Source organism: Xenorhabdus griffiniae, from assembly GCF_015163655.1.
GTDB classification, from domain to species: domain Bacteria; phylum Pseudomonadota; class Gammaproteobacteria; order Enterobacterales; family Enterobacteriaceae; genus Xenorhabdus; species Xenorhabdus griffiniae.
The window spans coordinates 1-53385 of sequence record NZ_JADEUF010000010.1; the positions used below are offsets into that span (position 1 = coordinate 1).

The 53385-nt window shown below is 50.9% G+C and carries 7 protein-coding genes and 1 pseudogene; 1 reads left to right on the forward strand and 7 read right to left on the reverse strand.

What is annotated here, in order from left to right; all coding sequences use genetic code 11:
- Positions 1-116: 116 nt before the first annotated feature.
- The 3 genes from speD to IQ211_RS03335 all read right to left on the reverse strand — a co-directional run bounded on the left by speD (position 117) and on the right by IQ211_RS03335 (position 4012).
- Positions 117-1622, reverse strand: coding sequence for an adenosylmethionine decarboxylase (speD, locus tag IQ211_RS03325; protein ID WP_189761041.1), 1506 nt, complete (start codon positions 1620-1622; stop codon positions 117-119).
- Positions 1623-1935: 313 nt separating this feature from the next.
- Positions 1936-2802, reverse strand: coding sequence for an S-formylglutathione hydrolase (fghA, locus tag IQ211_RS03330; RefSeq protein ID WP_189761040.1), 867 nt, complete (start codon positions 2800-2802; stop codon positions 1936-1938).
- Between the two features lie 100 nt (positions 2803-2902).
- Complete coding sequence (locus IQ211_RS03335; protein WP_189761039.1) at positions 2903-4012, reverse strand: S-(hydroxymethyl)glutathione dehydrogenase/class III alcohol dehydrogenase; 1110 nt, start codon at positions 4010-4012, stop codon at positions 2903-2905.
- Between the two features lie 700 nt (positions 4013-4712).
- Here IQ211_RS03335 and sfnG point away from each other — a divergent pair.
- The gene (sfnG, locus tag IQ211_RS03340) at positions 4713-5795 is read left to right on the forward strand and encodes a dimethylsulfone monooxygenase SfnG (RefSeq protein WP_189761038.1); all 1083 of its coding nucleotides are present in this window, start codon (positions 4713-4715) and stop codon (positions 5793-5795) included.
- Between the two features lie 112 nt (positions 5796-5907).
- Here sfnG and IQ211_RS03345 read toward each other — a convergent pair whose 3' ends face one another.
- The 4 genes and pseudogenes from IQ211_RS03345 to IQ211_RS03360 form a co-directional block, all read right to left on the reverse strand.
- Positions 5908-23886: a non-ribosomal peptide synthetase gene (locus IQ211_RS03345; RefSeq protein ID WP_193836324.1), complete on the reverse strand. Its 17979-nt coding sequence runs from the start codon at positions 23884-23886 to the stop codon at positions 5908-5910.
- Positions 23883-46538 carry a non-ribosomal peptide synthase/polyketide synthase gene (locus IQ211_RS03350; RefSeq protein WP_193836325.1) on the reverse strand — a complete coding sequence of 7552 codons (22656 nt, stop codon included), beginning with the start codon at positions 46536-46538 and terminating at the stop codon, positions 23883-23885. Before IQ211_RS03350 ends, IQ211_RS03345 begins: the two co-directional genes overlap by 4 nt.
- A gap of 296 nt (positions 46539-46834) precedes the next feature.
- The gene (gene panP / locus IQ211_RS03355; protein WP_189760895.1) at positions 46835-48508 is read right to left on the reverse strand and encodes a pyridoxal-dependent aspartate 1-decarboxylase PanP; all 1674 of its coding nucleotides are present in this window, start codon (positions 48506-48508) and stop codon (positions 46835-46837) included.
- Between the two features lie 46 nt (positions 48509-48554).
- Positions 48555-53366 (reverse strand): annotated as a pseudogene (locus IQ211_RS03360) (amino acid adenylation domain-containing protein); the annotation flags it as partial.
- Positions 53367-53385 lie beyond the last annotated feature (19 nt).

Consider the following 53385-nt stretch of genomic DNA (forward strand, 5'->3'; position numbering starts at 1 on the left):
CCGGATGATAATTTCAGAATGGACGATTGACGCGTCGTTTAGCCGACGCGTATCCGGACTTTCAGTCCGTTAATCACTAACCCACCGACTTTAGTCGGTGGTTGTTCAGTTTAAAATTAAAAACCCCGCTGTAGTATCTTATATTCATATTCCTGAGCATTAAGCTGCGTTTGTAGTTGCAGCATAAATATTTCTTGATGTTTAAATTCATTGCAAACGCATAAATCAAGAGCAGCATATTGATATTCAGGCCATGTGTGAATAGTAAAATGTGACTCTGCTAATATTAGTACACCACTGACACCCCATGGTTGGAGTTGATGGAAATTATAAGTAACAACACTCAGTTCACATTGCTGGGCAATATCCAGCATAATTTTTTCAATGGCTGATACAGACTTCAGCACCTCTGCATCACAATCTTTCATATCTATGATAATGTGAGTGCCAAGTTGCCGTGTATTATCCGATAAATTGACTTTTTCCTGACCACGATATTGAAATTTAGTACCGTGACACTGATTACAAGTTGCCTCTATGAGCTGTTCTATCGTTAATATATTTTTTCCGTGTCCAATGGTTATCATGTTATTACATGATTTACATTGGTAAAATTTTATACGAGGATTAATTTCTCCAGTATAGAGTTTATCTGAATAATCATTTCCCCCTGAGATTATTGAGTATGTTTGAGGTGTAACAGAAAGGATATAGAGATCACTGACATTACTGATAATACTTCCGCCATGATATTTATTGAATTGTGGATAAATATTTTTGATAAAAAGATTCTGGTTATTGAATAATCTTTGAACTTCTTGGTTTTCCATTGGTTTTTTTTGACCAAAGGAGAGTAATATCTCACTATTATCATTTTTAGTGAAACTAATAGCACGTGATAAAAATAGTTTTAATCCGTTCAATGTATAAGGTGGATCTGTCAAGACGATGTCAAAATTTTTAGCGTATGAATTAGCAAGTTTTAGATCTAAGTATTCAGTATTAATGACAAAATCATTTTGCTCTGCGACATCTTGAATAAAGGTTAGTAGATCTTGATCGATATCCTTGACAAAAATATTTTTTGAACAATTGTAGCCGAGCTTTTTAAATGCCATCATCAGAGCTAAGGATGTCAAATCATCATCCCCCAAAAATAAAATATTCTGTTTAAATACTCTTGGGTTATTAAGTAATAGCATCACTCTTCGTATTGAAGTCTCTAATGTTGCATGTGCTTGATCTAACAAAACATTGACTTTAGGTCTGTTGTTATATATAGGCTCCAATAAAACAGCAAGCTCTTTCTCAAATTCTCCCCGTTTCTCCTCTAATGACAGCAAGTTATATTGATTTATATCAACTGATCGGTATTCCAGTTCATCTTGTACATATTTTATACCCATAGAGCGTAATTTAAAAACACCTTTGTTTTCAGCGTAGTCATATTTTATTAATTCTTTTTTAAATGCGGAGATGATAGGAATAGGTAAACCGCTTTTTAATGAAATATTTTTATTTGATGCACAGTTATATAAATACAAACGTATTAATAATGTCTCTAGCACTTCAACTGGGTGTGACAACTCCATATTATTTTTTATAACATTTAGTGTATTCATGGTAGTCTCTTTTTACGTGATTTATTAATTTTACAGCGTAATTAAAACTCAGAATTATTAACCTAAGTGTTTAAATCCCACTTGAATCTGCTAGCGTTGTTTTTTTCTGACGTATGCAATTTATCCTCCTCTCATAGAGTTGGGGAATTCACTTATACTTTTTATAAATCTATCCATAGGAAATAATAACGTGATTATTTCCTTGTCGCACAGCATGTTGAAAGTGAATTTTCCCCAATGGATCGTGCTATAGCGTCTGCCTTTGTTTCAACGTCTGAAACTCATGTGATACATGTGCCTACGGAAATTGAAGCTAATCCATTGTATGTTGGCACCACTGAGACAAATGTAATCCTTGCATTGCTTTGGCATGATAAGCGATATGATCTTCAATAAAGCTGGCGATAAAGTAATAGCTATGATCATATCCTGGCCGAAGATTTATCGTCACGGGATAACCGATTTTATCGCAAAGATCCTGCAATAAATGAGGGCGTAATTGCTCATCCAAAAAGTCATCATTGAGTCCCTGATCAATCAAAATAGGAAGCGGTTCTTTCGCATTCTTGATCAGTTCCACCGTATCATATTGTTCCCAATCTGATATATCTTCACCAAGATAGGCTGAAAATGCTTTTATTCCCCATGGAACCTGGCCAGGGGCTACAATGGGTGAAAATGCTGACACACTGCAATAACGTTCTGGATTTTTCAATGCAATGGTCATTGCGCCGTGACCTCCCATTGAATGTCCACTGATTGCTCGTATATTCGTTACTTCGAAGTGGGTTTCAATCAGGTTGGGGAGTTCTGAAACAACATAATCATACATACGATAGTGGGAAGCCCAAGGATATTTCGATGCATTGAGATAAAAGCCAGCACCTTTGCCAAGATCATAGGCGGGATCGTCAGCAACGTCATCACCTCGTGGGCTGGTATCTGGGGCCACAATAACGATACCCTGTTCAGCAGCATAACGTTGAGCACCTGATTTTGTAATAAAATTTTGCTCGGTGCAGGTCAAACCAGAAAGCCAGTAAAGTACAGGTAATTTTCTTTCTTTGATCTGAGGGGGTAAGAAAATTGCAAAACGCATCTGGCAACCCAAAACGTTTGATTCATGTTGATAGACATCCTGCCATCCACCAAAACAGGCGTGATGTTCGATTCTTTCCATGACTTCCTCTCTAAAATCATTTGTTACAGTGATTATTTTATTACTTGTCAGATACCGTGTTGGCTGGCAACACGGTTTTCTGTCAACGATCCAAACTGAATCAGTAGTGAATAACGGTTCGGATTGATTTACCTTCATGCATCAGATCGAAAGCCTCATTAATAGATTCCAGAGGCATCGTATGGCTAACGAAAGGTGCAAGTTCGATTTCACCTTTCATTGCTTTTTCCACCATTCCCGGCAACTGGCTGCGTCCTTTTACGCCACCGAAAGCGGTGCCTTTCCATGTACGTCCGGTAATAAGTTGGAATGGACGAGTGGAAATTTCCTGTCCCGCGCCCGCGACACCAATGATAACTGATTGTCCCCATCCTCGGTGTGCACACTCCAGAGCGGCACGCATGACATTGACATTGCCGATACACTCGAAAGTATGATCAACACCCCATTTGGTCATCTCCAGAATGACCTGCTGGATTGGTTTATCGTGGTCATTGGGATTGAGGCAATCAGTGGCACCAAATTGTCTGGCAAGTTTAAATTTAGCAGGATTGGTATCGATAGCAATAATGCGACCAGCTTTTGCCTGGCGAGCGCCCTGAACAACGGCCAGACCAATCCCACCCAGTCCGAAAACGGCAACAGAATCTCCCGGCTGCACTTTGGCTGTGTTGTGTACGGCACCGATACCCGTAGTGACACCACAACCCAACAGGCAAACTTGTTCATGGTTTGCCGTTGGATTTATTTTTGCCACGGAGACTTCAGCAACGACGGTGTATTCACTGAATGTAGAACACCCCATGTAGTGATAAACAGGTTGTCCATTGTAAGAAAAGCGTGTTGTGCCATCTGGCATGAGGCCCTTACCTTGCGTTTCACGGACTGCGATGCAAAGGTTTGTTTTCCCAGACTGACAGAATTCACATTTACCACATTCTGCCGCATATAATGGAATGACATGGTCACCAGGTTTGACGCTTGTGACACCTTCACCCACTTCGACAACGACACCGGCACCTTCATGCCCCAGGATAACGGGGAATATGCCTTCAGGATCGCTACCTGAAAGGGTAAAGGCATCTGTATGGCAGACACCTGTATGGCTGATTTTTATCATTACTTCACCGGCTTTTGGTGGAGCAACATCAATTTCGATAATTTCGAGTGGCTTGTTTGGCCCAAAGGCGACGGCAGCACGTGATTTCATATAATCCCTCTTTGATTTTTTGCACGGAATATTTTAATGCTTCTATTTGTCTGGATATTATCCGTATCGTTTTATTTTATTTTTGAGCTATGACTAATCAATCAATAAAAAATATTTATACGCATCAATATCACTATCATTATGTAATATCGCCGGTTCTTGGAACTAATTCAATCTTAATAAAATTAGAGAGTCTGTGTTTTTTACAAATAAAATCGAAGTTACCATATGGATTTTTACTAAATATTTTTTGTTCTCGGGGTTTGATTGAGAGGATATTCTAAGTGAACAATTTTCATTTTTTACTCCCTTTAGTAAAAAGTGAACAGTAAGGATGTTTTTCATATTCATAGACATTTTCATAAACTCCTCTATACCAATTTCACTTCAAGATGCGTGTGATTTCTCTCCCAAAGCGGGGGAGAAATCAGGTTTCATAGCGTTGTCAATTAAACTTAAACAGAGAAATAATGTCTTTTGTAAATTATTTAAAATAAAATGATCAATTTTATTGAGACCTGCTAATAATAGGCCCATCGATTAACTCATTTTATATCGTTCTATAAAAATCATTGAAGATGATATATCAATCGTCTTGCAAGATGCGTTTTATAATTTGCAAGCTGCAACTTGAAGTTGGATTGGTATAAACGCCCTTACCAAGTAGCTCTATATTCTGATTTCAAATCATGGAGGTTTAATGGCTGAATTCAATTCTCAACCCATTAAATTTGCTTATTGGGTACCAAATGTCTCAGGTGGATTGGTTATAAGTAAAATCCAGCAACGTACCAACTGGGATCATACTTATAATCGCAGTCTGGCTCAAATCGCCGAAAGTGTAGGTTTTGACTACGCATTGACCCAAATTAGATTTACTGCTGGATATGGTGCTGAAAACCAGCATGAATCGATGACTTTTTCGCAAGATCTGCTTTCGGTAACCAATAAATTGAAAATCATTGCTGCCCTTTTACCTGGGCCCTGGAAACCGGTGTTGGCCGCTAAACAGATAGCGACAATCAGTCAGCTTTATGGCGCCCGTATTGCGGTTAATATTGTTAGTGGTTGGTTTCGCGGTGAATTTAAAGCGATTGGTGAACCGTGGTTGGATCATGAGGAACGCTATTTGCGTTCTGAAGAATTTATCCGTTGCTTGAAAGGGATCTGGTCACAACCTGCGTTCAGTTTTTCTGGTGATTTTTATCGTTTTCATGATTATATTTTAAGCCCCAAGCCACAGACACCATTACCGGAAATTTTTCAAGGAGGGAGTTCCAGGGCTGCCAGAGACATGGCTGCGCGCGTTTCTGATTGGTATTTTACTAATGGCGGCAGTGTGGAATATATTCAAAAACAAATCGACGATATCAGAGCTAAAGCGTTATTGAATCATCATCAGGTAAAAATAGGCGTTAATGGTTTTGCTATTGCCCGTGATAATGAGAAAGAAGCTCGCGCAGTATTACAGGATATTTTAGATAAAAGTGATTTTGACGCGGTGAAAAGTTTCCATCATGAAGTTCAAAATGCGGGAAATGCATCACCAGAAAAAGAAGGAAACTGGGCAAAATCAACTTTTGAAGATCTTGTGCAGTATAATGACGGCTTTAAAACCAACCTTATTGGCACGCCATTACAAATAGCCCAACGAATTATTGAATATAAAAAAGTTGGCGTAAACCTGATGTTGCTTGGATTTTTGCATATGCAGGAAGAGCTAGAGTATTTTGGCAAAAATGTTATCCCACTTGTTAGAGAATTGGAACAACAAGCCGATTGAAATCTATTGGTTATATATCAATTTAACTTCAGGATGCGTGTGATTTCTCCCCCGCGAAGCGGGGGAGAAACAATATGTATCTTGAAGCTTGAAGTGAGATCGAGATATCAGATCATCCATTCAATTGACTAAGCTTCTCAATATTCTGCCATAAGCGGGTTACCCATTGCTCGACATGGGGGGCAGACAATAGGGTCATATGATTGCCGGGCACAACCATCGTATCGAGTTCTGCCACCAGAAGACGCCATTGGGTTTCACGAGTTCTCCTTTCATCCTTATCACCTTCCTCGGCGTTAACCAGATGGACACGCCCCTCATAACGATCACGAGGAATATAACTGGTGTTCAGATTAGCCTGCATAACACTAACAATCCCTTGCAACAGCGATATTGGTGTTTTGGCCGGGAAAAGACCTGCTTTGATCAGGGCACTGTGCAGATATTGAATTTGTTCGTCCGTGGTTAGGTTAGCAAAATCTTGCCGGGCGAGCGGAAGCGGCTGATTTAATATCATATTATAGATATCGATTAACTCCATGATTGTCTCAATACGGTTGACTGACTTGAGGGCACTCCCTTGCTGGTCAGGCTCATCGGTATCGATAAGAATCAGCTCGGATACCTGTTCTCCTTCCGCTTGCAATTGCAAGGCGATTTCAAAGGCAATCCAGCCGCCAAAAGAGTGGCCTAGCAGGTGATAAGGGCCATGAGGTTGGATTTGTCGGATATTTTGGATATAGGCACGGGCCGCGCCTTCAACACTGCGGTAAGGGGAATGATGTTCAATCATGAACCCACGTGCCTGTAAAGCATATACCGGAAGTTGCGCTGGGAACGACAGGGCCAGTTCGAGCAAACTGGATGGGCTGGCACCGGCACCCGGCAGGCAAAAGAGTGGCGATATGGATGGCGTGCCCTGCTGGATCATAACCAGTGGATCGAAGGAAGGTATATCCGGTAAATTTTCAGTGATTGAATCCACGATTTGGTTGAGCAGAGGCGGGTGCATAATGGAAAAATGCGTTCCGCCGATAGGGTGGAGCACTGAATCGTGACCGACAATGTCATGCCAGCCGTGCCAACTGTCACTGTTAACTAACTCCTCCGCCGTATAGAGGTGGACAGGTAAGGCGGATTTTTGCGCGATGTACCCCTGATCAAGCTGTGTAATCATATCGGCGGTATAGACACGCAGAAGAATATCTTCGCGCGTGATACCTGCCGACAGCCACTGGCGTTCAATACAGTGATCAAGCACTTGCTCCAGATTACTGAGGCTGTGCAGCTCTGCCAATGCTTCCTCATCGCCAATCATTTTTTGAGTATGCAGTGCGCTAATGATTAATTCTATTCGCCTTGCTTCCTCGTCTACAGAGGGGTTATCACTGTTTTTATGGGTGTGATAATAGGAATCGATCATACCAAGAAACGTGACTGTTTCACCGTCACGGGTTAATTGTTGGGCTATTTCATAGGCAATCAACCCGCCAATCGACCAGCCCATCAGACGATAAGGTCCTTGGGGTTGGAGGCGGCGAATGGCCTGAATATGGCAGGCGGCAAGTGCTTCAATCGACTCTGGAGGATGTTCCAATGTATGAATACCAAGCGCCTGTAAGGCATAGACCGGAAGTTCAGGTGGTAACAGGGTAGCCAAAGGAGAATATACCAGGGGATCGCCGGAAGTTTCGTGCACTAAGAATAAAGGCCGCAAAGTGCCTGTCGGACTGAGTGGGACAGGATTTGCATCAAATGGGGATACGGGCATGACGAATTGTTTCTTAACAGTCAAAGCCAGATCACATAAGGTTGGATGGGCGAACAGGGTGGTCAGTGAAACCTGCATATTTTGTTCGCGCATGCGATTCAACAACTGTATGGCGAGCAGAGAATGGCCGCCAAGCTCAAAGAAATGGTCATGACGGCTAATCCTCTCCAGTCCTAGTAAATCTTGCCAGATCTGGGCCAAAGTGATTTCTGTCTTATCGATGGGAGATTCATAGCCCCGCACTGCGAAAGCGGACTGATCGGGAACAGGGAACGCCTGCCGGTCGAGTTTACCGTTAGGGGTGAGCGGGAACGAGTCTAACGTAACAAAGGCACTGGGCAGCATATAGTCGGCAAGATATTGGGCGAGTTGCTGGCGCAGTTCTGTAGGCACTAATTCACTCCCTTCTTGCGGTAACAGGTAAGCGACCAGTCGTTTTTGGCCGGGTTCATCTTCGCGAGCAATCACCACTGCCTCACGTACACCGTCACATTGCGTGAGTCTGGCTTCGATTTCTCCCAGTTCAATGCGGAACCCGCGTAACTTGACCTGAAAATCATTGCGTTCTAAATATTCAATCGCGCCATCGGGTAGCCAACGCCCCAGATCACCGGTCTTGTACATACGGGCATCAGGCTGGTTGCTAAACGGGTCCGCCACAAATTTTTCTGCGGTTAAATCGGGGCGATTGAGATAACCACGGGCTACGCCTGCGCCACCGATATGAATTTCACCACTGACGCCGATAGGAACCGGACGGCCGTGCGTATCCAGAATATAAATACGGGTATTCGGCAATGGATAGCCAATCGGGATGTTATTGGTAATATCAGTCGATAGCGTGCTCGTTCCATCCACTTTTAATGTGGTCGCAATGACCGTGGTTTCGGTAGGACCATAAGAGTTAATCCAACGGCAGGATTGCGTTTCAGGTATAGATTGCCAACTGATTAAATGGCGCAGTTCCGCTTTCTCGCCACCGACGATAACGGTGCGCAGATATTGGCCGAAACCACTGCGTCCTGCCATCATCTCCTGTACCCATTGATGCCAGAAGGCGGTCGGCATATCCATGATAGTGATTTTCTGCTTATTTAACAGATCGACAAATTCTGCATCCGGTACACGGATATGAGCAGGGCGCAGTATCAGTGTTGCTCCCGATGCGAGGGTAGGGAAAATATCGGATACCGAGGTATCAAAGGCGATAGTCGCAAATTGCAGGATACGATCCCCTGATTGTGGCTCGCTGGTCTGGTGTTGCGCATGGATAAAGTTCACCACATTGCGGTGCTCCAGCATCACGCCTTTGGGCTGGCCGGTGGAGCCGGAAGTATAGATAATATAAGCCAGATGATGGGGTTGAAGTTGAATATCCGGATTATGGATCGGCTGTTTTGCTACGTTATTGCGGTGGCTTTCATCGTCCAGCAACCAGACGGGGATATCTGATATTGGCAACAGTCCCTGTAAAGGGTGCTGTGTCAGCAATAACACCGGTTTGCTGTCCGACAGTTGATACGCCAGACGTTCGGCCGGGTATTCGGGATCGAGCGGAACATAGCCGGCTCCCGCCTTAAGAATGGCGTACAAACCAATAATCAAATCCAGACTGCGGTCAACACAGATTGCCACGCGATCATCGGGGCGTACACCCGCCTCAATCAATTGGTGTGCCAGCTGGTTAGCCTGGCGGTTTAGTGCCGCATAACTCAGTTCGTTTTCGCCAAAGACCAATGCAATTGCATCCGGTGTGCGTACTGCCTGCTGTTCAAACAGTTGATGAATTAAGGCGTCTTGCGGATAAGAGACGACGTTATCGTTAAATGTTTCCAGTAGTTGGGTACGTTCGGCCCGTGGCAAGATATCGATAGCATGGATAGGCTGCTCAGGTGCATATTGCAGCGCAGCCACAATGCCTTCCAGTGCCGTCTTCATATAGGCAGTAATGCGTACCGGATTAATTTGCTGGCTGCATTGTGCGGTCAGTACAAATCCGTCATCAAAATCGTCCACATCCAGGGATAAGGGGTAGTTACTGCGCTCTTCACTGTCCAACACCTGAATACCGTTCCAAACCGATGAATGCGCCGCTTCCTCATCACGCGGGCTATGACGGAAATTCAGCAGGCTGTTAAACAGTGGCAATGAGGCCGGTACACCGCTGCACCGCTGGGCAATCGCCAGGGGGGTTTGTTCATGATCCAGTAATTCACTCAGGCGTTGGTAGGTTTCCTGTACCGCCTGTTTTACGGTACGGGCCTGTAACTGGATACGGACTGGCAGGGTATTGATAAACATCCCCAGTATGCGGTCAGCCCCAGCGCCACCTTGCAGTCGGCCCAGTAGCACGGAGCCAAATACGACATCATCGCGGCCGCTGGTTTGTGCCAGCACTTGCCCCCAGGCTACATGGAACAACACACTGGGACTCACACCTATATGACGAACTTGAGAGCGGATTGTCTTCGCCAACGTGGGATCAAGCAGAAGACGGTGCTCGTCGATAACACTATTATCGTTGGGTACGTCGAGTATCCCAAAGGGTGCCGTAGGTTCATCAATATCAGCGAGCTGGCTACGGAAATAGGTTTCATGCTCTGCCGCTGGCACACGTAATGTTTGGGCAATAAAGTTGCGGTAGGGCAGCATAGTAGGCAGTGTTTTTGCATTGCCCTGGAGTATCTGGGCAATTTCCGCAAAAATCAGCTCCAGTGTCATATGGTCACTGACCAGATGGTGGAAACGCAAAGCCAGAATCCATTCATTTTGTACCGGATCATGGGCGATATCGATAGCAAAGAGGGGCGCTTGATTTAAATTAATTTGATGCTGGCGCGGATCAGTATAAGCCTGTAATTGTGCTGGAATATCAACCGTTGTGGTGGGGATGAACTCATGGATAGTCAGCGGAGCCTGACGCCAGACCACTTGAACCGGCTGCTCCAGTCCTTGCCAATAAACTGCCGTACGCAGGATATCATGGCGGTTGATAACCTGTTGCAAGGCATCCAGAAAGTTATCGAGACGAGTACGGGTATCAAAAGCGAGTAAACTTCGCAGCAGATAAATATCCCCTTGTGACTGTAACAGATGGTGGAACAGGATACCTTCCTGTAACGGCGCCAGCGGATAGATATCCTGCACATTCATTGCGCCGCCGGGGATCTGCTCAACGAGGGTATCAATCTCAGCCTGGGAGAGAGAAACCAAAGGCAGCATATCGGGCGTAATGGCGGTACAATTTTCGGGGATACGGTTAGGTGGCACGACAAAGGTGTGGCTCTCATGCTGGATTGCTTGCGCCATATCGGTGAGAACAGGTGAGGAAAATACACTGCGAATCTCAAGTTGCCAGCCCAGATTACGCAGTTCTTCGACCAGGCTAACAATAATCAGCGAGTGGCCGCCGAGTTTAAAGAAATGGTCATGGCGACTGATCTGCTCTAAGCCCAAGAGTTTTTGCCAAATCTGCGCCAGAGCGATTTCTCTCTCACCGACGGGAGCTTCGTAGTTGCAGGTCACGGCCGCCGATAAATCGGGCGCCGGCAGAGCCTGGCGGTCGAGTTTACCGTTAGGGGTGAGCGGGAACGTGTCTAACGTAACAAAGGCACTGGGCAGCATATAGTCGGCAAGATATTGGGTGAGTTGCTGGCGCAATTCCGCAGGCACCAATTCAACACCTTCCTGCGGTAACAAGTAGGCGACCAGTCGTTTCTGACCAGGTTTATCTTCACGAACAATCACCGCCGCCTCACGTACCCCGTCACATTGCGTCAGTTTGGCTTCGATTTCTCCCAGTTCAATGCGGAACCCGCGTAGCTTGACCTGAAAATCATTGCGGCCAAGGTATTCAATATTGCCATCGGGCAACCAACGGCCGAGATCGCCGGTTTTGTACATGCGAGCATCGGGCTGCGAAGAGAACGGATCGGCCAGGAAGCGTTCAGCCGTGAGTTCAGGGCGGTTAAGATAGCCGCGAGCCACACCGGTGCCACCAATATAAATTTCACCGGCAACACCAAGAGGCAGCAACTGGCATTGTGTATCCAGAATATAGATCTGGGTGTTAGCAATTGGCCGACCAATGCTAGGCTGAGACAATGCTGAACTCACCGGACAGAGGGTGGCATCTACCGTACATTCTGTTGGCCCATAAACATTGATAAAGCGAGTCGTTTCTATTTCTTGCAGTCTGGACCATGTTGAAGGAGGAATACTGTCACCACCGATTAGCGCCAGCTTAGGTTGATAGCCGGCACGGGTTCCCAGTCCGGCCTCTAACAGCCATTGTAATTGAATGGGCGTACAGTCGAACATGTCCACAAGGTGGCGTGCAAAATAGCGCCAGAGTTGCTGGCTGTCGGCACGGATCTCTTCAGGCACGATGATCAATGTATGACCTGAAAGTAACTGAAGCCAGATTTTCACCGAGGCATCGAACACAATACTGGCATTCATAGCGATGCGACATGGCGGGTTAAGGGCAAGCGCTGCATTCAATCCGGTATGAAGATTGATGACATTCCGGTGTGCCACCATCACCCCTTTAGGCTGTCCTGTCGAACCGGAAGTGTAAATCACGTAGGCCAGATGGTGTGGCGTGAGTTCCAATGTTTGAGCATCGGGATTGTTTTCAGTTCCTTTATCAAAGAGAGCGGGGGACTGAATATCGAGTAAAATGTCAGGCAGGGCGCAGTCCAGCATGTCAATGAATGCAGATTGGGTAAGCAGGGCTACCGGTGCAGCATCATCGATCATGTAAGCCAGACGTTCAGCCGGATAGGTTGGGTCCAGTGGTACATAGGCTCCGCCGGCTTTGAGGATAGCCAGTAATCCCACCATCATCTCCAGGCCACGTTCAACACAGATAGCGATTCGATCATCAGGACGTACCCCCACGGTAATCAGATGATGCGCCAGACAATTGGCACGGCGGTTCAATTCATGGTAGCTGAAAGAAAAATCGCCGAAGACAACGGCGGTGGCGTCAGGTGTGCGGGCTGCTTGCTGCTCAAACAGTTCATGGATCAGGATGCCTTGTGGGAAATCAGTCCTGGTGGTGTTGAACTCGGTCAGTAACTGTTGATATTCAGCGTCAGGCAAGATTGACAGACCCAAAACAGGCCGCTGGGGTTCGTTCATTAGGGCTTCGACCAGATTGCTGATGGTAGTGACCAAATAATCCGCTATCCGGGCAGGGTCAATTGTGGTGACGGACTTGATTGATATGCTGAACGCTTCCCCAAGGTCATCCACGGAGAGGGTCAATGGGTAGTTAGTTCGTTCCTCAGAAAGCAACAGGCGGATGCCATCCCAGACAGTATCATTCGTGTTTGGTTGGCTATGGCGATAATTCAGTAAGGTACTGAACAGCGGCATTGGCTGTGCTACACCACTGCACCGTTGTGCCAGTGCTAACGGGGCTTGCTCATGCTCCAATAAGGCGGTCAGATTATGGTAGGTATCTTGCACGATGTCTCGTGCCGTGCGTCCGCCCAAAGTGATACGCAGGGGCAGCGTGTTGATAAACATTCCCAATATGTGGTCAGCTCCAGCACCACCTTGCAGACGACCTAAAAGTACGGAGCCAAATACGACATCATCGCGGCCACTGGTTCGTGCCAGCACTTGCCCCCAGGCCACATGGAACAACACACTGGGACTCACACCTATATGACGCGCTTGAGAGCGGATTGTCTTCGCCAACGTGGGATCAAGCAGAAGACGATGTTCGTTAATAACACTATTATCGTTGGGTACATTGAGTATCCCAAAGGGTGCCGTAGGTTCATCAATATCAGCGAGTTGGCTACGGAAATAAGTTTCATGCTCTGCCGCGGGTACATGTAATGTTTGGGCAATAAAGTTGCGGTAGGGCAGCATCGTGGGCAGTGTTTTTGCATTGCCCTGGAGTATCTGGGCAATTTCCGCAAAAATCAGCTCCAGTGTCATATGGTCACTGACCAGATGGTGGAAACGCAAAGCCAGCAGCCATTCATTTTGTACTGGATCATGGGCGATATCGGTAGCAAAGAGGGGCGCCCGGTTCAAATCAATTTGATGCTGGCGAGGATCAGTGTAATCCTGTAACTGCGCTGGAATATCAACCGTTGTGGTGGGGATGAACTCATGGATAGTCAGCGGAGCCTGACGCCAGACCACTTGAACCGGCTGCTCCAGTCCTTGCCAATAAACTGCCGTACGCAGGATATCATGGCGGTTGATAACCTGTTGCAAGGCATCCAGAAAGTTATCGAGACGAGTACGGGTATCAAAAGCGAGTAAACTTCGCAGCAGATAACTATCCCCCTGTGACTGTAACAGATGATGGAACAGTATCCCTTCCTGTAAGGGAGACAGTGGATAGATATCCTGCACATTCATTGCGCCGCCTGAGATCTGTTCAACGATAGCATCAATTTCGGTCTGGGAGAGAGAAACCAAAGGCAGCATATCGGGCGTAATATCCGTACAATTTTGGGGGATACGATTGGGTGGCACGACAAAGGTGTGGCTACCATACTGGATTGCTTGCGCCATATCGGTGAGAACAGGTGAGGAGAATACACTACGAACCTCGAGCTGCCAGCCCAGATTACGCAGTTCTTCGACCAGGCTAACAATAATCAGCGAGTGGCCGCCAAGTTTAAAGAAATGGTCATGGCGACTGATCTGCTCTAAGCCTAAGAGTTTTTGCCAAATCTGCGCCAGAATGATTTCTCTCTCACCGACAGGGGCTTCGTAGTTACGGGTCACGACCGCCGATAAATCGGGAGCAGGCAGAGCCTGACGGTCGAGTTTACCGTTAGGGGTGAGCGGGAACGTGTCTAACGTAACAAAGGCACTCGGCAGCATATAGTCGGCAAGATATTGGGCGAGTTGCTGGTGCAGTTCCGCAGGCACTAATCCACTTCCTTCTTGCGGTAACAGGTAAGCGACCAGTCGTTTTTGGCCGGGTTCATCTTCGCGAGCAATCACCACCGCTTCACGTACCCCGTCACATTGCGTCAGTTTGGCTTCGATTTCCCCCAACTCAATGCGGAAGCCACGTAATTTAACCTGAGCATCGTTGCGGCCGAGGTATTCGATATTGCCATCGGGCAGCCAGCGGCCGAGATCACCGGTTTTGTACATACGGGCGTCGGGCTGCGAAACGAAGGGATCAGTCAGGAAGCGCTCGGCGGTGAGTTCAGGTCGGTTCAGATAACCGCGCGCCACACCGGCACCGGCAATATAAATTTCTCCTGTTACACCGTGCGGAACGGGCTGATCGTGTGCATCCAGAATATAAATCCGGGTATTGGCGATCGGACGACCAATCGGCGGTGGATTATCCGCTGCGGTGGCAACACAGGGATAGAGTGTGGCACAGACCGTGATTTCCGTTGGTCCATAGGCATTAAGCATTTGCCGCCCGGGTGACCAGCGTTTGACCAAGGTTGACGGACAGGCCTCTCCTCCCACCAGCAAAGTTTGCAAGGTATCGGGCAGGGAATCCATCGCGGCTAACGCAGTGGGTGACAAGAGAACATGGCTGATAGCCTGCTCGGTTAAGTAGCGAGACAGTATGGTTCCGGGCAAGAGATCAGCCCGCTTGGCGAGATAGAGACGCCCACCTGCCATTAAGGCCATGCAAGATTCCCAAATACAGGCATCGAAACTGTTTGAGGCAAACTGTAAAACGCGACTGTTGGCGGTGAGTGCCAACGTATGTTGCTGGGTGGTGATTAAGTTGCACAGGCTTTGGTGTTCAATCATCACCCCTTTGGGTTGCCCGGTTGAACCGGAAGTATAAATAACATAAGCCAGATGGTGTGATGCTAAACCCAATGCCTGCGCGTCTGGATTGCTGGTGGGTTGGGTTGACAGACACGGTTCAGGGTTATCCAGCAAGACGGTGGGTAGGGTGTTAAACTGAACGAGCCACTCTGACTGGACTAACCCTGATTGGGTCAGTAAAGCCACCGGAGCGGCATCTTCCAGCATATAGGCCAGTCGTTCGGACGGATAGGCCGGATCAAGTGGCACATAAGCTCCGCCCGCTTTAAGGATAGCCAGCAAGCCGACCACCATCTCCAGGCTGCGCTCGGCACAAAGGGCGACGCGATCATCCGGATGCACGCCTAATGCAATCAGATAATGGGCCAACTGATTGGCGCGGTGGTTTAACTCACCATAGCTCAGTGTCTGGTCTTCATAGACAACGGCAATCGCTTCAGGATGCTGGGCGGTTTGCATCTCAAACAATTGGTGGATCAACGCCTCTTGGGGGAAATCGGTTTGAGTCGTGTTGAAATCTGCCAGCACTTGTTGCCGCTCTGCCGCCGGTAAGATAGGGATATCATGTATCGTTTGTTGTGGGTTGTGAATTAAGGCATCAACCAAACCGCTGATGGCAGTTGCCAGATAGGTGGTGATCCGTTCCGGTGCAATTTCACTGACAGTCAGCGCCGTGAGTTGGAAGCCGTTCCCCAAGTCATCCACTGACAGGGTGATGGGATAGTTAGTGCTTTCCTTTGCGGTCAAAATACGTATGCCTGCCCAAGCAGTGTCAACTGCCTCGGTTTCACCCTCTGCCGTTTCATTCGAAGGGCCATGACGATAATTGAACAACGTGCTGAACAGCGGCATAGGTAACTCTACGCCACTGCACTGTTGTGCCAGCACCAATGGAGACTGCTCATGCTCCAGCAAGGTGGTCAGGTTGTGATAGGTATCTTGCACGATGTCTTGTACCGTGCGTCCAGTCAGAGAGATACGCAGGGGCAAGGTATTGATAAACATTCCCAGTATTTGGTCAGATCCCGCGCCACCTTGCAAACGTCCCAGAAGTACGGAGCCAAATACCACATCATCACGGCCGCTGGTATGGGCCAATACCTGCGCCCACGCGACATGAAACAACACACTGGGGCTGACACCGAAGCGACGCGCCTGAGTACGGATGGCTTTGGCCAAATCCGGTGCGATAGAGAGATGGGCTTCAGTAATCAGGTCGTTGTCAGTTTGTACCTTAAGTATCCCAAAGGGGGCGGTGGGTTCATTAATATCCGCCAGTTGGGCGCGGAAATAAGCCTCGTGGTCGGTGATCGGTACGCTTAAGATTTGGGCGATAAAATTACGGTAAGGCAGTACCGTTGGCAGTTTCTCCGTCTTGCCTTGCAAGATAAGCGTAATTTCCGCCAAAATCAGTTCCATTGTCAAATGGTCGCTGACCAAATGATGAAAGCGCAGCGCCAGCAGCCATTCATCTTGGGCCGGATTCGGGGCGATATCCGCGGTAAAGAGAGGAGCCTGGTTCAAATTGATACGGTGCTGGCGTGGATCGGTGTGAGCCAGTAACTGCGCTGGAATGTCACCCACCGAAGCAGGGATGAATTCACGGACAATCAGTGATGCCTGACGCCAGACCACTTGCACCGGTTGTGCCAGATCTTGCCAGTAAGCGGCGGTGCGCAGGATATCATGCCGGTCGATGACGTGTTGCAGCGCCGCTAAAAAGGCATCCAGGCGCTCACGGGTATCAAAAGCAAGTAAACTTTGCAGCAGATAATTATCCCCTTGTGCCTGTAACAAATGATGGAACAGGATACCTTCCTGCAAGGGAGCCAGTGGATAGATATCCTGTACATTGCCTGCGCCACCGGGGATCTGCTCAACGAGGGTATCGATCTCAGCCTGAGAAAGAGAGACTAAAGGCAGCATATCGGGCGTGATAGCCGTACAATCTTCGGGGATACGGTTGGGTGGCACGGCAAAGGCGCAGACCTCACGCTGGATAGCCTGAGCCATATCGGTAAGGACGGGTGAGGAGAATACGCTGCGAATATCAAGTTGCCAGCCCAGCTTACGTAGTTCTTCGGTTAGGCTGACAATCATCAGTGAATGGCCGCCGAGTTCAAAGAAATGGTCATGGCGGCTGACTTGTTTCAATCCCAGAAGTTTTTGCCAGATTTGAGCTAAGGCGATTTCTGTCTCACCGACAGGGGCTTCATAGCCGCGAGCAACAACCGCCGATAAATCGGGAGCAGGCAGAGCCTGGCGGTCGAGTTTACCGTTAGGGGTGAGCGGGAAAGTCTCTAAAGTGACAAAGGCACTGGGCAGCATATAGTCAGCGAGGTGCTGAGTGAGTTGCTGACGCAGTTTAGCAGGGATCAGTTCAGCCCCCTCTAACGGACGCAAATAGGCCACCAGCCGTTTCTGACCGGGCTCATCTTCACGGGCTAATACCACGGCTTCGCGCACGCCGTCACATTGTTCCAGTTTTGCCTCGATTTCCCCCAATTCAATGCGGAAGCCACGCAGTTTGACCTGAAAATCATTGCGGCCCAGGTATTCGATATTGCCATCGGGTAGCCAGCGACCGAGATCGCCAGTCTTGTACATACGGGCATCAGGTTGCGAAGAGAACGGATCGGTCAGGAAACGTTCGGCAGTGAGTTCAGGCCGGTTCAGATAGCCTCTGGTGACACCGTCACCGACGATATAGATTTCACCTGCCACGCCGAGTGGAGCCGGTTGACCGTGGGGGTCAAGAATATAGATCCGCAGATCAGCCAGTGGCTGACCAATCAAACTGCCCCGTCCTGAATAAATATCGGCTTCGGTCAGTTCGTGATAGGTAGCATGAACAGTAATTTCGGTGATGCCATACATATTGACCAGACGGGTTTGCGCGGTCGGATTGCGGGCCACCCACGGGACAAGGGTATGTAATTCCAGCGCCTCACCGCCAAAAATAATGCACCGCAGGGCGTGTTCAGCCACACCCTCCACACCCTGAGCGGCAATCAGTGAACGGAAAGCACTGGGTGTCTGGTTTAAGATCGTGACGTGTTCACGGCACAATAGCGAATAGAATAGCTGCGGTGAACGGGCACATTCGGCTGAAATAACGACCAACCGACCGCCGTAAGCTAAAGCCCCCCACAATTCCCAGACGGAGAAATCGAAAGCAAATGAGTGGAACAGCGTCCAGACGTCTTTATCATCAAACTGGAAACGGGTTTGCGTTGCGGCTAACAGGCGGATGACATTGGCGTGTTCAACCATCACCCCTTTCGGCATTCCGGTCGATCCCGACGTGTAAATCACGTAGGCCAGATGGCGGGATGTCAGCCCCAGCGCCTGCGCGTCTGGATTATCAGCCGGTTGGGCGGCCAAAAACGATTCAGGGTTATTAAGGATATTATCCAGCAAGATCACCGGCACGGTGCTGTCAAGTTTATCGCATAATGTGGCCTGCGTCAGTAAAACCACCGGTGCCGCATCATCCAGCATATAGGTCAAACGCTCGGCGGGATAAGCGGGATCGAGCGGGACATAAGCACCACCTGCTTTGAGTATGGCCAGTAGCCCCACCACCATCTCCAGACTGCGTTCGACACAAATGGCTACTCGGTCGTCATGGTGGACACCCAGCTCAATCAGGTGATGGGCCAGACGATTAGCATGACGGTTCAATGCCTCATAGCTGAGAGACTGATTGCCATAAACGACGGCAGTTGCATTGGGTGTTTTTGCCACTTGTGCTTCGATTAATTGATGGAGCAGTGTCTCTTGCGGGAAATCAACTTGAGTGGCGTTAAAACCGGTGAGCAGTTGTTGCCGTTCTGCTGCTGGTAAGATAGGAATATCCCGGATCCGCTGTTGTGGATTGTGAACCAGGGCATCGATCAAACCGCTGATGGCGGTCGCCAGATAGGTATTAATTCGTTCTGGTGCAATTTCGCTGATAGTCTGCGTCGTGAGCTGAAAGCCGTTCCCTAAATCATCCACTGACAGGGTGATGGGATAGTTAGTGCGTTCCTCTGCGGACAAAGTCCGTATGCCTGTCCAAATGGTATCAACCGCCTCTGTTTCGCCAGAGGAACTATGACGATAATTGAGCAAGGAGCTGAACAGCGGCATGGGTTGTTCCACGCCACTGCACCGTTGTGCCAACACTAACGGTGTCTGTTCATGTTCCAGCAAGGTGATCAGATTGTGATAGGTATCCTGCACGATGTCTTGTACTGAGCACCCGTCCAGAGAGATACGCAGGGGCAGGGTGTTGATAAACATACCCAGTATGCGATCAGCCCCCGCGCCGCCTTGCAGGCGACCCAGTAGCACGGAGCCAAACACCACATCATCGCGGCCGCTGGTGTGGGCTAATACCTGCGCCCAGGCGACATGGAACAGCACACTGGGACTGATTCCCAGCCGACGCGCTTGAGAGCGAATTGCCTTCGCTAACGTAGGGTTAAGCGGGAGACGATGTGTGTTGATGGCACTATTATCGCTGGGTACGTTGAGTATGCCGAAGGGGGTGGTGGGTTCATCAATATCCGCCAGTTGATCACGGAAATAGGCTTCATGCTCTGCTACTGGCACACTTAATGTTTGGGCAATAAAGTTGCGGTAGGGCAGCATGGTGGGTAGTGTTTTTGCATTGCCCCGTAGGATTTGGGCAATTTCCGTTAAAATAAGCTCCAGGGTCAGATGGTCACTGACCAGATGATGGAAACGCAAGGCCAACAGCCATTCATCCTGTATCGGATCATGGGCGATATTGGCGATAAACAGTGGGGCGTGATTCAGATTGATACGGTGCTGACGCGGATCGGTGTAAGCCTGCAACTGTGCTGAAATATCATCTTGCGCAGCAGTTGGGGTAAAAATCTTGATATCCAGTTGTGCCTGACGCCAAACTACTTGAACCGGTTGCTCCAATCCTTGCCAGAAGATAGCGGTGCGCAGGATATCATGGCGGTTGATAACCTGTTGCAAGGCCGTCAGAAAGTTATCGAGGCGATCACGGGTATCGAAAGCGAGTAAGCTTTGCAGCAGATAATTATCTCCCTGTGTTTGTAACAGATGATGGAACAGGATCCCTTCCTGCAACGGAGATAATGGATAAATATCCTGTACATTACGGGCTCCACCGGAAACGGTATCAACGATGGCGTCGATCTCGGCTTGAGAAAGCGAAACCAGTGGCAACATATCGGGGGTAATGGCCGAACAGTCTTCCGGAATAAGGTTAGGAGGCACCACGAAAGCCTGAGTGTCATGCTGGATAGTCTGGGCCATATCGGTGAGGATCGGCGAGGCGAACACGCTGCGGACATCAAGCCGCCAGCCCAAATTGCGCAGCTCTTCGATCAGACTGACAATCATCAGCGAATGGCCGCCGAGTTCGAAGAAATGGTCGTGGCGACTGACACGCTCCAGTCCTAGCAGGTCTTGCCAGATTTGGGCCAACGCGGTTTCTATCCTGCCATGTGGGGGTTCATAACCCTGGGTTACCACGGCAGATGAATCCGGCGCAGGCAGGGCCTGACGGTCAAGTTTGCCATTGGGGGTCAGGGGAAAATCCGTGAGCGTGACAAAGGCACTGGGCAACATATAGTCAGCGAGATGTTGGGAGAGTTGCTGGCGCAGTTTAGCTGGTACCAACTCAACCCCCTCCTGCGGTAACAGGTAAGCGACCAGTCGTTTCTGGCCGGGTTCATCTTCGCGCGCCAACACAATTGCTTCGCGCACACCATCACATTGGCTGAGTTGGGTTTCGATTTCCTCCAGTTCGATACGAAAGCCCCGCAATTTGACCTGAAAATCATTGCGGCCAAGGTATTCAATATTGCCCTCGGGCAGCCAGCGGCCGAGATCGCCGGTTTTGTACATGCGGGCATCAGGTTGCGAAGAGAACGGATCGGTCAGGAAACGCTCAGTAGTGAGTTCAGGGCGATTCAGATAACCACGCGCCACACCGGCACCGGCAATATAAATTTCCCCTGCCACACCACGAGGAACGGGCTGGCCGTGTGCATCCAGAATATAAATTCGGGTATTGGCGATCGGGCGGCCAATTGGTGGCGGATTATCTGTTGCACTCTCATCGGAAGAGATACAGGGGTAGAGTGTGGCACAGACCGTGGTTTCCGTTGGTCCATAGGCATTAAGCATTTGCCGCCCGGGTGACCAGCGTTTGACCAGGGTTGGCGGACAAGCTTCTCCCCCTACCAGTAGGGTTTGCAAGGTATCGGGCAGGGAATCCATCGCAGCCAACGCAGTCGGTGACAAGAGAATATGGCTGATAGCCTGATCGGTTAAGTAGCGAGACAGTATGGCTCCCGGCAACAAATGAGTTCGTTTGGCCAGATAGAGACGAGCACCCGCTATTAAAGCCATACAACATTCCCAGATACTGGCATCGAAGCTGTTTGAAGCAAACTGTAAGACGCGACTGTCGGTGGTGAGTGACAGGGTATGTTGCTGGGTGGCTATCAAATTGCACAGGCTTTGATGTTCGACCATTACCCCTTTCGGTTGCCCGGTTGAACCGGAAGTATAAATAACATAGGCCAGATGATGAGGCATTAACTCCAAAGCTTGAGGATTTGGGTTATCAGTGGGTTGGTTTGCCAGGCACGGTTCAGGGTTATCCAGTAAGACGGTGGGGAGGGTGTTAAACTGAACGAACCATTCTGACTGGGTCAGCCCTGATTGGGTCAGTAAAGCCACCGGAGCGGCATCATCCAGCATATAGGCCAGTCGTTCGGACGGGTAGGCCGGATCAAGCGGCACGTAAGCCCCGCCCGCTTTAAGGATAGCCAGAAAACCGACTATCATTTCCAGACTGCGTTCGGCACAAATAGCGACACGATCATCCGGATGCACACCCAACGCAATCAGATAATGGGCCAACTGATTGGCGCGGTGGTTTAATTCACCATAGCTCAGTGTCTGGTCTTCGTAGATGACAGCAAGGGTATCGGAATGCTGTGCGGCCCGTGCCTCAATGAGTTGGTGAATCAATGCTGCTTGTGGGAAATCAATTTGGGTGGCATTGAAGTCAACCAGCAGTTGTTGCCGTTCTGATGCGGGCAGCATCGGTAACGTGGCAATAAGTTGGGTGTCATCCGTCACCATGGCGGTTAGCACATTGTTGAAATAACCGGCTATCCGCTCAACGGTGGCGGCATCAAATAAATCGGTAGCATATTCCAGCTCACCGACCAGACCGGCCTCGGTTTCACTCAGTGATAAGGTTAAGTCAAAATGAGTACTGTGATGTTCCTGAGCAATCGTTGTCAGTTGTAACCCCGGCAGGCTCAACTCTTGGGCTGGGGTGTTGTTTAAGGCCAGCATCACCTGAAAGAGCGGGTTGTAGCTTAAACTGCGTTCCGGCTGGAGCGCTTCCACCACCTGCTCGAAAGGCAGATCCTGATGACTATAGGCGGCCAGCGCACGCTCCCGCACCTGGGCCAGCAAATCTGTCACACGGAAGTTATCATGGCAGGAGATACGCAAGGCCAGCGTATTAACAAAGAACCCCATCAACCCTTCCAGTTCCTGGTGTGGGCGGTTAGCGACGGGGGTGCCAATAACAATATCATTCTGCCCACTGAGCCGGGCCAGTACCAGACCCCAGGCACTGAGCACTGTCATAAACAAGGTAGTATGATGACGTTGCCCAAGTTCTTTCAGTGAAGCCAATAAGTCGGCATCAATGTGCACTGGCACTTGGTTGCCCGCATAGGTTTGTACTGCCGGACGTGGCCGGTCGGTTGGGAGGGTGAGTAAGGCCGGCGCATCAGCAAGCTGGGAGCACCAGAAATCACGTTGTTCTGTGAAGGCGGTGCCTTGTAACTGCTCCTGTTGCCAGACCGCATAATCAGCATACTGGATCGGCAGGGGCGGCAAAGGATCAGGCTGGCCGTCAAGGGCCGCACGGTAAAAGGTGACCAGTTCTTGCACCAGTACACCGATGGACCAGCCGTCAGTGATAATGTGATGCAGGGTCAGCAACAGCACATGTTCGTCGTCGGCCAGTTGCAGCAGTTGAGCACGGATCAGCGGTCCCTGGGTAAAATCGAAGGGTGCCTGTGCCTCGCTATCGGCCAGTTCGGCAACACGCTGGGTGTGCAAAGCGGGATCGAGCAGGCGCAGGTCGTGGCAGGACAGGGCAAAACCAATGTCAGCCGGATCGATATGCTGGCGGGGCTGGCCTTCTACCAGAACAAAACGGGTACGCAGGCTTTCATGACGGGCAATCAGGCGATCCAGTGATGCTTTCAGCGCAGGGTAGTCGAGCTGGCCAGTGAGGCGTAATGACACTGGCAGATGATAAGCCTGACTGGCTGCCGGATCGAGCTGGCTGATAAACCATAGCCGCTGCTGAGCAAAAGAAAGCGGCAGGGGCTGATGCCTGTTCGCGGGTTTAATGAATGCCGGTTGCTGTTGTCCCTCGCGAGCTTTCAGTTGTTCTTCAAGTCTTTTCTCCAAAACCGCACGTTTCAACTCATCGATATTCATATTGATCTTCGTCATTGTTTACTGCCTCCGCGGGTCTCTTTTCCGCTTAAAATGGTCATCAATTCTTCTGCTGACAGTGAGTCAAGATCGTTTTGAATTGACTCAAGTTCGTTTCCCCCTACGACATTCATTTGTGCTGAGAGAATGACGTTGGCTTGCTCCACTAATGTGGTGGAAGTGAATAACGCCGTCAGAGGGATACTGACCAGAAATTTATCTTGTATGCGGGTTATCAATCTGACGACCATCAGCGAATGGCCGCCAATTTCGAAGAAATGGTCGTGGCGACTGACACGCTCCAGTCCTAGCAGGTCTTGCCAGATTTGGGCCAACACGGTTTCTATCCTGCCTTGTGGCGGTTCATAACCCTGGGTTACCACGGCAGACGAATCCGGCGCAGGCAGGGACTGACGGTCGAGTTTACCGTTAGGGGTGAGCGGGAACGTGTCTAACGTAACAAAGGCACTGGGCAGCATATAGTCAGCAAGATACTGAGCCAGTTGCTGACGCAGCTCCGCGGGCGCTAATTCAACCCCTTCCTGCGGTAACAGGTAAGCGACCAGCCGTTTCTGGCCGGGTTCATCTTCGCGAGCAATCACCACCGCTTCGCGTACCTCGTCACATTGGCTGAGTCGGGTTTCGATTTCTCCCAGTTCGATACGGAAGCCACGCAGCTTGACCTGAAAATCATTACGGCCAAGGTATTCAATATCACCCTCGGGTAGCCAGCGGCCGAGATCGCCGGTTTTGTACATGCGGGCATCGGGTTGCGAAGAGAACGGATCGGGCAGGAAACGCTCAGCAGTGAGTTCAGGGCGATTCAGATAACCGCGCGCTACACCGGCACCGGCAATATAAATTTCCCCTGCCACGCCACGAGGAACGGGCTGGCCGTGTGCATCCAGAATATAAATTTGGGTATTGGCAATCGGGCGGCCAATCGGTGGCGGATTATTCCCTGTATAGGAGGTGCAGAGATAGAGTGTGGCACAGACCGTGGTTTCCGTTGGTCCATAGGCATTAAGCATTTGTCGCCCAGATGACCAGCGTTTGACTAAGGTTGATGAACAGGCTTCTCCCCCCACCATCAAGGTTTGCAGAGTATCGGGCAGGAAATCCATCGCGGCCAATGCGGTTGGTGACAAGATAACATGGCTGATGGCCTGGTCGGCTAAGTAACCGGACAGTATGGCTCCCGGCAACAAACTGGTTCGTTTGGCGAGATAGAGACGCGCACCGGCCATTAAGGTCATACAATATTCCCAGATACTGGGATCGAAACTGTTTGCGGTAGACTGTAAGACGCGGCTGTTGGCGGTGAGAGCCAGGACATGTTGCTGGGTGGTGACCAAGTTGCACAGGCTATGATGTTCGACCATTACCCCTTTTGGTTGCCCGGTTGAACCGGAAGTATAAATAACATAGGCCAGATGATGAGGCATTAACCCCAAAGCTTGAGGATTTGGGTTATCAGCGGGTTGGTTTGCCAGGCACGGTTCAGGGTTATCCAGCAAGACTGTGGGGAGGGTGTTAAACTGAACGAGCCATTCTGACTGGGCCAGCTCTGATTGAGTTAGTAAAGCCACCGGAGCGGCATCGTCCAGCATATAGGCCAGTCGTTCGGACGGGTAGGCCGGATCAAGCGGCACATAAGCCCCGCCCGCTTTGAGGATAGCCAGAAAACCGACTATCATCTCCAGACTGCGTTCGGCACAGATAGCGACACGATCATCCGGATGCACACCCAATGCAATCAGATAATGGGCCAACTGATTGGCGCGGTGGTTTAATTCACTATAGCTCAGAGCCTGGTCTTCATAGATGACAGCCAGGGCATCGGAATGCAGTGCGGCCTGTGCCTCAATGAGTTGGTGAATCAACGCGGTTTGTGGGAAATCAACTTGGGTGGCGTTGAAATCGGTCAGCACTTGTTGCCGCTCTGCTGCCGGTAAGATGGAAATATCCCGGATCGCTTGTTGCGGATTGTTAATCAGGGCATCTATCAAGCCGCTTATGGCAGTCGCCAGATAAGCGTTGATTTGTTCTGGTACAATTTCAGTTATGGTCAGAGCCGTTAATTGGAAATCCTCCCCTAAGTCATCGATTGATAAGGAGATAGGATAATTAGTGCGCTCTTCTGCCGCCAAAACACGTATACCTGCCCAAGTGTTCTCAACCGCCTCGATTTCCCCCTCTGCCGTTCCATTCGAAAAGCTGTGACGATAATTCAGTAAGGTGCTGAACAGCGGCATGGGTTGCTCCACGCCACTGCACTGTTGTGCCAACACTAATGGGGCTTGCTCATGCTCCAGCAAGGCGGTCAGGTTGTGATAAGTTTCCTGCACAATGTCTTGTACCGTGCGCCCGTCCAGAGAAATACGCAAGGGCAGGGTATTGATAAACATCCCCAGTATTTGATCCGCTCCCGCACCGCCTTGCAACCGGCCCAGTAGCACGGAACCAAACACCACGTCATCGCGGCCGCTGGTCTGTGCCAGCACCTGTGCCCACGCAATATGGAACAACACACTGGGGCTGACACCGAAACGACGCGCCTGCGTACGAATGGCTTTAGCCAGATCCGGTGCGATAGCGAGATGCGCTTTAGTGACAAGGTCGTTGCCAATGTTTACATTCAGTACCCCAAACGGCGCAGTGGGTTCGTCAATATCCGCCAGTTGGGCGCGGAAATAAGCTTCATGCTCGGCGGTTGGCGTATTCAAAGTTTGAGCGATAAAGTTGCGGTAAGGTGATATCGGTGGCAACTTCTCTGTTTTTGCCTGCAAGATAAGCGCAATTTCCGCAAAAATCAGCTCCAGTGTCAGATGGTCACTGACCAGATGATGGAAGCGCAGCGCCAGTAACCATTCATCTTGTGCCGGATCATGAGCGATATCGGTGGCAAAGAGAGGCGCCTGGTTCAAATTGATGCGGTGCTGGCGGGGATCGGTGTGAGCCAGTAATTGTGCTGGAATATCGTCCGTCGTGGCAGCGGGGAATTCACGGATAGTCAGTTGTGCCTGGCGCCAGACCACCTGCACCGGCTGTTCCAGTCCTTGCCAATAAATTGCCGTGCGCAGGATGTCATGGCGGTTGATAACCTGCTGCAAGGCTTTCAGGAAGCTGTCGAGACGATCACGGGTATCGAAAGCGAGTAAGCTTTGTTGCAGATAATTATCCCCCTGGGTTTGTAGCAGATGGTGGAACAGGATGCCTTCCTGTAACGGCGCCAGTGGATAGATATCCTGTACATTGCCTGCGCCCCCGGGGATCTGCTCAACGAGGGTATCAATCTCAGTCTGGGAGAGCGCGATTAAAGGCAGCATATCGGGCGTGATAGCCGTACAATCTTCGGGAATACGGTTAGGTGGTACGACAAATATGCTGGCCTCCCGCTGAATAGCCTGAGCCATATCAACGAGGATCGGAGCAACAAAAACACTGCGAACATCAAGTTGCCAGCCCAGCTTGCGCAGTTCTTCGATCAGACTGACAATCATCAGCGAATGGCCACCGAGTTCAAAGAAGTGGTCATGGCGGCTGACCTGTTTCAACCCCAGGAGTTTTTGCCAGATTTGGGCTAAGGCGATTTCTGTCTCACCGATGGGGGCTTCATAGCTGCGTGTGGCAACCGCCGATAAATCAGGAGCAGGCAGGGCCTGACGGTCGAGTTTACCGTTAGGGGTGAGCGGGAAAGTCTCTAAAATGACAAAGGCGCTGGGCAGCATATAGTCAGCGAGATATTGAGCGAGTTGCTGGCGCAGTTCAGTGGGGACTGGTTCAATCCCCTCCAGCGGCCGCAGATAAGCGACCAACCGTTTCTGGCCGGACTCATCTTCGCGGGCCAGCACTACCGCCTCACGCACACCGTGACACTGCATGAGCCGTGCCTCGATTTCCCCCAGTTCGATACGGAAGCCGCGTAACTTGACCTGAAAATCATTGCGACCGAGGTATTCGATATTGCCGTCGGGCAGCCAACGGCCGAGATCGCCGGTTTTGTACATGCGGGCATCCGGCTGCGAAGAGAACGGATCGGCCAGGAAGCGTTCAGCAGTGAGTTCAGGGCGATTCAGATAACCGCGGGCGATACCCATCCCGCCAATATAAATTTCGCCCGTCACACCAAGCGGAACGGGTTGACCTCGTGTATCCAAAATATAAATTTGCGTATTCGCGATAGGTCGGCCTATCGGTGGGACTCTTTCACTCTGGGGATCACATGGGGTGAGAGTTGCACAGACAGTGGATTCCGTCGGCCCATAAGCATTGATAATGATCCGCTGGTCTGTTGTCCAACGTTTGATCAACGACGATGAGCAAGCCTCACCGGCCAGCACCAGAATGGTCAGATTGGGTAATTCAGCATCCGGCGTTAAGGCACTGGCTGCCACGGGCGGTAGGGTGACATGCGTGATCGCCTGAGTTTTCAAGGTATTCATCAGAGCTTCACCGGGCAATAACGCTTCACGGGATGCCAGGACAAGACAGGCTCCTTGGCACAGTGTAGTAGCAATTTCAGAGATACAGGCATCAAAGCTGAAAGAAGCAAACTGTAATAAACGGCTATTAGCTGTGATATGGAATGCCTCAATTTGTGTCTGAGTGAGGTTGTATAGCCCACGATGCTCAACCATCACGCCTTTGGGCTGCCCCGTGGAGCCAGAGGTGTAGATAACATAGGCCAGATGGTGTGGAGTTAACCCCAGTGCATAGGCATCAGGATTACTTATTGCGTAGGTATCGAGAGAGATGGTGTCAAGTAGCACGGTAGGCAGGTCACTGCTGAGTGTCTCAACTAACGACATTTGGGTAAGTAACGCCACGGGAGAGGCATCATCCAACATATAAGCCAGCCGTTCGACTGGATAGGCCGGATCGAGCGGCACATAAGCTGCCCCTGCCTTAAGAATACCCAGTAATCCCACCACCATTTCCAAACTGCGTTCGACACAGATGGCGACTCGATCATCCGGCCGCACACCCAGCGCAATCAGGTAATGGGCTAATTGATTGGCGCGGTGGTTTAACTCACCATAGCTAATTGTTTGTTCCCCAAAGACAACGGCGATCGCCTGAGGATACCGTGCTGCCTGTGCTTCAAACCGTTGGTGGATCAACGCGTCTTGTGGAAAGTCCACCTGAGTGGCATTGAAGTCCACCAGCAGTTGTTGCCGTTCTGATGCAGACAGCATTGGCAACGTGGCAATCTGTTGTGTTTCATCGGCCACCATGGCGGTCAACACATTGTTGAAGTAACCGGCTATGCGTTCAACAGTTGCGGTGTCGAATAAATCGGTGACATATTCCAGTTCACCAATCAGACCAGTTTCGGTTTCGGTCAATGACAAGGTTAAATCAAAGTGGGCGCTGGGGTACATTTGTTCAATGGGTGCGCATTGGACATCAGGAAATGCCAGCGCTTGAGTAGGGGTATTATTTAAGGCCAGCATCACCTGGAAAATCGGGCTATAGCTAAGATTGCGTTCGGGTTGGAGCGCTTCCACTACCTGCTCAAAGGGTAAATCTTGGTGAGCATAAGCGGCCAGTGCCCGCTCCCGAACGTGGGCCAGCAGATCGGCCACACTGAGATCATCATTGAAGGTGATGCGTAAAGCCAGTGTATTAACGAAGAAACCGATTAATCCTTCAAGTTCATGGTGAGGGCGATTAGCAACCGGTGTGCCGATCACGATATCATCTTGACCGCTGAGCCGGGCCAGTACCAGACTCCAGGCACTGAGTACCGTCATAAACAACGTCGAGTGATGGCGTAATCCCAGTTTTTTCAGTGAGCCCAATAAATCAGCATCAACGTATACAGGAACTCGGCTGCCAACAAAGGATTGTACTGCCGGGCGTGGCCGGTCAGTCGGGAGCGTCAGTAAGGCAGGCGTTCCTGCCAGTTGGGTGCACCAGAAATCACGTTGTGTTGTGAGTACGGCCTCTTGCAGCCAGTGACGCTGCCAGACGGTATAATCAGCATACTGAATGGGTAGGGGTGGTAAAGGCGTATCTTGACTATCCAAGATGGCGCGATAAAGAACACTGAGTTCATGTACCAGCACACCGATGGACCAGCCATCAGAAATAATATGATGCTGCGTGAGCAACAAGACATGTTCTTCGTCTGCCAATTGCAGCAAGTGACCGCGGATCAGCTGTTCTTGGGTGAAGTCAAAAGGCGTCTGTGCTTCGAGTGCCGTTAATTCCGCAATGCGGCTATCTTGTGCTTGCGGTGCCCATAGGCGCAGATCCTGGTAAGGCAGGGTGAAGCCAATATCCGCCGGATCAATGTGCTGGCAAGGTTGACCGTCAACCAGCACAAAGCGGGTACGCAAGCTTTCATGGCGGGCGATTAATTGGTTGAATGCACCGGTTAAGGCCGAACGATGAAGCGGCCCCGTCAGGCGCAATGCCACAGGGATATGATAGGCCAGGCTGGCCGCCGGATCGAGTTGGCCGAGGAACCAGAGCCTTTGCTGAGCAAAGGACAGGGGCAACGGCTGGCTGCGATCAGCAACTGGGATCACGATCTGCGCCATTGTTGAAGCACCAGTGAGCGTTTGTGCCAAATGCATCAAAACGGGTTGATCAAAAAGTTGCTGTAGTGACAAATCCCGGGCCAATTTTTGGTGTATCTGTGTGACGAGTTGGATAGCTAGCAGGGAATGTCCGCCGAGTTCAAAGAAATGATCATGACGCCCCACGCGTTCTAAGCCTAACAATGCTTGCCAAATCTGGGCTAAGGTGATCTCTATTTCGCCCACAGGGGCGGCATAATCTTGCGCTACCACTGCTGATAAATCCGGTGCTGGCAGGGCCTTGCGATCCAGTTTGCCATTGGGTGTCAGGGGGAAAGAAGCCAGCGTGACAAAGGCACTGGGGAGCATGTATTCCATTAAACTGATACTCAATTGTTCGCGCAGCTCAGCGGGGTTGAGCGTAACGTCCGGTTCTGGAATAAGGTAAGCCACCAGACGCTTATCGCTGTTTTCCTCTTCGCGGGCGATCACTACTGCTTCCTGGACGCCTTCACAGTCAACCAGCCGGTTTTCAATTTCGCCTAATTCAATGCGGAAACCGCGTATCTTGACCTGAAAATCATTGCGGCCCAGGTATTCGATATTGCCATCGGGCAGCCAGCGACCGAGGTCACCGGTCTTGTACAGGCGGGCATTTGGCGCGGTTGAAAAAGGATCAGGAATAAAACGTTCTGCCGTCAGTTCCGGTCGGTTGAAGTAACCGCGGGACACACCCGCACCGCCAATGTAAATTTCACCGGCTACCCCAAGAGGCACCGGCTGTCCCTGGGCATCCAGGATATAAATCTGGGTATTGGCGATCGGTTTTCCGATGGGAATGTTGTCAACGATACTTGCCTGATGACGGGTATCAAACGTGATGCAACCCACCACCGTTTCCGTGGGGCCATATTCGTTGATAATGCGTGATTCTGGTGACAGCTCACGCCAAAGTGCAACGACGGATTGGGGAAGTGCCTCCCCGCCGACGATGAAGCAACGGGCAGGACATGTCCGTTTTTCTGCCAGTAATCCCTTAACTATTGCCGCGAAATGGGTTGGGGTGATCTTAACCAGAGTGGTGGGCGCCATTGAGGGGGATAACAATACAGGCACCAATTCAGTCAGCGTCTGTTCTTCACGGATAAGGTGCAGTTTGCCACCACACAGCAGGGGTAAATAAAGGCTGGAGACGGTGGCATCAAACGCAAACGGGGATGACACGATACTGTCGGTCGGTCTGGTCGTGACATAATAGCTCAGCCCCCATTGCAGGTAATTTCTAAATCCGGCGTGTTCAACCATGACGCCTTTGGGTTGACCCGTTGAGCCAGAGGTATAAATCACATAGGCCAGGTGATGTGAAGTCAGCCCCAGCGTTTGTGGATCAGGGTTATCTGCTGTACCCTTGTCGAAAACCAGAGCATCAAGTAACACATGTGGCAGGCGGGTGCCTAGTCTGTCAACCAGTGACGTCTGGGTCAGTAAGACCACCGGTGCGGCATCGTCCAGCACATAGGCCAACCGTTCGGGCGGATAAGTGGGGGAAAGCGGGACATAAGCCCCTCCCGCCTTAAGGACAGCCAACAGGCCAATCACCATTTCCGGGCTGCGTTCGACACAAATGGCGACCCGATCATCAGGACGTACCCCCAATCCAATCAGGTGATGGGCTAACTGATTGGCGCGGAGGTTTAACTCACCATAGCTCAGCGTCTGGTCTTGATAGACGACAGCAATCGCATCGGGACATTGTGCGGCTTGCGCTTCAAACAGCTGGTGGATAAACACCTCCTGTGGTAAATCCACTTGAGTGGCATTGAAGTCCACCAAAAGTTGTTGCCGCTCCGCCGCCGGTAAGATAGCGATATTCCGTATTGCTTGTTGCGGGTTGTGAACCAAGGCATCGACCAAACCGCGGATAGCCGTCGCCAGATAGGCGTTGATTCGTTCTGGCGTAATTTCGGTTATGGTCTGGGTAGTGAGTAGGAAGTCGTCTCCTAAGTCATCGACTGATAAGGAGATAGGATAGTTAGTGCCCTCTTCTGCGGACAAAATACGAATGCCTGTCCAAGTGGAATCAACCGCTTCTGCTGCATTTAAAGCGCTATGACGATAATTCAGTAAGGTACTGAACAGCGGCATGGGTTGCTCCACGCCACTGCAACGTTGTGCCAGTACTAATGGGGCTTGTTCATGTTCCAGCAAGGCGATCAGATTGTGATAAGTATCCTGCACGATATCTTGTACCGTATGTCCGTCCAGCGAGATGCGCAGGGGCAAGGTGTTAATAAACATGCCCAGTATTTGATCCGCCCCTGCACCACCTTGCAGACGTCCCGATAGCACGGAGCCAAATACCACGTCATCACGGCCACTGGTCTGAGCTAACACTTGCGCCCATGCCACATGGAATAGCACACTGGGGCTGACGCTTAAACGACGTGCCTGCGTGCGGATGGCTTTGGCCAGATCGGGGGCGATAGGGTGACGGGCCTCAGCCACGCAGTCGTTGTCAGGATGTACCTTGAGTATTCCAAAGGGTGCCGTGGGTTCATCAATATCCGCCAGTTGGGTGCGGAAATAAGCCTCATGATCAGTGGTCGGGGTAGCCAGGGTTTGAGCGATAAAGTTGCGGTAAGGCAATACCGCTGGCAGCCTCTCCGTCTTGCCCTGCAAGATAAGTGTGATTTCCGCCAAAATCAGCTCTAAGGTCAAATGATCACTGACCAGATGATGGAAGCGTAGCGCCAGCAGCCATTCATCCTGTGCCGGATTCGGGGCGATATCAGCGGCAAACAGGGGCGCCTGATTTAAATTGATACGGTGCTGGCGTGGATCGGTATGACGCTTGAGTTGGGTGACAACGTCACCCGTTGTAGTGGGGGTGAAGGTGTTAACTTTCAGCGGTGCCTGACGCCAGACCACTTGCACCGGTTGTGCCAGTTCTCGCCAGCAAACGGCGGTACGCAGAATATCATGGCGGTCGATAACCCGTTGCAGCGCTGTTAAGAAGGCATTGAGGCGCTCACGGGTATCGAACGCGAGCACGCTTTGCAGCAGATAATTATCCCCCTGTGTTTGTAGCAGATGATGGAACAAAATCCCTTCCTGTAACGGCGCGAGGGGATAGATATCCTGCACATTGGCACCGCCACCCGGAACAGTATTAACGATGGCATCAATTTCAGTCTGGGACAGGGAAACCAAAGGCAGCATAGCGGGGGTAATGGTTGTGCAACCTTCAGCGATGAGATTGGGGGGTACGACAAAGGTGTTGGCATCACGCCGGACAGTCTGCGCCATATCAATCAGGACAGGGGCGACGAAGACACTGCGAACGTCGAGCTGCCAGCCCAGATTGCGCAGTTCTTCGATCAGACTGACAATCATCAGTGAATGGCCACCGAGTTCGAAGAAATGATCATGGCGCCCAACTCGCTCCAGCCCCAATAATTTTTGCCAAATCTGGGCGAGGGTAATTTCCATCTCACCGATAGGGCTTGCATAATGGCGTACCACAATGGCGGATGAATCTGGAGCAGGCAGGGCCTGACGGTCAAGTTTGCCATTGGGCGTTAAAGGGAAAGAGGCCAACGTGACAAAAGCGCTGGGTAACATATAGTCGGCAAGGTGTTGGGCGAGTTGCTGGCGCAGTTCAGCCGGCACCAACTCCACGCCCTCCCGTGGCCGCAGATAGGCCACCAGCCGTTTCTGGCCGGGCTCATCTTCACGGGCTAATACCACGGCTTCGCGCACGCCATGACATTGTTCCAGTTTTGCCTCGATTTCCCCCAATTCAATGCGGAAGCCCCGCAGTTTGACCTGAAAATCATTGCGGCCCAGGTATTCGATATTGCCATCGGGCAACCAGCGACCGAGGTCACCGGTCTTGTACAGGCGGGCATTTGGCGCGGTTGAAAAAGGATCAGGAATAAAACGTTCTGCCGTCAGTTCCGGCAGGTTGAAGTAACCGCGGGACACACCCGCACCGCCAATGTAAATCTCACCGGCTACCCCAAGAGGCACCGGCTGTCCCTGGGCATCCAGGATATAAATCTGGGTATTGGCGATCGGTTTTCCGATGGGAATGTTGTCAACGATACTTGCCTGATGACGGGTATCAAACGTGATGCAACCCACCACCGTTTCCGTGGGGCCATATTCGTTGATAATGCGTGATTCTGGTGACAGTTCACGCCAAAGTGCAACAACGGATTGGGGAAGTGCCTCCCCGCCGACGATGAAGCAACGGGCAGGACATGTCCGTTTTTCTGCCAGTAATCCCTTACCTATTGCCGCGAAATGGGTTGGGGTGACATTAACCAGAGTGGTGGGTGCCATTGAAGGGGATAACAATGCGGGCACCAATTCAGTCAGCGTCTGACCTTCACGGATAAGGTGGAGTTTGCCGCCACACAGCAGGGGTAAATAAAGGCTGGAGACGGTGGCATCAAACGCAAACGGGGATGACACGATACTGTCGGTCGGTCTGGTCGTGACATAATAACTCAGCCCCCATTGCAGGTAATTTCTAAATCCGGCGTGTTCAACCATGACGCCTTTGGGTTGACCCGTTGAGCCAGAGGTATAAATCACATAGGCCAGGTGATGTGAAGTCAGCCCCAGCGTTTGTGGATCAGGGTTATCTGCTGTACCCTTGTCGAAAACCAGAGCATCAAGTAACACATGTGGCAGGCGGGTGCCTAGCCTGTCAACCAGTGACGTCTGGGTCAGTAAAACCACCGGTGCGGCATCGTCCAGCACATAGGCCAACCGTTCGGGCGGATAAGTGGGGGAAAGCGGAACATAAGCCCCTCCCGCCTTAAGGACAGCCAGCAAGCCAATCACCATTTCCGGGCTGCGTTCGACACAAATGGCGACCCGATCATCAGGACGTACCCCCAATCCAATCAGGTGATGGGCTAACTGGTTGGCACGGCGGTTTAACTCACCATAGCTGATCGTTTGTTCCTCAAATACAACGGCGATAGCTTCAGGATGTTGTGCGGCCTGCGCTTCAAATAGTTGGTGGATCAACGCGTCTTGTGGGAAGCTCTGTTGGGTGGCATTGAATTCCACCAACAGCTGCCGTCGCTCCGATTCTGGCAGCAGGGGCAGGGCACCAATAAGTTGTGTCTCATCCGCCACCATAGCGGTCAACACATTTGTCAGGTAACCCGCCAAACGCTCAATGGTCGTGGCGTCGAATAAATCCGTGGCGTAGGCCAGTTCACCGACCAGGCGGCCGTCCTCATTTTCGGCCAATGACAAGGTCAAATCAAAATGGGCACTGTAGTGTTCCTGCTCAATATGGGTGAGTTGTAGCTCAGGCAAGGCTAACGCTTGTCGTGATATATGTTGTGGTGTGTTGTTTAAGGCCAGCATCACCTGGAAGAGGGGGCTGTAACTCAGGTTGCGTTCGGGCTGGAGCGCTTCCACCACCTGTTCAAAGGGCAGATCCTGATGGGCATAGGCCGCGAAAGCGTGTTCCCGCACTTGGGCGAGCAAATCAGCAACACGACTGGAATTATCCAGCGTGATACGTAAGGCCAGTGTATTGACAAAGAACCCGATTAATCCTTCCAGTTCATGATGTGGGCGGTTAGCAACCGGGGTGCCGATGACAATATCCTCCTGTCCACTCAGCCGGGCCAATACGATACTCCAGGCACTGAGTACGGTCATAAATAAGGTGGTGCGATGGCGCTGTCCAAGACGCTTAAGCGCAGTCAATAAGTCTGCATCAAAATTGACAGGGAGCCGGCTGCCAACATAGGACTGCACCGCTGGGCGGGGTCGGTCGGTTGGCAATGTCAATAAAGCCGGCGCACCTTCAAGCTGGGAACACCAGAAGTCGCGCTGTTTCGCAATGGCACTTTCTTGTAACCATTCTCGCTGCCAGACGGCATAGTCGGCGTACTGAATCGGCAAGGGGGGTAAGGGAGCATCTTGGCTGTCGAGGGCGGCGCGGTAAAGGGCGCTGAATTCACGCAGCAATACGCCGATGGACCAGCCATCAGAGATAATATGATGTTGGGTAAGCAGCAAGATATGCTCATCATCAGTCAGTTGCAGCAAATGCCCCCGCAGCAGCGGGCCTTGAGTCAGGTCAAACGGTGTTTGGGCTTCGAGATCGGTTAATTCCGCGATACGGTTGCTATGGGCGTCTGGCGTTAATGTGCGTAGATCCTGATAAGACAGGGGAAAACCCCTATCAGCCGGATCGATTTGCTGGCAAGGTTGGCCGGAAACCAGCACAAAGCGGGTACGCAGGCTTTCATGGCGGGCGACCAGAAGATCAAGGGCGCGGATTAAAGCCGGGCGATGAAGCTGGCCGCTTAGGCGCAACGTCATCGGGATATGGTAGGCCAGGCTAGCCGCCGGATCGAGCTGAGCGAGGAACCATAAACGTTGTTGAGCAAAGGACAAGGGCAGTGGTTGGTGACGGTCAGCGACAGGGATGGAGGCCTGTGTGGTGGTTGACGCATCAGCCAGCGAGTGAGCCAGATCGCGCAAAAGCGGTTGGTCAAAGAGTTGCTGTAACGGTAACTCACGGGCCAATTGTTGACGAATGCGGGCTGCCAATTGGACAGCCAGCAGGGAATGGCCGCCGAGTTCGAAGAAGTGATCGTAACGGCCGACATGTTCCAGTCCGAGCAGATCTTGCCAAATCTCAGCCAGGATGATTTCTGTTTCACCCTCGGGGGCTTCATAGCGGCGCGTGACCACCGCGGATAAATCCGGTGCCGGCAGAGCCCGGCGATCCAGCTTGCCGTTGGGGGTGAGCGGGAAGGCATCCAGCGTGATAAAGGCACTGGGTAACATATACTCAGCCAGATGCTGGGCGAGTTGCTGTCGTAACTCAGCCGGAACTAATTCAATTCCTTCTTGTGGTAGCAGATAGGCCACCAGTCGCTTTTGTCCGGGTTCATCTTCGCGGGCTAATACCACGGCTTCACGCACGCCGTCACATTGGGTCAGTCTGGCTTCTATTTCGCCCAACTCGATACGGAAGCCGCGCAGTTTGACCTGAAAATCATTGCGGCCGAGGTATTCGATATTGCCATCGGGCAGCCAGCGACCGAGGTCGCCGGTTTTGTACATGCGGGCATCGGGCTCTGAAGAGAACGGATCGGCAAGGAAGCGTTCGGCGGTCAGTTCAGGGTGATTCAGATAACCGCGGGCGACGCCGTCACCGGCGATATGGATTTCTCCCGCCACACCGACAGGAACCGGTTGCCCCTGCGTATCCAGAATATAAATCTGGGTATTGGCAATCGGACGGCCGATAGGAATGGAATGGCTGACATCAACAGGGGAAGTAATCGTATAGGTGGTGGCAAATGTTGTGGTTTCTGTTGGCCCATACCCATTTATCAAGTAGGCGGGTTGGGACATCGCCAACTGCACCTGTTGTATCTTTCTCGGATCAAGGATATCCCCGCCGACAAGCAGGTAACGTAATTGCCCAAACAGGGGAGTGAGATTATCCAAATATTCGTTAAATAAGCCGACCGTTAACCAAAGTGCTGTGATCTGTCCTTTTACCAGTACATTGAAGAAATGTACCGGATTAAGCAGCACCGATTGTGGAACCACATGCAAGCGGGCCCCATTGAGTAAGGCAGACCAGATTTCCCAGGTTGAGGCATCAAAAGCGATATTGGCACAATTGGCGACGCAGTCATTCGGATCAATATCAGCAAATCCGCTATTAACGATAAGACGAAGGACATTGCGGTGCTCGACCATCACTCCCTTCGGTTGACCAGTCGATCCTGACGTGTAAATGACATAGGCCAAATGGTGTGATGTCAGTCCCAGTGCTTGTATGTCGGGATTATCCGTTGACTGTGATGCTAATATTGGCGCTTGATTGTCAAATAAACGGTCAAGTAAAACGGTTGGCACTGTGTTGGGAAGCTTGTTGACTTGTGCTGTTTGGATTAGCGCTATTACGGGGATGGCATCTTCCAGCATATAGGCCAGCCGTTCAGTCGGGTAGTCTGGGTTGAGTGGGACATAGGCGCCACCGGCCTTAAGAATAGCCAGTAAGCCGATCACCATCTCCAGACTGCGTTCGACACAGAGGACGACCCGATCATCTGGACGTACCCCCAATGTAATCAGGTAATGGGCTAACTGATTGGCACGACGGTTTAACTCACCATAGCTGAGCGTTTGCCCCTCAAAGACAACGGCAATCGCGTCGGGATGCTGGGCAGCCTGCATCTCAAACAGTTGGTGGATCATTGCATCCCGCGGGAAATCGGCTTGAGTGGCGTTGAAGTTTATCAGCACTTGTTGCCGTTCTGCTTTCGGTAAGATAGGGATAGTCCGAAGCGCTTGTTGCGGGTGATGAATCAAGGCATCGATCAAACCGCTAATGGCTGTGGTCAGGTAAGTATTGATACGTTCGGGAACAATGTCAGTGACGGTCAGGGCGGTCAGTTGGAAATTATCCCCAAAGTCATCGACTGACAGGGTAATAGGATAATTGGTCTGTTCCTCAGCCGAAACCAGGCGCAGGTGCATTGCTGTCCATATGGTATCATTGGTTTCCCCTTTATCAGCCTGGCTATGGCGATAATTGAGCAGGCTGCTGAACAGCGGCAATGGTGGAGCTACGCCACTGCACCGTTGGGCCAGCGCTAACGGGGCCTGCTCATGCTCCAGCAAAGTGGTTAGATTCTGATAGGTCTCCTGTACGCTTTCCTGTACCGTGCGCTCGCCCAGAGAAATACGCAGGGGAAGCGTATTGATAAACATCCCAAGTATGCGCTCAGCCCCTGCACCGCCTTGCAGACGACCTAACAGTACGGAGCCAAATACTACGTCATCGCGGCCGCTGGTGTGGGCCAATACCTGCGCCCAGGCCACATGGAACAGCACACTGGCACTGACGCCCAGCCGACGCGCTTGAGTGCGGATTGCCTTTGCCAATGTGGGGTCAAGCAGAAGGCTATGTTCGTTGATGGCACTATTATCGTTGGGTACACCGAGTATCCCAAAGGGGGAGGTGGGTTCATCAATATCCGCCAGTTGGCTATGGAAATAGACTTCATGTTCTGCCGCTGGTGTGCTTAATGTTTGGGCAATAAAGTTGCGATAGGGCAGCGTGGGGGGCAATGTTTTAGCGTTACCCTGTAATATCTGGACAATCTCGGCGAAAATCAGATCTGAGGTCATATGGTCATTGACCAGATGATGGAAGCGCAGTGCCAGCAACCACTCATTTTGTGCGGGATCATGGGCGATATCGGCGGCAAAGAGCGGCGCCTGGTTCAAATTAATACGATGCTGGCGTGGATCAGTGTGAGCCAGTAACTGCGCTGGAATATCATCCGTCGAGAGCGGGGTGAATTCATCGACAGTCATTAATGCCTGACGCCAGACCACCTGCACCGGCTGCTCCAGTCCTTGCCAATAAATTGCGGTGCGCAGGATGTCATGACGATCAATAACTTGCTGTAAAGCTGCCAGAAAGGCATCAAGATGTTCGCGAGTATCACAGGCAAATACGATCCGTAATAAATAGGCGTCACCTTGTGTCTGTAACAGATGATGGAACAGGATCCCTTCCTGCAACGGGGCTAGTGGGTAAATATCCTGTACATTACGGGCTCCACCGGAAACGGTATCAACGATGGCATCGATCTCAGTTTGGGAAAGCGAAACCAATGGCAACATATCGGGGGTAATGGCCGTACAGCTTTCAGGAATAAGGTTGGGTGGCACCACGAAAGCAGGAGTGTCATGCTGGATAGCCAGGGCCATATCGGTGAGGATCGGTGAGGCGAACACACTACGAACTTCGAGATGCCAGCCTAAATTGTGCAGTTCGTCCACCAGGCTGACAATCATCAGTGAATGGCCGCCGAGTTCAAAGAAATGGTCATGGCGGCTGACTTGTTTCAGATTTAAGAGTTTTTGCCAAATCTGTGCCAGGGCGATTTCTTTCTCACCGACGGGCGCGGCATAGCTGCGGGCGACGACGGCCGATAAATCCGGGGCCGGCAGCGCCTGACGGTTAAGTTTGCCATTGGGGGTAAGCGGGAAAGTTTCTAACATAACAAACGCACTGGGTAACATGTATTCAGCAAGATGCTGAGTCAGTTGCTGACGCAATTCAGCCGGCACCAGTTCAATCCCCTCCAATGGACGCAGATAGGCCACCAGCCGTTTCTGGCCGGGCTCATCTTCGCGCGCCAGCACGACCGCTTCGCGTACGCCGTCACATTGCCTCAGTTTGGCTTCGATTTCCCCCAGTTCGATACGGAAGCCCCGTAACTTGACCTGAAAATCATTGCGGTCTAGGTATTCAATATTGCCATCGGGCAGCCAGCGGGCCAGATCGCCAGTTTTGTACATGCGGGCGTCGGGTTGCGAAGAGAACGGATCGGGCAGGAAGCGTTCAGCGGTCAATTCAGGCCGGTTCAGGTAACCGCGAGCCACGCCGTCACCGGCAATATGGATTTCACCTGTTACCCCGATAGGAACGGGTTGACCCTGCGTATCCAGAATATAAATTTGGGTATTCGCAATGGGGTGCCCAATGGGGATTTTTCTGCTTTTACCTTCAACGCCCTCGTCTTCCATAACAGGAAGTTCATAAGCAGTGGCAAATGTGGTTGTCTCGGTTGGCCCATACACATGCAGTAAGTGTTTGGGGGGGTGTTCAGTTCTGAGACGAATAGCCGGACGGTTATCCGTCTGTTCACCGCCGAACAGGACATAGCGTAAGCCAGAGAGGGATGGCCCAATGAGATCCGCGTATTGGTTAAACAGGGCGGTGGTCAGGAACAGGGCGCTGACACCTTCCGATGACAGACACTGACCAAACTGCGTGGGCTGGAGCAAGACTTTTTCCGGGATAAGCACAATACGCGCCCCATGCACCAGCCCCGCCCACACTTCCCAGGTGGTGGCGTCAAATGAAACATTGGCGCAATGGGCAATACAGTCGTCAGGGCCAATCTCAGCAAAGCCACTGTTAATGATAAGACGCAGGACATTGCGATGTTCGACCATCACGCCTTTAGGTTGCCCCGTCGAGCCGGAAGTGTAAATCACATAAGCCAGATGGCGTGATGTCAGCCCCAATGTCTGGGCTTGCGGATTGTGCGTTGGCTGGGTTTCCAGTAACGCTTCCTGAGCATCAAGCACGATGACCGGCACCGTTACAGTGACGCTGTCACGCAATCTGTCGTATTGTGCGGTCTGGGTGAGTAACACCACCGGGGCGGCATCGTCCAGCATATAAGCCAGCCGTTCGGTGGGATAAGCCGGATCGAGCGGCACATAAGCGCCGCCCGCTTTAAGGATGCCCAGTAAGCCCACGATGGCGTCCAGACTGCGTTCAGCACAAATTGCTACCCGATCATCCGGCCGCACGCCGACAGTTATCAGGGCATGGGCCAGCTGATTAGCGCGATGATTTAACTCACCGTAGCTCAGGGTCTGGTTTTCATAGACGACCGCAATGCTCTCGGGATGCTGTGCGGCCTGGGCTTCAAACAGCGAGTGGATCAACGCGTTTTGCGGGAAATCGGCCTGAGTGGCATTAAAATCCACCAGCAGTTGTTGCCGTTCTGATACGGGCAGCATCGGTAACGTGGCAATGCGTTGGGTGTCATCCGCCGCCATGGCGGCCAGCACGTTGTTGAAATAATCCACTATCCGCTCAACGGTGGTGGCATCGAATAAATCGCTGGCATATTCCAGCTCACCGACTAAACCCGCCTCGGTTTCGGTCAGTGACAAGGTCAGATCAAAGTGAGCACTGGGGTGCATTTGTTCAATGGGCGTGCATTGGACCTCGGGCAATGCCAGTGTCTGGGCGGGAGTGTTATTTAAGGCCAGCATCACCTGAAAGATCGGGCTGTAGCTGAGATTACGTTCGGGCTGGATCGCTTCCACCACCTGCTCAAAGGGCAAATCTTGATGGGCATAGGCGGCTAGTGCTCGCTCCCGCACCTGGGCCAGCAGATCAGCCACACTGAGATCGTCATTGAAGGTAATGCGTAAGGCCAGTGTGTTAACAAAGAAACCGATTAACCCTTCCAGTTCCTGATGTGGACGGTTAGCAACCGGCGTACCGATAACGATATCATCCTGCCCGCTAAGTCGGGCCAGTACCAGACTCCAGGCACTGAGTACCGTCATAAACAAGGTGGTGTGATGGCGCAATCCCAGTTTTTTCAGTGAGTCCAATAAGCCTGCTTCAATGTGCACAGGGACTCGGCTGCCAACAAAGGATTGTATTGCCGGACGCGGCCGGTCGGTTGGGAGGGAGAGTAAGGCCGGTGCGTCTTCAAGCTGGGTGCACCAGAAATCACGTTGTGCCGTGAACACGGCCTCTTCCTCTTGCAGCCAGTGGCGCTGCCAGACGGCATAGTCGGCATACTGAATTGGCAGGGGCGGTAAGGGTGCGTCTTGACCATCAAGGATAGCGCGATAAAGCACATTGAGCTCATGCATCAGCACACCGACGGACCAGCCATCAGTGATAATATGATGCTGGGTAAATAGCAATATATGCTCTTCATCGGTCAGTTGCAGTAAATGACCCCGTAGCAGCGGGCCTTGGGTAAAGTCAAAAGGCGTTTTGGCATCCAGTGTCGTTAATTCCGCAATACAATTGCTCTGTGCTTCAGCGGGTAATGAACGCAGATCCTGATAAGTCAGGGTAAAACCGATATCCGCCGAATCGATGTGCTGGCAAGGTTGGCCGGCAACCAGCGTAAAGCGGGTACGCAAGCTTTCATGGCGGGCGATTAATTGGTTGAATGCACCGGTTAAGGCCGAACGATGAAGCGGCCCTGTCAGGCGCAATGCCACAGGAATATGGTAAGCCAGGCTGGCTGCCGGATCGAGTTGACCCAGGAACCAGAGCCTTTGCTGAGCAAAGGACAGGGGCAACGGCTGGCTGCGCTCAGCGACCGGGATCACGATCTGTGCCATTGTCGAAGCACTTGTGAGCGTTTGAGCCAATTGCATTAAAACCGGTTGCTCAAAAAGTTGCTGTAACGGCAACTCGCGCGCTAATAATTGGCGGACCCGTGCCACTAATTGGGTAGCAAGCAGGGAATGACCACCGAGTTCGAAGAAATGATCGTGACGACCGACTTGCTCCAGGCTCAACAACTCTTGCCAAATTTGAACCAGAGCGATTTCTATTTCACCGATGGGCGCTTCATAGCTGCGAGCGACGACGGCTGATAAATCAGGCGCAGGCAGAGCCTGACGGTCGAGTTTGCCGTTGGGCGTCAATGGAAAAGTGTCCAAGGTAACAAAGGCACTGGGCAACATATAGTCAGCGAGGTGCTGAGCAAGTTGCTGGCGCAATGTAGCGGGCTCCAATTCAACGTTTTTCTGCGCTAACAGGTAGGCCACCAACCGTTTTTGCCCAGGTTCATCTTCGCGAGCAATAACCACCGCTTCGCGCACCCCCGCACATTGAGTAAGTCTGGCCTCGATTTCCCCCAACTCAATGCGGAAGCCCCGCAATTTGACCTGAAAATCATTGCGGCCGAGGTATTCAATATTGCCATCGGGCCGCCAGCGGCCGAGATCGCCGGTTTTGTACATGCGTGCATTAGGGTTGGAAGAGAATGGGTCAGCGAGGAAGCGCTCGGCAGTCAGTTCAGGGCGATTCAGATAACCGCGAGCCACACCAGCCCCCGCGATATAAATTTCCCCCACTGCACCGCGGGGAACAAGCTGGCCGTGTGCATCCAGAATATAAATTCGGGTATTGGCGATCGGGCGGCCAATCGGTGGCGGATTATCCCCTGTATAGGAAGTGCAGGGATAGAGCGTGGCACAGATCGTGGTTTCCGTTGGCCCATAGGCATTAAGCATTTTCCGCCCGGGTGACCAGCGTTTGACTAAGGTTGATGAACAGGCTTCTCCCCCCACCATCAAGGTTTGCAGAGTATCGGGCAGGAAATCCATCGCGGCCAATGCAGTCGGTGACAAGATAACATGGCTGATGGCTTGGTCTGTTAAGTAACTGGACAGTATGGTTCCCGGCAACAAATGGGTTCGTTTGGCGAGATAGAGACGCGCACCGGCCATTAAGGTCATACAATATTCCCAGATACTGGGATCGAAACTGTTTGAGATGAACTGTAATACACGACTGTCGGCGGTGAGTGCCAGAACATGTTGCTGGGTGGTGACCAAGTTGCACAGGTTATGATGTTCAATCATCACCCCTTTCGGTTGCCCGGTTGAACCGGATGTATAAATGACATAGGCCAGATGGCGGGACATCAACCCCAGGGCTTGAGGATTTGGGTTATCTTCTGGTTGATGTGCCAGACAGGGTTCGGGGTTATCCAGCAAGACGGTTGGCAAGGTATCAATCTGAGCGAGCCATTCTGACTGGGCTAGCCCTGATTGGGTCAGTAAAGCTACGGGGGCGGCATCGTCCAGTATATAGACCAATCGTTCGGTCGGATAAGTGGGATCAAGCGGCACATAAGCCCCACCCGCTTTGAGGATAGCCAAAAAGCCGACCATCATTTCCAGACTGCGTTCGACACAGAGGGCGACCCGATCATCTGGACGCACGCCCAGCGCAATCAGATAATGGGCCAGTTGGTTGGCACGGCGATTAAGCTCGTCATAGCTCAGGGATTGCTCTGCAAACACGACGGCTGTTGCATTGGGTGTTTTGGCAATTTGTGCTTCGATCAATTGATGGATCAGGGTTTCTTGCGGGAAATCCATCTGTGTGGCATTGAAATCCACCAGTAATTGTTGCCGCTCTGTTAGTGGTAATAGCGGTAAGCATCGGATCGGGGTTTCTGGAGACGTCAGGGCGGCTTCGATTAACACCATAAGACGTGACTGGAGGGCTGTTGCTTCAGCACGGCTCAGGTAATGGGGCGAAAAATTAAACTCAAGTGTGACCGGTTTTTGGGCATCTTCACTGTTAGCGAATGCATATTGGTGAAGCGCAATAACAAGCGGGCATGGGGCGCCACGTTGTATTTTTGAGTATTTGAGTGTGGCATCGGGGATATCGGCGTTCACGTCTATCTGTTCAAATGCCAGCATGATATCGAATAACTGGGTACGTCCGGTCTGCTGCTGGATTTGTGTGAGCCGGTTGATTTCCGAGATTGGCAAACGTTGATGTTTGTAGCAACGCCTTAATTCTGTTGCCGTTTTCCCCATCACATCAAGGAAAGTATCATGGGGTGAAACGGTGATCCCGACCGGGATCACCGATGAAAACATCCCTGCCGTGCGTTTTTGTTGGCTGTTTTTACGGTTATCTACGGGGATGCCAATAACAATATCTTCATCTTCGGCACGGTTTGTCAGCGAGTAAGCCGTGCGTGAAAAATAGCAAGCCAGTGCGGCATACATAAAATGCAGGACAGACAATCCATGTGCAGCGACGGTATCTTCTATTCGTTGGAAAAGCGTTTTATCCAGTGGCCAGGCTAGTGGTTCGACATATTCATTATCTGCTGTTTTCTCTAAAGTTGCGGGCTGAATTAAGGCAGGCGGTAAATTTTTATAGCGCTCTGACCAGAATTGTTGATCTTGCTGATAACGTTTTGAGTTTAAATAAGCGTTATCTTCATGAATAAAGTCGAGATAAGAGGGCGCCGCTTTTGGCGATTTCTTTCCTCTGCTGAGCCGAGTATATGTATTGGCTATTTCTGTGGTAATCAGTCTTAACGTCGTCGTATCGCCAATAAGATGATGACAGCAAAACTGACAGTACCAACGGTTATCACTTACCCGTAACAGGGCAAAACGCCATAGTTCACTGTACAAATCAAACGGTCGTTTGAAGGCAGTACGGATATATTGTTCAGCTTGTTCTTCTGCGTTGTCATGATCTGAAAAATCGTGGATTGTTACGGATACAGGCAAAGCATCGGTGAGTACTTGCTGTGGTAATTCCTCAGTCTTAACGAGTTGTAAACGCAATACATCATGGCGACAAACAACAGTCTCAATAGCGTGTACTAACAATGCGTCATCCAATTTTCCCTCAACAAGGAGCACTGAACCTAAGTTATAGCAGATACTATGAGGGCGGCTGAGCTGGTTGAGCCAGACGACTTGCTGGGAAGAACTGAGTGGAAATTTAATATTATTGCGTGACATAGGCATTGCTTAACTCCTGCTTGTGATACTAATTAGCTGGACTAATCAATTTAATTTGAGTTAGGTAACAGAGCTGCACGCTAGAATATGATTGGTTAACTAACTCTTTTATAAACGGATGCTTTGTTTTTTTAATTTTTGTTATAAAAAGAAGGGATTTGTGTATTTTTGATTTTTTGTATAAAAAATATTGATATAAATATGGTGATAGGGCGTTTGCCATTTACAACACGATATGAAACCTGATATCTCCCCGCTTCGTGGGGAGATATCACACGCATCTTGAAGTGAGATTGGTATATTCAACAGATTAAGTTGTGTAGCGTTTGCCAAAACGGGCTTTGTTGTGCTAGCTGACGCTGCTCTTCAAGCATATTTTCGAGTATTGCCAACGTGGTCAGAGGATTTGCCAGCACGACACGCAAAACGGTTGTGGGTTGTCGATCCCATTGCACGGGTTTGAGACTGGTATGTGAGACAAAAGATTTTCCGGCGGACCACTGCACCGCTTGGATATTCTGGTTCAGTGCATTAATTGCTTCATGCAATTGCTGTTTCATCTGGTCTGAACTCTCCCGTAGTGCCTGTAATACCTTTGGCGGCACGTATCGGTAGGTCAACAGGCAAAGCTGTGGTTCACTGATCAACTCGAAATCTTCTTGCTGGCGGATGAGATTGGCGAATTGTTGTGCTTTCTCGATGCTTGCATCGATCAGGCCAGCCAATCTTTGGCGGCCAAGCAAATGGAAGTTACTGTGTAACATCAACGACATTGCACTGCGTGAACCTTCCAAAGTATGGCGCCCCAGATCCTTTGACCCCTTGCGTACAATATAATTAGCATGCTGGGCGATGGCGTTGGTCAGGGTAGGCTGACGGAACAACACCATACCTGCTCCCATAGGGACATACATTTGTTTATGTGCATCGATCGTGACGGTATCAGCACGTTCGATACCCGTAAATAAGTGTCGGTAGCGTTCGGACAGCAAACTCGCTCCGCCCCAGGCGGCATCGACATGAAAATGACACTGTTCTTGTTCAGCGATATCCGCCAGAAGATCCAGCGGGTCAATGGCACCGGTTTCTGTGGTGCCAGCTATTCCGACAATCGCCATAGGCTTGATATTGCGCTGGCGCAGTTTTTGCAATTGTGTGAGCAGAGCATCAATGCTGATCCGCCCCTCTCTGTCGGCATCCACTTTTATCAGGGCATCCTGCCCTAATCCAAGAATATCCACCGCTTTTTTCAGCGAATAGTGTCCGAGTTCCGATACCAAAATAGCTAAGCCACTATAGCCATAATGCATCATCCCCCTGGCTAATCCCTCACGTGCAAGACCAGCAAACTCTCCGTCGGCGGGCATAAGCTTGTTTCGGCACGCCCACATGGCGGTTAAATTAGCCACGGTTCCACCAGAACAGAAGGTCGCCAGCGCATGATCACTGTTGTGCAGCCACTGTTTATAGAAAGTTTCATCACCGCGATACACCAGCTTGTGCATCATACCCAGAACCTGCCGTTCCAGCGCAGTTAAAATATGCGATGTTTCCAGTTTGACCAGATTCTGATTCAGGGCTGTTACTATCTTGCCAAGAGCAGGCAAATGTCTGGGGAGAGCCGATGTCATGTGACCGACAAAGGCCGGTGATGATACAGGCACAACTTGATTGAGGATATTTTCGCTCAGATACTGGGTATATGCCCCAGCATCAACCGGAGATTCTGGGATAATCACGGAGGAGAACTGACTTTCAATTTCCGTTAGTTCGCGTATGGGTTTGTTTAATTCGCGCAGACAATAAGCGACAGGGTCACTAGCAATTTCCGTTTCCAGTCCGGCCAGATCTTCGTCACCGACAGCGGAAATAAACTGGTTGAGCAGTGCTTGCCATTCTTGCTCATCCAGACAGTGCGTGTTAAGCGTTTTTTTATCCGTTTCGTCGTGATCCAGGCTGTCAGGAAAATACAGCATAGTTTGCCTCTTTAGAGTCATTAATAATATCGGTCATGTTTTTCTCTCACTTCTGCCATAGGCGGGTTACCCATTGCCCGACATGGGGGGTGGATAACAGGGTCATATGATTGCCGGGCACAACTATCGTATTGAGTTCTGCCACCAGAAGACGCCATTGGGTTTCGCGACTCCTCCTTTCATTCTTATCGCCTTCCTCAGCGTTAACCAGATGGACAAGTCCCTTATAACGGGCACGAGGAATATAACTGGTGTTCAGATTAGCCTGCATAACGCGAATAATCCCTTGCAACAGCGATATTGGTGTTTTGGCCGGGAAAAGGCCGGCCTTAACCAAGGCACTGTGCAGGTGCTGAATTTGTTCATCCGCGGCCAGGTTAGCAAAATCTTGCCGGGCGAGCGGAAGCGGCTGATTTAATATCATATTATAGATATCGATTAACTCCATGATTGTCTCAATACGGTTGACTGACTTGAGAGCTTTTCCTTGCTGGTCAGGTTCATCGGTATCGATAAGAATCAGCTTGGATACCTGTTCCCCTTCCGCTTGCAATTGCAAGGCGATTTCAAAGGCAATCCAGCCGCCAAAAGAGTGGCCTAGCAGGTGATAGGGACCATAAGGTTGGACTTGTCGGATTTTTTGGATATAAGCACGGGCTGCGCCTTCAACACTGCGGTAAGGGGAATGATGTTCAGTCGTGAACCCACGTGCCTGTAAAGCGTATACCGGAAGTTGTGCTGGGAACGATAGGGCCAGTTCGAGCAGACTGGACGGGCTGGCGCCGGCACCCGGTAGGCAAAAGAGCGGCGATACGGATGGCGTGCCCTGCTGGATCATAACCCGTGGGTCGAAGGAAGGCATATCCGGTAAATTTTCAGTGATTGAATCCACGATTTGGTTGAGCAGAGGCGAATGCATAATGGAAAAGTGCGTCCCGCCGATAGGGTGGAGCACCGAATCGTGACCGACAATGCCATGCCAGCCGTGCCAACTGTCGCCGTTAACTAACTCTTCCGCCGTATAGAGGTGGACAGGTAAGGTGGATTTTTGCGCGATATATCCCTGACCAAGCTGTGTAATCATCTCGGCGGTATAGAAACGCAGAAGAATATCTTCGCGCGTGATGCCCGCCGACAGCCATTGGCGTTCGATACAGTGATCAAGCACTTGCTCCAGATCACTGAGGCTGTGCAGCTCTGCTAACGCTTCCTCATCGCCAATCATTTTTTGAGTACGCAGTGCGTTAATGATTAATTCTATTCGCCTTGCTTCTTCGTCTATAGAGAAGTCATCACTGTCTTTATGGGTGTGATAATAGGAATCGATCATACCAAGAAACGCGACTGTCTCACCCTCACAGGTTAATTGTTGGGCTATTTCATAGGCAATCAACCCGCCAATCGACCAGCCCATCAGACGATAAGGTCCTTGGGGTTGGAGGCGGCGAATGGCCTGAATATGGCAGGCGGCAAGTGCTTCAATCGACATCGGAGGGTGTGCCAATGTATGGATGCCAAGCGCCTGTAAAGCATAGACGGGAAGTTCAGGGGGTAGTAAGGCAGCCAGGGGAGAATACACCAGGGGATCGCCGGAAGTTTCGTGCACTAAGAATAAAGGGAGCAAGGAACCTGCCGGGCTGAGTGGGACAGGGTTTGCATCAAATGGGGATACAGGCATGACGAAGTGCTCCTTAGTAGCCAGGGCCAGATCACATAAGGTTGGATGGGCGAACAGGGTGGTCAGTGAAACCTGCATATTTTGTTCACGCATACGATTCAACAACTGTATAGCGAGCAGCGAGTGCCCGCCAAGCTCAAAGAAATGATTATGACGACTGATTTTTTCCAGTCCTAACAAATCCTGCCAGATTTGGGCCAGAGCGGTTTCTGTCTTGCCGATAGGCGATTCATAGCCACGCACCACGAAAGCGGACTGATCGGGAACAGGTAACGCCTGTCGGTCGAGTTTGCCGTTAGGGGTTAGCGGAAAAGTCGTTAACGAGACAAAGGCACTGGGCAGCATATAGTCGGCAAGATATTGGGCAAGTTGCTGGCGCAGTGTGGTTGGCAGCAACTCAATTCTTTCCTGCGGCCGTAAATAGGCGACCAGTCGTTTTTGACCGGGCGTATCTTCACGAACCAGCACCACCGCTTCGCGTACCCCGTCACATTGGCTGAGTCTGGCTTCGATTTCTTCCAGTTCAATGCGGAAGCCACGCAGCTTGATCTGAAAATCAGTGCGGCCGAGGTATTCAATATTGCCATCGGGCAGCCAGCGGCCGAGATCGCCGGTTTTGTACATGCGGGCGTCTGGCTCCGCAGAGAACGGATTAGTGAGAAAACGTTCGGCCGTCAGTTCAGGGCGATTCAAATAACCGCGGGCCACGCCAGCGCCTGCGATATGGATTTCACCAGTAACACCGATGGGAACGGGTTGACTATGTGCATCCAGAATATAAATCTGGGTATTGGCAATCGGGCGGCCTATAGGAATAGAACGGGTTGCATCAATAAGAGCAGTCATTTCGTAGGTTGCAGCAAACGTCGTGGTTTCCGTTGGACCATAGCCATTAATGAAATGTACAGGTTGGGACTTAGCCAATTGCACCTGCTGTATCCTCCTGGGATCGAGCACATCGCCGCCAATAAGCAGGTAGCGCAATTGCCCTAACAGGGGCTTGAGGCTATCGAAATAGGCGTTGAACAAGCCCACCGTTAACCAAAGGGCGGTAACGTGCCCCTTCATTAGGGAAGTGCAGAAATGAGCCGGATCGAGTAGTACAGATTGTGGAACGATGTACAGACATCCTCCATTGAGCAGGGCAGACCAGATTTCCCAGGTTGAGGCGTCAAAAGCGATATTGGCACAATGAGCGACACAGTCGTGCGCACCGATATCTGCGTAAGCATTATTAATCACCAGCCGATTGATACTGCGGTGCTCGACCATCACTCCTTTCGGCTGGCCGGTTGAGCCAGACGTATAGATCACATAGGCCAGATGGCGTGACGTGAGTCCCAGTGTATGTGCTTGCGGGTTGTGGGTCGGTTGCGTTGCCAAACATGGATCTGGTGCATCAAGCAATACTTTGGGTATGGTGTTGTCCAGTCGGTTAACCTGTGTTGTTTGCGTTAGCAAGGCCACGGGTCTTGCATCCTCAAGCATATAGATCAGCCGCTCAGTCGGATAGTTTGGGTCGATAGGGACGTAAGCCCCGCCAGCCTTAAGGATACCCAGTAAGCCGACGATTGTGTCTAAACTGCGTTCAGCACAAATCGCTACCCGATCATCCGGGCGCACACCCAGCGTGATCAAATAATGGGCCAGCCGATTGGCGCGGCGGTTGAGTTCACCATAGCTCAGTGTCTGGCCTTCATAGACAATAGCAAGAGTATCAGGATGCTGTTCTGCATGAGTTTCAAACAGTTGGTGGATCAGGGCATCTTGCGGAAAATCCGTTTGAGTGGCGTTGAAATTTATCAATAGCTGTTGCTGTTCTGATTCCGGCAGCATCGGCAAGGCAGCAATGCGTTGTGTTTCATCTGCCACTATCGCCATCAGTATATTGGTTAAGTAACTGATCATACGCTCAACAGTTGCAGCATCGAACAGCGCGGTAGCATAGGACAAGGCGCCGGTTAAACCTGCTTCAGTTTCTGCCAGTGATAATGTCAAATCAAAATGAGTGGTGTGATACGTCTGTTCAAATGGTGTGAGCCGTAGTTCAGGCAAGATGAGAGTTTGGGCTGGCGTATTATTTAAGGCCAGCATCACCTGGAAGAGCGGGCTGTGGCCCAGACTACGTTCAGGTTGGAGGGCTTCTACCACCTGCTCGAAAGGCAGATCCTGATGGGCGTAGGCGGCCAGCGCCCGTTCGCGAACTTGTGCAAGCAGATCAGCCACACTGAGTTCATCATTGAATGTAACGCGCAAGGCTAGCGTATTGACGAAGAACCCTATCAACCCTTCAAGCTCATGATGCGGGCGGTTAGCGACTGGAGTACCAATAACGATATCATCTTGTCCACTGAGTCGGGCCAGCACGATACTCCAGGCACTCAATAGGGTCATAAACAGCGTAGTGTTATGGCGCTGTCCAAGTTCCTTCAGTGACGTCAATAAGGTGGTATCAAGCTGGAAAGAGATTTGGCCACCGATATAGGTTTGTATGGCTGGGCGTGGCCGATCGGTGGGTAACGTCAGTAAGGCCGGTACGCCTTCAAGCTGAGTACACCAGAAATCACGTTGTGCAGCGAGGGTGGTTGCTTTTAACTGTTCATGTTGCCAGACCGCATAATCAGCATATTGAATGGGTAGTGGTGGTAAAGGATCTTCATTGCCATCAAGTGCCGCACAGTAGAAAATCCCCAATTCTCGTACCAGCACGCCAATAGACCAACCGTCGGTAATAATATGGTGTTGTGTGAGTAGCAACACGTGTTCCTTATCCGCCAGTTGCAGCAGTTGACCGCGGATCAGGGGGCCTTGAGCAAAATCGAAGGGAGTCTGGGCTTCAAGGGTCGCGAGTTCAGTTACCCGCTTGATATGCAAAGTGGGATCGAGCTGACGCAAGTCCTGACAGGACAGGGCAAAACCGATATCCGCCGGGGCGATTTGCTGGCTGGGTTGGCCTGCAACCAGCACGAAACGTGTCCGCAGACTTTCATGCCGAGCCACCAGACGATCAAACGCCGTCATCAGGGCATGGCGATTGAGTGAACCGGACAAGCGTAGCGCCGCAGGGAGATGGTAGGCTTGACTCGCTGCCGGATCGAGCTGACCGAGGAACCATAACCGCTGTTGAGCAAAGGATAAAGGCAAGGGCTGGCTGCGATCAGCTGGGGAGATCACGGTTTGTGTGAGAGTGGCCGTTTCT

Excerpts from the sequence above, each read along its gene's own strand:
- sfnG (WP_189761038.1), top strand. The coding sequence starts at position 4,713 with ATGGCTGAATTCAATTCTCAACCCATTAAATTTGCTTATTGGGTACCA.
- panP (WP_189760895.1), bottom strand. The coding sequence starts at position 48,508 with ATGCTGTATTTTCCTGACAGCCTGGATCACGACGAAACGGATAAAAAA.
- IQ211_RS03335 (WP_189761039.1), bottom strand. The coding sequence starts at position 4,012 with ATGAAATCACGTGCTGCCGTCGCCTTTGGGCCAAACAAGCCACTCGAA.
- speD (WP_189761041.1), bottom strand. The coding sequence starts at position 1,622 with ATGAATACACTAAATGTTATAAAAAATAATATGGAGTTGTCACACCCA.
- fghA (WP_189761040.1), bottom strand. The coding sequence starts at position 2,802 with ATGGAAAGAATCGAACATCACGCCTGTTTTGGTGGATGGCAGGATGTC.
- IQ211_RS03345 (WP_193836324.1), bottom strand. The coding sequence starts at position 23,886 with ATGACGAAGATCAATATGAATATCGATGAGTTGAAACGTGCGGTTTTG.
- IQ211_RS03350 (WP_193836325.1), bottom strand. The coding sequence starts at position 46,538 with ATGCCTATGTCACGCAATAATATTAAATTTCCACTCAGTTCTTCCCAG.